Annotated in this window: 52 protein-coding genes; 21 read left to right on the top strand and 31 right to left on the bottom strand. The window is 58.6% G+C overall.

Going from position 1 to position 56,333, the window contains the following annotated elements; genetic code table 11:
* Positions 1-147: 147 nt before the first annotated feature.
* The 7 genes from B150_RS0101525 (at position 148) to B150_RS19265 (ending at position 7,145) form a co-directional block, all read left to right on the top strand.
* On the top strand, positions 148-576 hold the full coding sequence (locus tag B150_RS0101525; RefSeq protein ID WP_020398110.1) for a MaoC family dehydratase: 429 nt from the start codon (positions 148-150) through the stop codon (positions 574-576).
* Positions 577-636: 60 nt separating this feature from the next.
* A complete protein-coding gene (locus tag B150_RS0101520) occupies positions 637-1,668 on the top strand; it encodes a bifunctional riboflavin kinase/FAD synthetase (RefSeq protein ID WP_020398109.1) in 1,032 nt (343 codons plus the stop codon).
* Between the two features lie 72 nt (positions 1,669-1,740).
* A complete protein-coding gene (locus tag B150_RS0101515; protein WP_020398108.1) occupies positions 1,741-2,457 on the top strand; it encodes a TerC family protein in 717 nt (238 codons plus the stop codon).
* Positions 2,458-2,553: 96 nt separating this feature from the next.
* Positions 2,554-3,090, top strand: a complete 537-nt coding sequence (locus tag B150_RS19270) for a response regulator (RefSeq protein WP_020398107.1) — start codon at positions 2,554-2,556, stop codon at positions 3,088-3,090.
* A 250-nt stretch (positions 3,091-3,340) separates the two neighbouring features.
* On the top strand, positions 3,341-6,181 hold the full coding sequence (ileS, locus tag B150_RS0101505; RefSeq protein ID WP_020398106.1) for an isoleucine--tRNA ligase: 2,841 nt from the start codon (positions 3,341-3,343) through the stop codon (positions 6,179-6,181).
* Positions 6,181-6,717: a signal peptidase II gene (gene lspA / locus B150_RS0101500; protein ID WP_020398105.1), complete on the top strand. Its 537-nt coding sequence runs from the start codon at positions 6,181-6,183 to the stop codon at positions 6,715-6,717. The genes ileS and lspA overlap by 1 nt, the downstream gene beginning before the upstream one ends.
* Positions 6,714-7,145 (top strand): DUF3035 domain-containing protein, encoded by a 432-nt coding sequence (locus B150_RS19265; protein WP_020398104.1) that lies wholly within the window; start codon positions 6,714-6,716, stop codon positions 7,143-7,145. Before lspA ends, B150_RS19265 begins: the two co-directional genes overlap by 4 nt.
* A gap of 56 nt (positions 7,146-7,201) precedes the next feature.
* On the opposite strand, the gene B150_RS0101490 is transcribed toward B150_RS19265, so the two are convergent.
* From B150_RS0101490 to B150_RS0101475, 4 genes are all read right to left on the bottom strand, one after another.
* The gene (locus tag B150_RS0101490; protein WP_020398103.1) at positions 7,202-7,687 is read right to left on the bottom strand and encodes a DUF2938 domain-containing protein; all 486 of its coding nucleotides are present in this window, start codon (positions 7,685-7,687) and stop codon (positions 7,202-7,204) included.
* Positions 7,688-7,814: 127 nt separating this feature from the next.
* Positions 7,815-8,372, bottom strand: coding sequence for an SRPBCC family protein (locus B150_RS0101485; protein ID WP_020398102.1), 558 nt, complete (start codon positions 8,370-8,372; stop codon positions 7,815-7,817).
* Between the two features lie 66 nt (positions 8,373-8,438).
* A complete protein-coding gene (locus tag B150_RS0101480; protein ID WP_020398101.1) occupies positions 8,439-8,873 on the bottom strand; it encodes an SRPBCC family protein in 435 nt (144 codons plus the stop codon).
* Complete coding sequence (locus B150_RS0101475; RefSeq protein WP_020398100.1) at positions 8,870-9,217, bottom strand: ArsR/SmtB family transcription factor; 348 nt, start codon at positions 9,215-9,217, stop codon at positions 8,870-8,872. The genes B150_RS0101480 and B150_RS0101475 overlap by 4 nt, the downstream gene beginning before the upstream one ends.
* A gap of 103 nt (positions 9,218-9,320) precedes the next feature.
* Between B150_RS0101475 and B150_RS0101470 the strand changes: the two genes are divergently transcribed.
* On the top strand, positions 9,321-9,752 hold the full coding sequence (locus B150_RS0101470; protein ID WP_020398099.1) for a hypothetical protein: 432 nt from the start codon (positions 9,321-9,323) through the stop codon (positions 9,750-9,752).
* Positions 9,753-9,830: 78 nt separating this feature from the next.
* Positions 9,831-11,759 carry a DNA mismatch repair endonuclease MutL gene (gene mutL, locus B150_RS0101465; RefSeq protein ID WP_020398098.1) on the top strand — a complete coding sequence of 643 codons (1,929 nt, stop codon included), beginning with the start codon at positions 9,831-9,833 and terminating at the stop codon, positions 11,757-11,759.
* Here the strand turns inward: mutL and B150_RS19260 are convergent.
* Both B150_RS19260 and B150_RS0101455 read right to left on the bottom strand, forming a co-directional pair.
* Positions 11,756-12,277 (bottom strand): HPP family protein, encoded by a 522-nt coding sequence (locus B150_RS19260; RefSeq protein WP_020398097.1) that lies wholly within the window; start codon positions 12,275-12,277, stop codon positions 11,756-11,758. The genes mutL and B150_RS19260 overlap by 4 nt on opposite strands.
* Before the next feature lie 108 nt (positions 12,278-12,385).
* Positions 12,386-13,549: a DUF2891 domain-containing protein gene (locus tag B150_RS0101455; RefSeq protein ID WP_020398096.1), complete on the bottom strand. Its 1,164-nt coding sequence runs from the start codon at positions 13,547-13,549 to the stop codon at positions 12,386-12,388.
* A gap of 166 nt (positions 13,550-13,715) precedes the next feature.
* Here B150_RS0101455 and B150_RS19255 point away from each other — a divergent pair, with 166 nt between their 5' ends.
* The gene (locus tag B150_RS19255) at positions 13,716-14,369 is read left to right on the top strand and encodes a transglycosylase domain-containing protein (protein WP_020398095.1); all 654 of its coding nucleotides are present in this window, start codon (positions 13,716-13,718) and stop codon (positions 14,367-14,369) included.
* A 6-nt stretch (positions 14,370-14,375) separates the two neighbouring features.
* Here B150_RS19255 and B150_RS0101445 read toward each other — a convergent pair whose 3' ends face one another.
* Positions 14,376-15,050 (bottom strand): hypothetical protein, encoded by a 675-nt coding sequence (locus B150_RS0101445; protein ID WP_020398094.1) that lies wholly within the window; start codon positions 15,048-15,050, stop codon positions 14,376-14,378.
* A 95-nt stretch (positions 15,051-15,145) separates the two neighbouring features.
* Complete coding sequence (locus B150_RS0101440; RefSeq protein ID WP_020398093.1) at positions 15,146-17,536, bottom strand: patatin-like protein; 2,391 nt, start codon at positions 17,534-17,536, stop codon at positions 15,146-15,148.
* Positions 17,537-17,698: 162 nt separating this feature from the next.
* Between B150_RS0101440 and B150_RS22045 the strand changes: the two genes are divergently transcribed.
* Positions 17,699-19,498: a tetratricopeptide repeat protein gene (locus B150_RS22045; protein WP_020398092.1), complete on the top strand. Its 1,800-nt coding sequence runs from the start codon at positions 17,699-17,701 to the stop codon at positions 19,496-19,498.
* A 293-nt stretch (positions 19,499-19,791) separates the two neighbouring features.
* Entirely contained in the window at positions 19,792-22,779 is a 2,988-nt protein-coding gene (locus B150_RS0101430; protein ID WP_020398091.1) for a TonB-dependent receptor domain-containing protein, read from the top strand.
* 344 nt (positions 22,780-23,123) lie between these two features.
* Here B150_RS0101430 and rsmD read toward each other — a convergent pair whose 3' ends face one another.
* Positions 23,124-23,675: a 16S rRNA (guanine(966)-N(2))-methyltransferase RsmD gene (rsmD, locus tag B150_RS0101425; protein ID WP_020398090.1), complete on the bottom strand. Its 552-nt coding sequence runs from the start codon at positions 23,673-23,675 to the stop codon at positions 23,124-23,126.
* Positions 23,672-24,868: a pseudouridine synthase gene (locus tag B150_RS19245; protein ID WP_020398089.1), complete on the bottom strand. Its 1,197-nt coding sequence runs from the start codon at positions 24,866-24,868 to the stop codon at positions 23,672-23,674. Before B150_RS19245 ends, rsmD begins: the two co-directional genes overlap by 4 nt.
* A 167-nt stretch (positions 24,869-25,035) precedes the next feature.
* On the opposite strand from B150_RS19245, the gene B150_RS22040 reads away from it, so the two are divergent.
* From B150_RS22040 to B150_RS0101395, 5 genes are read left to right on the top strand one after another with little or no spacing between them, the layout of a single operon-like run.
* Positions 25,036-26,568 (top strand): serine hydrolase domain-containing protein, encoded by a 1,533-nt coding sequence (locus B150_RS22040; RefSeq protein ID WP_020398088.1) that lies wholly within the window; start codon positions 25,036-25,038, stop codon positions 26,566-26,568.
* A 9-nt stretch (positions 26,569-26,577) separates the two neighbouring features.
* Complete coding sequence (locus B150_RS0101410; protein ID WP_020398087.1) at positions 26,578-27,030, top strand: nucleoside deaminase; 453 nt, start codon at positions 26,578-26,580, stop codon at positions 27,028-27,030.
* A 9-nt stretch (positions 27,031-27,039) separates the two neighbouring features.
* Positions 27,040-28,443 carry a mechanosensitive ion channel family protein gene (locus B150_RS19235; RefSeq protein WP_020398086.1) on the top strand — a complete coding sequence of 468 codons (1,404 nt, stop codon included), beginning with the start codon at positions 27,040-27,042 and terminating at the stop codon, positions 28,441-28,443.
* 33 nt (positions 28,444-28,476) lie between these two features.
* Positions 28,477-28,896 (top strand): hypothetical protein, encoded by a 420-nt coding sequence (locus B150_RS0101400; RefSeq protein WP_020398085.1) that lies wholly within the window; start codon positions 28,477-28,479, stop codon positions 28,894-28,896.
* A 45-nt stretch (positions 28,897-28,941) separates the two neighbouring features.
* Entirely contained in the window at positions 28,942-29,361 is a 420-nt protein-coding gene (locus B150_RS0101395; RefSeq protein ID WP_020398084.1) for a hypothetical protein, read from the top strand.
* Here the strand turns inward: B150_RS0101395 and B150_RS0101390 are convergent, their stop codons facing one another.
* The 4 genes from B150_RS0101390 to B150_RS22800 form a co-directional block, all read right to left on the bottom strand.
* A complete protein-coding gene (locus B150_RS0101390; RefSeq protein WP_020398083.1) occupies positions 29,362-30,216 on the bottom strand; it encodes a D-amino-acid transaminase in 855 nt (284 codons plus the stop codon).
* Between the two features lie 13 nt (positions 30,217-30,229).
* The gene (locus B150_RS0101385) at positions 30,230-31,471 is read right to left on the bottom strand and encodes an MFS transporter (protein ID WP_020398082.1); all 1,242 of its coding nucleotides are present in this window, start codon (positions 31,469-31,471) and stop codon (positions 30,230-30,232) included.
* A gap of 99 nt (positions 31,472-31,570) precedes the next feature.
* Positions 31,571-32,506, bottom strand: coding sequence for an alpha/beta fold hydrolase (locus tag B150_RS19230; RefSeq protein WP_020398081.1), 936 nt, complete (start codon positions 32,504-32,506; stop codon positions 31,571-31,573).
* A 36-nt stretch (positions 32,507-32,542) separates the two neighbouring features.
* On the bottom strand, positions 32,543-32,830 hold the full coding sequence (locus B150_RS22800) for an HNH endonuclease signature motif containing protein (RefSeq protein WP_025896795.1): 288 nt from the start codon (positions 32,828-32,830) through the stop codon (positions 32,543-32,545).
* A 92-nt stretch (positions 32,831-32,922) separates the two neighbouring features.
* On the opposite strand from B150_RS22800, the gene B150_RS0101375 reads away from it, so the two are divergent.
* Both B150_RS0101375 and B150_RS0101370 read left to right on the top strand, forming a co-directional pair.
* Complete coding sequence (locus tag B150_RS0101375; RefSeq protein WP_020398080.1) at positions 32,923-34,155, top strand: threonine synthase; 1,233 nt, start codon at positions 32,923-32,925, stop codon at positions 34,153-34,155.
* Between the two features lie 9 nt (positions 34,156-34,164).
* Complete coding sequence (locus B150_RS0101370; protein ID WP_155859903.1) at positions 34,165-36,786, top strand: M14 family zinc carboxypeptidase; 2,622 nt, start codon at positions 34,165-34,167, stop codon at positions 36,784-36,786.
* Positions 36,787-36,844: 58 nt separating this feature from the next.
* On the opposite strand, the gene B150_RS0101365 is transcribed toward B150_RS0101370, so the two are convergent.
* Together B150_RS0101365 and B150_RS22035 are read right to left on the bottom strand one after the other, a co-directional pair.
* Positions 36,845-37,339 carry a hypothetical protein gene (locus tag B150_RS0101365; protein WP_020398078.1) on the bottom strand — a complete coding sequence of 165 codons (495 nt, stop codon included), beginning with the start codon at positions 37,337-37,339 and terminating at the stop codon, positions 36,845-36,847.
* A 63-nt stretch (positions 37,340-37,402) separates the two neighbouring features.
* Complete coding sequence (locus B150_RS22035; RefSeq protein ID WP_020398077.1) at positions 37,403-38,245, bottom strand: LytTR family DNA-binding domain-containing protein; 843 nt, start codon at positions 38,243-38,245, stop codon at positions 37,403-37,405.
* Positions 38,246-38,694: 449 nt separating this feature from the next.
* Here B150_RS22035 and B150_RS0101350 point away from each other — a divergent pair, with 449 nt between their 5' ends.
* Entirely contained in the window at positions 38,695-39,459 is a 765-nt protein-coding gene (locus B150_RS0101350) for a MipA/OmpV family protein (protein ID WP_020398076.1), read from the top strand.
* 46 nt (positions 39,460-39,505) lie between these two features.
* On the opposite strand, the gene B150_RS0101345 is transcribed toward B150_RS0101350, so the two are convergent.
* From B150_RS0101345 to cysG, 7 genes are all read right to left on the bottom strand, one after another.
* Positions 39,506-40,246 carry a hypothetical protein gene (locus tag B150_RS0101345; RefSeq protein WP_020398075.1) on the bottom strand — a complete coding sequence of 247 codons (741 nt, stop codon included), beginning with the start codon at positions 40,244-40,246 and terminating at the stop codon, positions 39,506-39,508.
* A gap of 54 nt (positions 40,247-40,300) precedes the next feature.
* On the bottom strand, positions 40,301-41,206 hold the full coding sequence (gcvA, locus tag B150_RS0101340; protein ID WP_020398074.1) for a transcriptional regulator GcvA: 906 nt from the start codon (positions 41,204-41,206) through the stop codon (positions 40,301-40,303).
* A gap of 121 nt (positions 41,207-41,327) precedes the next feature.
* Complete coding sequence (locus tag B150_RS0101335) at positions 41,328-42,080, bottom strand: phosphoadenylyl-sulfate reductase (protein ID WP_020398073.1); 753 nt, start codon at positions 42,078-42,080, stop codon at positions 41,328-41,330.
* Positions 42,077-42,601: a DUF934 domain-containing protein gene (locus tag B150_RS22030; RefSeq protein ID WP_020398072.1), complete on the bottom strand. Its 525-nt coding sequence runs from the start codon at positions 42,599-42,601 to the stop codon at positions 42,077-42,079. Before B150_RS22030 ends, B150_RS0101335 begins: the two co-directional genes overlap by 4 nt.
* Positions 42,588-44,243 carry a nitrite/sulfite reductase gene (locus B150_RS0101325; RefSeq protein WP_020398071.1) on the bottom strand — a complete coding sequence of 552 codons (1,656 nt, stop codon included), beginning with the start codon at positions 44,241-44,243 and terminating at the stop codon, positions 42,588-42,590. Before B150_RS0101325 ends, B150_RS22030 begins: the two co-directional genes overlap by 14 nt.
* Positions 44,244-44,272: 29 nt before the next feature.
* Entirely contained in the window at positions 44,273-44,596 is a 324-nt protein-coding gene (locus B150_RS19215) for a DUF2849 domain-containing protein (protein ID WP_020398070.1), read from the bottom strand.
* A gap of 18 nt (positions 44,597-44,614) precedes the next feature.
* Complete coding sequence (gene cysG / locus B150_RS0101315) at positions 44,615-46,033, bottom strand: siroheme synthase CysG (protein WP_020398069.1); 1,419 nt, start codon at positions 46,031-46,033, stop codon at positions 44,615-44,617.
* A 429-nt stretch (positions 46,034-46,462) separates the two neighbouring features.
* On the opposite strand from cysG, the gene ung reads away from it, so the two are divergent.
* A complete protein-coding gene (gene ung / locus B150_RS0101310) occupies positions 46,463-47,188 on the top strand; it encodes a uracil-DNA glycosylase (RefSeq protein WP_020398068.1) in 726 nt (241 codons plus the stop codon).
* Between the two features lie 50 nt (positions 47,189-47,238).
* On the opposite strand, the gene B150_RS0101305 is transcribed toward ung, so the two are convergent.
* The 8 genes from B150_RS0101305 to folE form a co-directional block, all read right to left on the bottom strand.
* Positions 47,239-48,642 (bottom strand): M20/M25/M40 family metallo-hydrolase, encoded by a 1,404-nt coding sequence (locus tag B150_RS0101305; RefSeq protein WP_020398067.1) that lies wholly within the window; start codon positions 48,640-48,642, stop codon positions 47,239-47,241.
* Positions 48,643-48,797: 155 nt separating this feature from the next.
* Complete coding sequence (locus tag B150_RS0101300) at positions 48,798-50,873, bottom strand: prolyl oligopeptidase family serine peptidase (protein WP_020398066.1); 2,076 nt, start codon at positions 50,871-50,873, stop codon at positions 48,798-48,800.
* A 79-nt stretch (positions 50,874-50,952) separates the two neighbouring features.
* A complete protein-coding gene (gloB, locus tag B150_RS0101295) occupies positions 50,953-51,717 on the bottom strand; it encodes a hydroxyacylglutathione hydrolase (RefSeq protein ID WP_020398065.1) in 765 nt (254 codons plus the stop codon).
* A 108-nt stretch (positions 51,718-51,825) separates the two neighbouring features.
* Positions 51,826-52,590 (bottom strand): hypothetical protein, encoded by a 765-nt coding sequence (locus B150_RS0101290; RefSeq protein WP_020398064.1) that lies wholly within the window; start codon positions 52,588-52,590, stop codon positions 51,826-51,828.
* A complete protein-coding gene (locus B150_RS19210) occupies positions 52,583-53,971 on the bottom strand; it encodes an FAD-binding oxidoreductase (protein ID WP_020398063.1) in 1,389 nt (462 codons plus the stop codon). Before B150_RS19210 ends, B150_RS0101290 begins: the two co-directional genes overlap by 8 nt.
* Positions 53,972-54,323: 352 nt before the next feature.
* A complete protein-coding gene (locus tag B150_RS22025; protein WP_020398062.1) occupies positions 54,324-55,163 on the bottom strand; it encodes a trypsin-like serine peptidase in 840 nt (279 codons plus the stop codon).
* Complete coding sequence (gene hisI, locus B150_RS19200) at positions 55,153-55,569, bottom strand: phosphoribosyl-AMP cyclohydrolase (protein WP_020398061.1); 417 nt, start codon at positions 55,567-55,569, stop codon at positions 55,153-55,155. Before hisI ends, B150_RS22025 begins: the two co-directional genes overlap by 11 nt.
* 84 nt (positions 55,570-55,653) lie before the next feature.
* Entirely contained in the window at positions 55,654-56,295 is a 642-nt protein-coding gene (gene folE, locus B150_RS0101270; RefSeq protein WP_020398060.1) for a GTP cyclohydrolase I FolE, read from the bottom strand.
* Positions 56,296-56,333 lie beyond the last annotated feature (38 nt).

Here is a 56,333-nt window from a genome sequence, read left to right as displayed (position 1 = left end):
ACCCAAAGGTGACGACAATTCAAATACTTCCGACGGGCAAGCATGCGTGATAGAGAAGTTTTGCCTGCATGTGAGGCATAAAAAACAGGCCGCCACCATGGCGTTGCCTGAAATTTTCGTCAAATTTTCCACCCGGGAGGACAACAGGTGGTAGCCCAGCACTATTTCAACGATATCAAGGTCGGCCAGCGTGAGTCGCTGAAGCGCAAGGTAACGCCCGAACTGGTGGAAGCCTTCGCAGAAGTGTCGGGCGACAATAACCCGCTCCATCTTGACGCCGATTATGCGGCCACCACACGGTTTGGCGAGCGTATTGCCCACGGCGCGCTTGGCGCCAGCTTCATCTCTGCCGTTCTCGGCACGCGGCTGCCGGGTATCGGCGCTGTGTTCGTGAGCCAAAGCACAAAATTCATCGCGCCGGTGCGCCTTGGCGACGAAGTGGAAGCCAGCGTGGAGGTGACGGACCTTGTGAGCGAGAAGAACCGCGTTGTGTTCAAGACCGCCTGCACGGTTGGGGATAAATTGGTGGTCGTGGGCGACGCAATCGTGTATGTCCCCAGCCGACCGGTTGAATAAACAGGCGCCCTTGAAGCGCTGCCGGCACAGGTGATACCAGAAGGAACCACAGGGCATTCCATGCGCCTTTACCGCCATATTGACGAAGTGAAACCCTCCGAGCGCGGCTCTGTCGTGGCGCTTGGTAATTTTGACGGTTTCCACCGTGGACACCAGGTGGTCATTGGCGAAGCGGGGCGGCTTGCCCGCGCCATGGGCCTCAACTTGACCGTGGTGGTCACGGAACCGCACCCCGTCAGCTTCTTCGCGCCAAACGCGCCAGCCTTCCGACTGACCCCGTTCCGGGAACGCGCGCAACTGCTGGCGGACTTTGGTGTTGACCAGCTTCTCGTGCTGCCGTTCGATAAATCCCTCGCATCCAAAACAGCGCAGGATTTTGTTGTCGACATCCTTGTGGATGGGCTTGACGCCAAACACGTGTGTGTCGGCTATGACTACCGTTTTGGCAAGGGCCGTGGTGGCGGCACCGATGTGCTGGGCTGGATGGGTGAGATGGAAGGCTTTGGCCTCAGTGTCATCAAGCCTGTGACCGTGGGCCTTGAGGGTTATGCCGGTGAGATCTACAGCTCTACCCTTGTGCGTCAGGCGCTCAAGGCGGGTGAAGCGCGCAAGTCAGCCGCGCTCCTCGGTCACTGGTGGTCGATCAATGGCCGGGTCACACAAGGTGACCAGCGCGGCCGCACCATCGGCTTCCCGACCGCCAATGTGGAGCTGGGCGAAAGCCTGCAGCCCAGGCTGGGTGTTTATGCCGTGCGCGTGCATGTGGAAGGTGACGACAGCGTTTACACAGGTGTCGCCAACATCGGTAACCGGCCGACATTCGATAAACGTGACGTGCTGATGGAAGTGCATCTATTTGATTTTAAAGGCGACCTTTACGGCAAGCACCTGCGCGCCGAGCTGGTGGCCTTCCTGCGGCCCGAGCAGAAGTTCGACGGTCTCGATTCCCTGAAGGCGCAAATCGCGCGGGACGGCAGGACCGCGAGAATCGTACTGGCGGAACCGGAAAACGCGGCTGACCGGCTTGGACATCCAACGCTCGAGCGCTACCTGTCGCTCTTTCCCGAGCCGCATGTGTGCGCACGCGGCTGACGCCGTGTCACCGATTTGCCGCTTTTGCCCGCCAAGCTGGCGGGCATGAGCATTTGAACCATAGGGGGCTTCATGGAACTGCTGCTTGATTACCACGTGTGGGTAAGCTTTCTCACGCTGACCGCGCTTGAGGTTATCCTCGGTATCGATAACGTGGTTTTCATCGCGCTTCTTGTCGGTCACCTGCCGGAAGGGGAGCGCAAGCGCGCCCGTATGCTCGGCCTGTCGCTTGCGCTTGTCATGCGCATTGCTCTTCTGCTGGGTGTGGCATGGATCATCAGCCTGCAGGAGCCTTGGTTCGTCATTTTCGATCAGGAGCTATCGGGCAAGGATATCCTCATGCTGCTGGGTGGCGGTTTCCTGCTCTATAAAGGTACCAACAGCATCCACGATGAAGTCACGGGTGAAAAGAAAGAAGCCGCCAGATCAGTCTCCGGCGGGATGTTCGCGGTTGTGGCGCAAGTGGTTGTGATCGATATCGTCTTCTCGTTCGATTCCGTGATGACCGCCGTGGGCATGACAGACCACATTCCGGTCATCATTGCCGCCATGACGGTTGCCATGCTCGTCATGATGTTCTCAAGCGGCTATATCGCGTCCTTCATTGAGCGCTTCCCCACGCTCAAGATTCTCGCACTCAGCTTCATCATGCTGATTGGCGTGTTCCTTGTGGCGGAAGGCCTCGGTTTCCATGTGCCGAAGGGCTATATCTACTTTGCCATGCTCTATTCGCTCGGTGTGGAGCTACTGAACCTGCTTCGGCGCAAAAGAAGGCAGCAACAGCCGTAATAATCTGATAAGATGAATCTTGCATCCTCCCGCTTTAACTGTTGTTAAGATTTTAGCACCTAGGGTGGTGCTACACGTTTTGGGAGGATGGCGACCATGCCCGGCACGCCGCTAGACAAACTTCATATCCTTTTGGCGCTTGGAAACCAGCAAGCGTCAGAAAGCCTCAAGGACGTGCTGATGCGCAGCCGCGTGGGCGGTGTTTTTGCGCCCAAGGACAACCGCGACGCGGTTGAGCAGATGCAGACGCGGTCCTACAACCTCATCATCATTGCAGAAGATTTCCCGGACCTTGGCGGTGTGGATTTTTGCCGTTTCCTGCGGCTGACCAACACGCCAATGGCGGTGGCACCCATCATTTTCGGCCTTCATGCGCCTGACCAGAAAACCGTGCTGCAGGCACGTGATGCGGGCGCTACCAAGATTGCCGTCATGCCATTCTCGGGCGCGTCGCTGATGAAGGCGATTGAGGATGCGGCGGCAGATACCCGCGCCATTGTGCAGTGTACCGCCTTTAATGGCCCGGATCGCCGCGTGCGCAACGTGCCGCCACCTGGTGGTGTGGACCGCCGCAAGCAGACGCCGGACATCATATCGGACGCTAAAAAACGCCGCATTCTGGGTGGCCTCTAGGCCGCATATTTGCGCGCCTTTCCGCTCGACACCCCCTGATAACGCTGTTAAAAGTTCGCCCATGAAATGCAAACAGACATTCCTGCGGGTAACCGCGAACATATCCATTCGAATTACTGGCATTCGAATTACTGGCCCGGCGCTACAGGCTTAGCGACCGGGGTTTCAAGTTTGCAACATTTTCCAGAATACCGTTTGATGCCGCGCGCGTGACGCAGCGGCCTTTTAGATAGAAGCGAGACAAGAGACTATGTCTGCTGATGACAGCTCGAAACGCGATTACCGCGACACCGTATTTTTGCCGACAACCGATTTCCCCATGCGCGCGGGCCTGCCGCAGCGCGAGCCGGAATTCCTGAAGCGCTGGTACAAAGATAACATCTACGGCCAACTGCGCGCTGACGCAAAGGGCCGCGAGAAATTTGTGCTGCATGATGGCCCGCCCTACGCGAACGGCAACATCCACATCGGCCACGCCATGAACAAGATCCTCAAGGACGTGATCGTCAAGTCCCAGCAGATGCAGGGCAAGGACGCGCCTTACGTTCCGGGCTGGGACTGTCACGGCCTGCCGATCGAGTGGAAGATCGAAGAAAAATACCGCAAGAAGAAGAAAAACAAGGACGAGGTGGACCCTGTTGAGTTCCGCCGTGAATGCCGCGAATTTGCTGACGAATGGGTTGGCGTTCAGCGCGACGAATTCAAGCGCCTTGGTATCTTCGGTGATTGGGAAAACCCCTACCTCACCATGGACTATGATGCTGAAGCGCAGATCGTTGAAGAGCTGATGAAGTTCTCCACCCTTGGCGCGCTCTATCGTGGCTCCAAGCCGGTGATGTGGTCGCCAGTTGAGAAGACCGCCTTGGCGGAAGCGGAAGTGGAATACCACGACCACACCTCAACCCAGATCGATGTGGCCTTCCCATTCGTGAAAGTGCCGACCGATGAGGTCGAGGGTGCCAAAGTGGTCATCTGGACCACGACACCATGGACCATCCCGGCCAACCGCGCGGTTTGTTACGGACCCGAAATTGACTATATCGTCATCGAGGTGACGGAAGTCGCCGAAGGCGCAACTGTGAAAGCGGGTGAGCGCCTTGTGGTGGCGGACGCACTGGTGGTTGACTTCGTCAAACGCGCCAAGGTGGACAACTACCTCGTCATCAACCACGTCAAAGGCAAAGACCTTGAAGGTGGCGTGCTCGCGCACCCATGGCGTGGTCAGGGTTATGACTTTGACGTGCCGATGCTGCCGGGTGACCATGTGACCACAGACGCCGGTACGGGCTTCGTGCACACAGCACCAGGCCATGGTGACGATGACTATCAGGTCGCGCATGTGAAATTTGGCATCGAGGTGCCGTTCACGGTGGACGAGGCCGGTTGCTACTACGACCATGTACCGCTCGTTGCCGGTAAACATGTTTACAAGGTGGCGGACGATGTGTGCGCGCTGCTGACGGACGTTGGCGCGCTCATGAGCGTGGGTACGCTGTCGCACTCCTACCCGCACAGCTGGCGCTCCAAAGCGCCGCTTATCTTCCGCAACACACCGCAGTGGTTCATCTCGATGGAGAAGACCGGCCTGCGTGCGGCGGCCCTCAAGGGCATTGAAGATACCAACTGGTTCCCGGCAGTGTCGAAGAACCGCATCAAAGCCATGGTTGCTGACCGCCCTGACTGGGTGATCTCTCGCCAGCGTGCCTGGGGTGTGCCGATCACTGTGTTTGTCCACAAGGAAACCGGCGAGGTCCTCAACCATGAAGTGGTGAACCGCCGCATCGTGAACGCCGTGCGCGAAGGCGGTGCAGATGCATGGGTTAAGGTACCGCCGGAGGAATTCTTCAAAGGGTTGGGCATCAACCATGAAGAATACGAGCAGGTGTTCGACATCCTCGACGTATGGTTCGACAGTGGCTCCACCCACGCGTTTGTCTGCGAAGGCCGCGAGGACCTGCAGTCGCCTGCTGACCTTTACCTCGAAGGCTCGGACCAGCACCGCGGCTGGTTCCAGTCCAGCTTGCTTGAAAGCTGTGGCACCCGTGGTCGCGCGCCCTACAAGAACGTGCTGACCCACGGCTTCACCATGGACGGTGAAGGCAAGAAGATGTCCAAATCGCTCGGCAACACCGTGGCGCCGCAAACCATCATCCAGCAGTTCGGCGCTGACATCCTGCGCCTGTGGGTGGTGTCCGTCGACTATATGGAAGACGTTCGTATCGGTGACCAGATCATTCAGGGTCAGGTTGACGCCTACCGTAAAATCCGCAACACCATGCGCTACCTCCTTGGTAACCTGCATGGCTTTACGGAAGAGGAGCGCCTGCCTGCAGTTGAAATGCCGGAGCTTGAGCGTTTCATCCTGCACCGCCTTGCGGAACTGGATGCGCTCATTCGCGACCGGGCCAACAGCTTCGATTATAACCCGATCTTTCAGGCGCTTTATCAGTTCTGTATTCAGGAACTGTCGGCCTTCTATTTCGATATCCGCAAGGACAGCCTCTATTGCGATGATCCGACGAGCCTTCGCCGCCGTGCCGTTCGCACGGTGCTGGATGAAGTGTTTGCTCGCCTCACCACATGGTTCGCGCCCATCCTCGCTTTCACGGCAGAGGAAGTGTGGCTCTCCCGCTTTGGTGACGATGCAGAAAGTGTGCACCGCCAGCAGTGGCCTGCAACGCCGGAAGCGTGGAAAGATGAAGCACTGGCTGAGAAGTGGACCAAGATCCGCCGCCTCCGCCGTGTCGTGAACGGTGCGCTTGAGCTTGACCGCCGTGAGAAACGCATCGGCTCCAGCCTGCAGGCGGATGTCACCGTTTATGTGGCGGACTATGCCTATGTGGAAGCGATGGCAGGCCTTAATATCGCTGAGTTGATGATCACCTCCTCCGCCCGCCTCCTTGAGGCCGAAGCCCCTGAAGGGGCCTTCACGCTTGAGGATGTCAAAGGCATTGCCGTGGTCACCAAGGTGGCAAGCGGCGACAAGTGTGAGCGTTGCTGGGTCGTGTCCGAGGAAGTGACCGCGCATGGTGAGCTTTGCAACCGCTGCTCTGACGCGGTGGCAAGCATCGATAGTGGGGCTGCCGCCTGATGAGCGCAGGGCCTTTCTTCCGCTTCGGGCTTCTTGTGTCCGCCATCGTGATGGTGGCGGACCAGCTCAGCAAATGGTGGATTCTTGAGGTCCTCAACTTGCCGGCGACGGATAGCATACCGCTGCTGCCCTTTCTCAGCTTCACCATGGTGTGGAATGAAAATATTTCCATGGGCATCCCCCTTGGGGAAGGGGTCGGCAAGTGGGGCCTCATCGTGCTCACGCTCGCCATCACGGTTTGGCTTGTGATGTGGATGCGGAAAGTTGACCGCAAATTTGAAGCACTGTCGCTTTCGCTCATCATTGGCGGGGCCGTCGGTAACGTGATTGACCGCCTTGTCCATGATGCAGTTGCGGACTTTGTTCACCTGCATGCGTTCGGTTACAGTTTCTATGTTTTCAACGTTGCTGACGCCGCAATTACCATTGGTGTGATACTGTTGATCATTGATGGGTTGCGGGGCGGCGATAAAAGCCCTAAAAATGCCCAAAAGGTTGCCGAAGGTGCGCGCGACCCTGAAGGAGAGAGTTCATGAAGTTGAAGGCCATCGCGCTTGTTCTGATTGCGGGCTCCACGCTCGCCGCGTGTGGATCAAAAAAGCTCAGCCCCAACGAATTTGACGTTGTAAGCCGGGCGCCGCTTGTTATTCCGCCGGAAGCCGACCTCTCGCCGCCGCGTCCGGGTGAGCCGAACGCACAGGAAATCGATCCGGGCCGTCAGGCTTTCGAGGCGCTTTTCCCGGGCAAGGAATTCAAACGTTCCGCACCGAAAAGCAAAGGCGAGGCTGAGCTTCTCTCCCGCCTTGGCCGGTCCGAGCCTGATGTGCGTTCAAACGCTGGCCAGAAAGACCTTGATGTAGTGAAAAAGGCTGTGCTGATGCAGGACCTGCTCGATGCTGAAGAGCGCCAGTTCCGTACTGACAACATCAGCATCAAACGCGTCTCGAGCGAAAGCGCGCGTTAAGCGCCTGCTTAAGCGAAGCGTCAAAGGAAGCCGCCCTGAGGGCGGCTTTTTTATTGTCAGAACGTGGCGAGCAGCAGTGCGGTGAGATATAACCCCATGCCAAACACTGTGTGGGTCACAAGGCTTTTCAAGCGTGCCTTCCAGGGCGCTGGTGTGCGGCTGGCGGCAAAGCCAAAGCCAAACGCAGGCTGCATGATAAAGAAGGGCGCAATGATGCTGCCGATGCCGACCGCAAGCGCGGGCAGGGGTGTTGGCGCTTTCATCCACTCAGGGCCGACGGCGCAGGCGGGCACAGCCGCAAACAGCACGCCGGTGCCATAGTGGACAACCCAGCCGAGGGGCCTTTCAAAGGGCATAGGTGTCGCTGCGGCAATACTGGCATGCCGGAAAGTACCGCGGCCCATATGCAACACCCAGCGCCCCACAAAAGCATAATCGAGACCCTTTATGCCGAAGCCGTACCTTAGAATCATGGCCCAAAGGTCCATCACCACCGTTGCGCCGATACCCAGCAGAAGGGAATAAATCAGATAAGCGGTCATCAAAACTCTCCAAAAATATATGTTATCACATTGCATTTTATAGAGAGGAATTCAAGCAAGTGATATGGGTGGTGATTGTTGGTGTGTTGAGGCCGCCCGATGTGGCGGCCTCAAAGGATTGGGTAATTTAGTTGAGCTTCAACCGCTTGCGGTATTCTTTGTCGAGCACGGAATGCGTGGTCCAGAAGCCTCGCGGCGGGCGTCCTTCAAGGACATCCACCATGATATCAAGGTGTGTGTGCCAACCACCGGAAACACCGAGCATTTCTTCCGCATTTCTGAGCTTGCGGTGGGTCAGTGTCAGGAGTGTTTTGTCGCCGTCTTGTGTCAGGGTGAAGGTCACCTCAGAGGCGTCGCCGTCGGTTTCATCCCATGTGAAGGTAAGGCTGTTGGGTGGATCAATGGCTTCAAGCCGGCACTCTCCCTGGATACCTTCCGGTGTGTCGCTGGCCTTGTATTGCTCGGGCGTTTTTTCTTCCACGTCCGAGAGCGTGCTGTGTCGGAAGATGAGAGTGAACTGCTCGCCCGGCGTTTGCGGTATATCATCACCACCTGCGAGCCATTTGGCGCGTTTAGCACCTTCTGTCACGTAGCTCCAAACGCGTTCCTTGGCGCCGGGAAACAGCCGTTTGATCTCAATGGTATCAGGCGCAAGCGCTTGCGCGTAACTCTGGTTGATTGTCATTCCGTCCTCCTGTTGTGACCCGTTTTTCGGGCATCTTGTGTGCAAAAAGTGCGCGGGATATGCGCATCAGATATGGGGTTCCATCATGGCCAGCATCTTCGTCCAGCCGTTGACCGTCTGGTCGAAATAGTCGGCGTATTTGGCGTCCATGACGTGGGTGAGGGTAAGCTTGCAGCCATCGCCCTCGCGCTCGATTTCAATGGTCACGCGGTCGGGTTTGGGCTCGATCGCGGGCAAGGCAAAATCAAAGACAATGCGGTGCGGGCGTGTGAGCTCGATATAGGTGCCCACATGCTCCCACTCCTTGCCGTCGCGCCGGTCGGTGAAGCGGAAACCGCCACCCACGCGGGCGTCGATCTCATATGCCACCATCTCACCGTCCGGTGTGGCGAACAGCCACTGACGGGCGCTTTCGGGCTTGAGCCACGCGTCATACACACGCTCGGCCGACGCACGGAAATGTTTGCTGACCGTGACGGTCAGGGTCTCAGGCTTGCTCACTTGGTCTCCTTCTCCCGGTCCTCGGCCTCAAGCAGGGCTTCCAGAAGGTCCAGCTTGCCTTCCCAGAAGCGGCGGTAACGTTCCATCCAGGCGTGGGCCTCGGCCATATTCTTTGCATTCAGGCGGCAGTAGTGCGTGCGGCCCTCCACCTTGCGTTCAACAAGCCCGGCCACCTCAAGCTTTTTGATATGCTTCGAGACCGCGGCGAGCGACATGGCATAGGGCTCCGCCAGCGCGCTGACGGTCTTCTCCCCGCTCATGAGGGATGCGAGCATGCCGCGCCGGGTGGGGCAGGCCAGTGCGTGGAAAGTGGCGTCGAGCCGATCTGAATAATGTTTAACCATGTGGTTAAATATAGTCGCGCCAATTCAATAGTCAACCATTTAGTTAAATATAGTCGGCGCATTCCTTGCTTGTGCTTGCGGGCATAAAAAAAGGGCGAGTGATATGAAAATTGAACAATCGGCTGCAATCGCGGCCTTCTCCACCGGTCGCGGCAGCGATGAGGTGAGAGAGAATCGGCAGTTTCAGGCCATCCTCGAGGAATTTGATGCCGGGCAGGGGGCAACATCGTCCCCGAGCGGCGGTATTGCGACGCTTGGCCTCCTGGGCTGGGTGGAATATGAACGCCGCCAGCAGGCAGAGGAAGCCGCCCGAGCTGAAGTGATGGAGCGCTGGGGGCTTGAAAACCTTGAGGATGTCGAAGCGCTTTCGGTGACAGAGCGGAATGCATTTGAGGCCGAAGTGCAGGCGGTGAAGGAAGAGCGGCTTGCGCAGGCGCTCAAGGAAGGCGCGCTTGAGGAGATGCGGGAAAAGGAATCGGTCCTCTACCGCAACACGCCACTGCCGGAGGAAGACGACGGCAACATCGCCTTCTGAACTGTTTTTCCACAGCAAATTATGGCGCATCGCCACGCGCCACTTCCGTGCAGCTTTCAAGCCTGCTAGGGTCCGGCCATGACCAGCCAAAACAGACATGACCTGCCCAAAACTGCGGGCATCATTCGCCTACTGTCGGAACGCACGATCAACCGGATCGCGGCGGGCGAAGTGGTTGAACGGCCCGCAAGTGCGGTCAAGGAACTGGTGGAAAATTCCATCGACGCTGGTTCAGCCCGCGTGGATGTGGTGATGCGCGACGGTGGCCGTGCACTCATTCAGGTGACCGACGACGGCCGCGGCATGGACGCGGACGAACTGTCGCTCGCCGTTGAACGTCACGCCACATCGAAGCTGACGGACGAAGACCTTGTCAACATCGCCTCCCTCGGTTTCCGGGGCGAGGCGCTGGCCTCCATCGGTGCAGTGGCGCGGCTCACGGTCACCTCCCGCGCGCGCGGTTCGGACGAGAGCTGGGCAGTGCGGGTCGAGGCTGGCAAGAAACATGCGGTAGAGCCTGCGGCTTTTGGTGAAGGCACCCGCATTGAAGTGCGGGACCTTTTCTATGCCACGCCGGCGCGGCTCAAATTCATGAAAACCGCGCGCACGGAATATAGCGCAGCGGGTGACGTGATGAAGCGCCTAGCCATGGCGCACCCGGGCATTGCTTTCTCACTCTCGGACGGTGACCGCACCACTTTCCGCGCGCCGCCGGTGGCGAGCCTGACGGGTGATGCGCGGCTTGAGCGTTTGGGTGCCATCCTCGGCCGTGAGTTCCGCGATAATGCGATTGAAATTGATGCCGAGCGTGAAGGTTTGAGGCTGACCGGCTTTGCGGGCCTGCCCACCTATTCGCGCGGCAATGCCATGCAGCAATATCTGTTCGTGAACGGCCGCCCGGTGCGGGACAAGCTGCTGACAGGTGCCGTGCGCGGCGCTTATCAGGACTATCTGGCGCGGGACCGGCACCCGGTGCTGGCGCTATTCCTTGATGTGCCGTCCGAATTTGTTGACGTGAACGTGCACCCCGCGAAAGCCGAGGTGCGTTTCAAGGATGCGGGCCTTGTGCGGGGCTTGATCGTTTCCGCACTTCGTCACGGCCTCAATGCCGCCGGCCACCGCGCGTCCACAACGGTGGCAAGCGCCGCCCTTGGCGCTATCCGCAGTGAGGGCATGAGCAGCCTGCCGTGGGGCCGCCCGCAGGAACGCGCGAGCCTGCCACAAGGTTTCTCGGACGTGATCCGCGACATGTATGCGCCGCCAGAGAGCTATCGTGAAAGCTCAGGCCTACGGGTTTCGGAAGACGCGCAAATGGCGTTTGAGCGCCGCGGCGACATGGCCATGCCGTCTGCCCGCGCGGTGGATGATGCAGCCATGGTGATGCCTGAAGGCCGGGTGTATGAACAGGTGCAACCCGCGCCATCTGAGTATCCGCTCGGCACCGCGCGGGGCCAAGTGCATGCGACGTATATCGTCAGCCAGACAGCAGACGGCATCGTGATCGTGGACCAGCACGCTGCGCACGAGCGGCTCGTTTATGAACGCATGAAAAAACAGATCGCCGCCACAGGCGTCGTGCGGCAGTCGCTGCTGCTGCCTGATGTGGTGGAGCTTGAAGACGGCCCTGCCGAACGGCTGATCGCGCGTGCCGAGGAACTCGCGGGCCTCGGCCTGATCATTGAGCCTTTCGGTGAAGGTGCAGTGATGGTGCGCGAGGTACCGGCCATGCTGGGTAAACTGGACGTGCACGGCCTTGTACGGGACCTGGCCGATGAGCTGACGGAGCTTGATGAAGCCCTTTCGCTGAAGGAACGGCTTGAGGAAGTATGCGGCACCATGGCGTGCCACGGTAGTGTGCGCGCAGGCCGCCGCCTGACAGTCGATGAGATGAACGCGCTGCTGCGCGAGATGGAAGCAACGCCCCATTCCGGCCAATGTAACCACGGCCGCCCCACCTACGTTGAACTCAAACTCTCAGATATCGAAAAACTATTCGGGCGGCGCTAGGCTGCCTCCCGCTCCGGCTTGGTCTCAGTCGTGGGAAGTGGTAGTGGGTAGACGGTGCCGGTCGTGCGGTGCACTGCTTTGGCGACGGCCACCAATATGACCGCCCCCAAGAGCACGGGGGTGAACAGGAAATCGCACGAGGGTGCCGCCAGCATGATCACGATCGGGTCAGCGCCGGCTGGCGGGTGCGTGATGCGCAGCAGCCCCATGGCCGTGATGGCAAGCCCCACACCGATGGCGAGCGCCCACCACTCCCCCGGCAGGAACTGCACAAGAATAAGCGAAATAATGGTCGCGACCACATGACCGCCGATGACGTTTATAGGCTGCGACAGCGGGCTTGATGGTACCGAGAACAATAGCACACAGCTCGCGCCAAAGGGTGCCATCAGTAGCGGGGTTTCCGCCAGTACGGACAGCCCGCCAACAGCCAGAATACCCAGCAGGCCACCAAGGCCTGCGGCCAAAGCGTCGCGTTTTCGGGTGGCGGCCTGATGGCGTGTTAGAAAATGTTTCATCGTGTATCGCTCGTGTGACAATTCGCGATGCGTAGCATCTGCAATTGCTCGCCACAAACGAAATGAATTTTCTAACCTCGTAACAAAAACTGCGGGTGGGGCGTTCGCCTACTCCGCGATACCCCGCTTTGTCGTCAGATATGTCGCGAAGCTGGCCAGCCAGTGGCTGCCGGCATAGTGCGCGTCGCTCACGGCTTTGATGCCGCTGTCCTTGTGGGTGGCTGCGGTGGCGAGAAGGCTGGCGATGCGTGGGTCACTATCCGGTAGCGCGCTTGCGATGCCTTCAAGCGCCCATGCGCGGCTGAGGTTTACACCGTCAAGGTGCACCAGTTTACCGTCCGTCGGGTCATTCACGATAGCGGGTTTGAGCCAGCTTGCCGTGCCGTCCTCAGGGATGCCGGGCAGGAAACCGGTGAGCCAGGCTGCGAAGCCTTCTTCCGTCATCACGCGGCGCATGAGGTCCGCCTCCATCAGGCAGGGAGAGAGGAAATCCTCGCCCGAAGGTTCATAGCCGATGGGGCAGCCCACATCGCCGCCGAAGAAGACGCGGCTGCGGTCGGTCAGCAGCTTTTCGAACGTCTTGTCACCCACGGTGCGGGCATAATCGATCATCTGGCCAAAGGCAAAAGCGCTCTGGTTATGGGTGCCGAGGCGCACGGGGTAGGCAAGCTTCGGCAACCATGCGCTCATCTTCTTCACGATCTCGCCCTCCAGCGGGCGCAGGGTTTCGCGCCATGCCTGATGGTTGGGGTTCTGGCTTTCATGCAGTTCGGCGACAAGCTGCAGGTACCACGCGATGCCGTAGGGGCGCTCAAAGCCCTTGCGGCCTTCGCCCATATAATAGGTGACCTCGCGCTTCAGGTTCTCTTCCGTGAAGCTTTTGGCGAGCGCGGCCTCGCTTGCTTTTGCCATGGGTGACGTGGGGTCCAGCTTCATCAAGCGTACCAGCAGCCAGTGGCCATGCACGCTTGAGTGCCAGTCAAAACAACCGAAGAAGGCGGGGGTCAGTTCACGCGGGGTTTTGGCATCTTTGTCTGAGTTCAGCACATGGCTGATCTTGTTCGGGTATTCCCGGTGCACACATTCAAGCGCCATCTTGGCGAAACGGTCGGTGACCACACCTTCGCGTGCGGCAGGAAGCGGGGCTGCGGGCGATGCGGTTTGCTGTGCTTCTGTCGCGGGTTCCGCCGGTTTCTCAGCCTTCTCCTCACAAGCGGCAAGTGCGGTCATGGCGGCCAGCAGCAGTGGTGCGGCAAACAGGTGTTTTTTCATCCTCAGTCCCCTTCCGTGTTTTGTCTATTTCAGGGAAAAAACTGATCAAGTGCAAGGCTTAATGCCCGCGCGTGCCACAGGCCGCCACCCTTGTGCCCATGCCTTGCCATATTTGCCGCGAACCATGGGTCTTCACTATCAGCCGTATACGATTGGGATTTGGGGCATGGTATTTTTGAAAATGATTGGCAGGGCCACCCTGTTTGTGGTGGCTGCGCTTGTGGTTTATTGGGGCATTCGCGTGTGGCATGCGCGGGACGTGTCCGAGTGGCGCATCGCCGCTATCAACACGGAAGCCGAGGTGGAGCTGGACACCATCCCTGACGCGCGGATCGAGATGCTGCTTGCGGTCGAAGACCCCACCTTCTGGACCAACAGGGGGCTTGATTTCTCAAGCCCCGGTGCGGGCTACACCACCATCAGCCAGGCGCTTGGCAAGCGCGTCTACTTTGAACATTTCACACCCGGTTTCCGCAAGATCGAGCTGATGCTGATGACGCGTTTTGGCATGCACGCCAAGGTCACGCGGCATAATATCCTGAAGGCGTTTTATAATGTCGCCTATCTGGGGCATGACGAGGCAGGGCCGATCATCGGCTTCCACGAAGCTTCCCGCCGCTGGTACGGCAAGGAACTGCGCATGCTGACGACGGACGAATACCTCGGCCTTGTCGGCATGCTCATCGCGCCCGATGCACTCAACCCCGTGAACCATGAGGCAGATAATTTGGAGCGTGTGGCGCGCATCAAACGCATGCTGGCACACGATTGCGAGCCAGACGGCGCTGATGATGTCTGGCTCGAAGGCTGCAAAGCCTAGCGCTGGCTATAGGTTCCAGTCAGACGGGTCCAGCGTGTTGTGGCGCGTGATGGTCGGGCTCGAGCCGTCGGTATCGGGCTTGAGGAGGAAATAGTCCTGCTCATAGATGTCCCAGCGGCAAAGGTCGATCGGTGTCACTTCTGAACAGTTGACGGTGCCCACGATGCCCGCGCGTTCAAGCCCAGCTGCCACAAGCTCTGAGCAGAAGAAGCGCGCGAAGTCTTCCTTGTTATAGAACGGCCCGTTCATGTTGAAGGGCAGGTCGTCAAACTTGTCCGCTGCAGATTTGAGCGCTTGCGGCAGGTCATATTCGGTGCGCGCCTCGGCATGGCCAAAGAGGAAATTATAGAAGGTCTTGTGCGCCTCTTCGTCCGTGCGCAGGTCCTTCCTGATCGGCAGCCACCAGATGGCACCCTGGTATTCGAGCATGCGTTCAGAGAAGCGGGAGATATTCACGCCGGAGAAACCCCGTACCGTGGCGGCTTCGATAATCTGGTTGAAATAGCGCCCGTCCGCAAAGCTGGCGATTTGTGTTTGCAGCACAACGCCCACATGGCTGACCTCTGAGAAGGTCACCATCTTGATGATTTCGGAAAAATGGCCCTTGCCGGAAAAGGCGATCACGTCGCCCGGTTTCATCAGCGGTCGTGCGTCCTCATAGGACATTTCATGCATTGCCATTGGTCTAGCCCCCCGTTGCTGCATGCTTGAAGTATGGTCGCGCGGGAGTTTAGCGCGCACACGCGCATGTGTATAGATACCCGTATCGCGTGAGATTAGTCAGCGAAGCGCTTGAGCAAGCTTTCAACAAGCTCGCCCTGCCGTTCGACATGTTTGGCTTCGGTCTCAAGCACCGCGCGGTAAAGGCGGCGGCGGAAGTCCTCAAGGTCAAAGTCGTCTGGCAGTGCGTCTGGTCCAGCGGCATCGAGCACAAAGTCTGTCATGCGCTTGGCGGCATGCAGGCGGCCCCAGATATAGTCATTCTCGCGCGCGGCGCGGGAGAAGAAGGCGCCGAAATTATAAAGCTGCGTGCCCATCAGCACGTTGTCGAGCGGGTCAATGTGCATGGCGGTGCAGTCGATGGGGCTGATGCGCGCGACGCGGATTTCATCCATCTCCAGCAGGTCTGCGCTCGCGCTCATGGGTAGGGTCAGCACGTCATAGAAGGCATAACCTACATAGGCGCGGAATATGGTGGAGCGCAGTTCCGAATGCGGTAGTTCAGAGAGGATGCTCGCCAGTGTCTCATCAAGCGCGAAATCCAGATCCTCAAGCTTGATGGTGCGCGCCGCTTCGTTGAGGAAAGTCTCGATCCCAGCGTCCGACAGGCGGGTGTCCTCTTCCTTGCAGGTAAAGATCGCCGGGTCATAGGTTTCTATCATCCAGCATGCGCGGAAGGCCTCTAGTCGTTCGTAAATCTGTTTCTTGATGCGTTTGACCGGCTCCACAAGCGGGGCGCTGTTGGGTTGTTGCATCAGGCGGTTAAGCTTGAGGATAACAAAGCGCAGGCGTCTGATGCGGTAGTCGACATCCAGTTCGCGCAGGCGTTTCACGTGGTGCTGGAAACCGCGTTCCGGCACGATATCCACCACGCCGCCTTCGGGGCACAGCATGCCCTTGACCTCAGCCCAGTGGCGGAGGGCATCAAAGGTGTCGCTTTCGCTGAGGGACGTGCCGCAGCGCGCTGCGCCGTCTACCATCAACTGCGCGAGGCGTTCAATGAGCCGCACGGTTTTGGCCTGCATGTAGGATGCGTAGGCAAAGCCGGTGTGTTTGTGCGCCAGTTCGTGCGCACGTTCACGCCACGAGGCCAGCATGGCCACCTCAACGTCGCGATCGGGCTCAAGCGTCAGGGCACTATCGACGATGCGGTTCACCTCAGCCTCGGCGGATTGCACGGTGGCCTCGAACCGGCGCGCTTTTTTGTTCTGCAAGTCGATGGCGCGGAGGTCCTCGTAAATCGGTTCCGTGCGCGGGATTTCGGCAAGCGACGACAAGATGGTGCGGAAGAAGCCGGGGATCTCCGCATGCCTGCTTTTTTCGCGCACAAAATCCGGGTCGTCGGGGGTTGGGTCCACATAAATGATGCGGCGGTCAACCTCGCGGTGGGCCGGGCGTTCGTAAACTGCTTTGATCGCGGACGCGAAAGGTTTGTTGTTGGTGACACCGCCGTCAATGAAACACATCTCCCTGAGTGTGTCTTCATCGGCCACAAGGGCGGGGAAGTTTTTGGCGAGGAACAGGTCCCGCTTCGCCCAGTTCTGCCGCCGGGCCTTCAGTCTGTCTTCAAGGTCATGCAGACGCAGCGGCGGGAACGCGCCCGGGAAGCTGGATGTCGCGCGGGCGGCAAAGCCAAGGCCGGCGAGGTTGTCGTCAGAAAACTCACTCATGGTCAGGCCACCCGGCGCCTGCCGGTAGCTGAAGTTGAGGGTGACACCGTGCTGGTGCTCCAGCACCTCCCGTGGGTCATGCAGTTTAACACGGCGTGGCTGGCCGAAAAAGTTGGTCAGGCTTACGAACAGGTCCAGCTTGTGGCCGGGCGGCATCAGGGTCTCGTCACCGGATACGCGCCCCATATTCTCTACGGCATTCAGCATCCATGTCAGCATGCGGGTGCCGGAGAAGGGCGGCTGGAACCAGCGCGACCGCACAAAGCGGAACAGCTTGCGCTGGGTTTCCTCATTGGGATTGGCGGCGCCAAAGGCGCGGCGGCCAAACATCCACAGGAAGGGGTAAAGGTAAAACTTGCTCCAGCGGTCAGCGATGGTGTCGTCTTCCATCAGTTCCTCGACGTCGCCTAAGTTGAGCCACATGGTGCGCAAGGGATCGAAATCCAGATCATGCGCCAGCGCGCGGGCAAGAAAGATACCGTTGATACCGCCAGCGCTCGCGCCCGAGATCACATCTACAATCACACGCAGGTCCAGCTTGTGACCAACGGCCTGCAGCAGCTCGAAATAAAGCTTCTCGGTATCGGTGATATAGGGGCGCTCGGGGGCGGCGGATGCGAAGGTAGCTTCGCTGCGCGCGGCACGATCGACGATGCTATGGTAAGCGCGGGAGGCGCGCACAAGCTTCAGGATCTCGGCGGAGATGCCGTTCATGTAGATGGCGAGCGATGCACCGCCATAACAGACAAGCGCCAGCCTGAGTTCCTTTTCGCGCATAAGCCTTCCCTGATTTGCCTGCGTGGTTAAGCGCCTGAATAGCTTACAGTTTTATAGCGAAAAGCCAATGGGGCATTTGTGCACACCCTTATGCCGCCTAAACCGATGATAGGCTACCCGCGGTTGTCTGCGAACGCTAGGATACAGGCAAGGGGATGATGAGTGGACGTGAATGCACAAATTGCCAATGGCCTGGCCGCACTGCGGCGCCGGGATCTGAAGCGGGCGGAGGCCAGCTTTCAGCAAGTGCTTTTGCACGCACCCCAGCAGGCCCAAGCCCTGCACTTTATGGGCGCGGTGCGGCAGCTTGAGGGGAAGCACGGCGAGGCGGAGCAATTCTTCCGCCACGCGACCGATGCTGCGCCCACGGACGCCGGTGCGCACAACAGTCTGGGTAGTCTGCTTTCAACCCTTGGCCGGAACAAAGAAGCGCTAGCGAGTTTTGATGCGGCGCTCAAGGCTGATCCCACGCTCAAACAGGCGCGGTCAAACCGCGCGCTGGTGCTGCAGCGGCTGGGTCGGCATGCGGAAGCGCTGGAGGAACTGCAAGGGGTGACGCCCGTGACAGCCAGTGTGCTCAATTCACGTGGTCTGTCGCTCAAGGAATGTGGCCGTTTGGCTGAAGCTGAGAAGGCTTTCGGTGATGCAGTCGCGATACAGCCCGACCATTTCCGTGCACGACACAACCTCGGCAATCTGTTGTGTACTGATGGCCGCGCCCGTGAAGCGATCCCGCACTACAGGGAAGCCGTTCGTTTGGCGCCCAAAGTGGCAGACCTGCGCTTTGCGTTTGCGACAGCGCTTTATGATGTGGGGGATATGGCGGGTGCAGACCAGGAGTTCCGCACGGCAATTGCGCTGAAGCCTGACCATACCGATGCCCACGAAGCCCTGAACCGGCTCTACTGGCAGCACGGCAAGCGCGACCTTCACGGCAAATCTTATCAGGTGGCCTTGAAAGCCGCGCCCATGTCCGCGCCGCTCTATGCCGCCTTTGCCCGCACGCTTGAGATGGCGGGGCGCAATACTGATGCCCTTGCCGTGGTGGAGGAGGGGCTGCGCATGCTTGCACCAACCCCGGAACTGGTGCACCGCCGCGCGCGGTTGCGCATGGTCGCGGGCGATGAGCAGGGTGGCCTCGCGGACTATGCAGCCGCAATAAAATTGGCGGGTGATGGTGCTGCCACCATTAGCCTTGACCGCGCCAAGGCCCTCACACGGTTGGGGCGTTACGGTGAAGCGCTCGAAGATCTGGCGCGGGCGGAAGCTGCGCTGCCGTATGATCAGGAGCTCTGGGCTTATCGCGGCCTTTGCTGGCGGCTGCTGGGTGACGCGCGCGAGGCGTGGCTCAATAACTATGATGCGTTCGTACAGCCTTGCCTGATTGACGTGCCCGTTGGGTACAGCAACCGGGAGGCATTCCTCCAGGAGCTCCGGGATGTGCTACTCGCACTCCACGACAAAAGTGCACAGCCGATTGACCAGAGCCTTCGCGGTGGCACCCAGACCAACGGTGCGCTACTGAACCGCAAAGAGCCAGTAATCGCGGCGCTGCGTGCATCACTCTCCCGCGCGGTGGAGCGCTATATAGCCGCCTTGCCGGATGACCCGACACACCCATTCTTGTCGCGCAAATCTGATGGTTTTACCTTCAGCGGCTCATGGTCTGTGTTGTTGCGCGGGGACGGGTTCCACGTGAATCATGTGCACCCCAAGGGCTGGATCAGCTCAGCCTTTTATGTCGGCGTGCCGGATACGACCGGTGGTACCCCGCATGCCGGTGCCATCAAGTTTGGGGAAAGCGGCGCAGGCCTTGGACCTGACCGTGAAACAGTTGCGCGACGAATCCAGCCACAGGCCGGAATGCTGGTACTGTTCCCGAGCTATATGTGGCATGGCACCGAGGCCTTTACCGGGCCCGCCATTCGCATAACCACACCTTTTGATGTGCTGCCAGCCTGAAAATTACCCGCAAGGTTGAATCAGATTACCGATTGTTGCGTTCGTCATAAACGGGTTAGGCGTCTCGTTCATCGGCTCGTCGCTGGTTTATGGCTTAAAGTAATAAACCATAGTAATAGCATAAACTAAAAGTATTAATTACTAGGTTAGTTTCATGTGTTATTAATGACACACGTTATGAATACATAAATCTTAAACAATTACTTACTATTGATTGCGGTTTTTTAAATAGAAATCGGCGGGTACTTCTGATGCACCTCCCCTCGGGGAGTATCAAATCAGGAGGAAAGATAGTGAAAAACTTGTCCAAAAATGCTCGTCGGGCACAGCTTCTGGGTGGCACTGCAGCTGCTCTGGCGTTGGCTCTGTCGGGTGCTGCGGCTGCACAGGATGCAGCGGCTGACGAGACGCTGGAAGAGGTCGTCGTAACCGGCTCCCGCATCGTCTCCCCAGACATTTCGTCCGTATCCCCGGTTCACGTGATCGGTGGCGAATATATTCGTCAGTCGGGTGCGACGAACGTACAGGAAATCCTGCTCGAGAGCCCGCAGTTCGGTGTTCCGGGCCTGAGCCGTTCCAACTCTGCGTTCCTGACCTCCGGTACGGGTGCTGCAACGGTTGACCTTCGCGACCTCGGTTCCGACCGTACGCTCGTACTCTTCAACGGCCGCCGCGTTGTTGCGGGCCGTCCGGGTACGGCCACGGTTGACCTTAACGTGATCCCGACGCAGTTCATCGAACGCGTTGACGTGCTGACCGGTGGTGCTTCCTCCCTCTATGGTTCTGACGCTGTTGCCGGCGTTGTGAACTTTATCTTCAAGAAAGACTTTGAAGGTATCGAAGCAAGCGCCCAGTACGGCATCACCGAAGAAGGTGACGACGAGCAGATTCAGGCCAACATCACCGCTGGTGGCAACTTCGCCGACGGCAAAGGTAACATGATGTTCCACCTGGGTTACTCTGACCAGCAGGGTGTACTGTCGCGTGAGCGTGATAACACCATGCTTGACGATTTCGACCTGTTCCGCCTGACCGGTGATCCGGCTGACTTTGGTACGCCGTCCGAGCCGTTCCTCTCCAGCTTCCCGACGCAAGGCCGTTTCTCGACCGGTTCCGGCAAGACCTGGACCTATGGCCAGAATGGTGAACTGCGTCCGTGCTTCAGCACAAACGGCGGTACCGCACCGGCTTCCTGTGGCGAATTCGCGGGCGAGCAGATCGGCCCAGACGGCTTCAACCGTCAGAACTACCGCACGATCGCTGTGCCGGTTGAGCGTTTCCTCTTCGCGACCCGCGGTCACTATGAACTGGCGGACAACGTTACGTTCTTCGCTGAAGGTACCTACGCCAACACCCGTTCCTCGCGCGAAATCGAGCCGTTTGCACTGAGCTCAGAAGATATCCACCCGGCAACTGGTGGCCTCGTGAATATCGAGCGCATGGTTGACGGCGTGATGATGGTGAACCCGTTTGTTCCGGACGCGATTGTTGCTGACGCAGTTGACAGCGACGGCGACGGCTTCCGCGACATCAGCTTCGCACGCCGCCTGCTTGAGTTCGGTACCCGTAACGGTTCCGTCAACCGCGACTTCTTCCGTTTCGCAGTTGGCTTCGAAGGCACTGTGCTTGACGACAAATTCAACTGGGATGTGAGCTACGTATATGGCCGCACCACGGAATCGCAGCAGTCGAACGGCCAGGTTAACGTTCTGAACTTCGCCAGCGCTCTCGCTGGCATCCGGGACGTGAACGACGCCAACAACAACGGCTCCACGACCGACGTAATCTGTGCCAGCGCTGATGCCCGTGCACAGGGTTGTGTGCCGATCAACGTTTTCGGCAACGGTGCGATCACGCCAGAAGCGATTGCCTATATCGCAGCTGACCAGACGCTGGAGACCCGCATCACACAACAGGTGATCAACGCGAACATCTCCGGTGCGATCCTTGACCTGCCGGCTGGTCCGCTTGGTCTCGCTATCGGCGGTGAATACCGCAAAGAGTCGAGCTCGGCCAACAACGATGCACTGACGAACGCTGGTCTCAACGCTGGTAACGCTATCCCGGATACCCGTGGTGACTTCGATGTTAAAGAGCTTTATGCAGAGCTTAACATCCCGATCCTTGCTGACCTTCCGTTTGCCGAAAGCATGAACCTGCGCGGTGCAGGCCGTATCTCCGACTACTCCACGGTTGGTTCGGTATACACCTACTCCGTAGGCCTTGACTGGTCGCCGATCGAAGACATCAAGTTCCGTGCGACCTACGCTCGTTCGGTCCGTGCTCCGAACATCGGTGAACTGTTCACCGGTCCGTCCCAGACCTTCCCGTCTGGCCTGACCGATCCGTGTGCCGGTATCGGTGCGACGGGTGGTGGCGCAACGGGTGACAACTGCCGTGCGGATGCGGGCGTTGCAGCGAACATCGCTGCGAACGGTGTCTTCACGATCAACCAGTCTGACATCCAAGGCATCAGCGGCTTCAACAGCGGTAATCCGGATCTCTTCGAAGAGACTTCCGACAGTTACACGGTTGGTGTTGTGATCACGCCGAACAGCGTCGACTTCCTGCGCAACTTCACGATCACGGCTGACTACTTCCGTATCAAGATTGAAGATGCGATTGTTGCACCGCCGCGTCAGTTCATCCTCGACCAGTGTTACGGTCAGGGCGAACAGTCCTTCTGTGATCTGATCACCCGTCGTGCACAAGCGACCGCCACGAACAGCGTCGGCTCGATCGACCTGATCAACGCGCCGAGCGTGAACGCAGGTCTGCGCTTCACCGAAGGTCTCGACATCACGGTTCGTCACTCCACGAACCTCTTTGCCGGTACCCTGAACTCCCGCGTTGTCTACACCAACTACTTCAAAGGTTATGACATCCCGGTTCCGGGTGCAGACCGCGATCCGTTTGTTGGCGAAATCGGCGATCCGAAGCACCGCTTCACCGCCAACGTAACCTACTCGCAAGACGCGTTTGATGTTGGCCTGACCGGTACTTACCTCGGTAAGTCCTACGAAGACGACCAGTTCCTGGCAGCCTTCGGCCTCGGTCCGAAAGACATCTCGGTTGGTGCAGAGGTTTACCTCGACCTTAACGCGACTTACCGCGTGGGTGAGCACGTAGAACTGTTCGGCGGTATCGACAACCTGCTCGATAACAAAGCGCCGAACCTGCTCTCGGGCACGACCTTCAACGTAACCGGCACGGATACGGCAGCAGACGTCTATGACGTGTTTGGTCGCCGCTTCTTCGTTGGCGCACGTGTGAAGTTCTAATCACCGATCAAATCGGGAACGGTCGTCCGCGACCGTTCCAACTTCTCAAAGCCCTGGCCTTGGCCGGGGCTTTTCTTTTGGGCTAATCCAAAGGGGTTGGGTTGTAAAAGTGATATAAAAAACGGGCATGCACTTTAGGTGCATGCCCGAAGGTTGAGGTTGTTCCGTCATTCGGTAAACCGAAGACAGTGAACGAGAATGTGCGCCGAGGCAGCCGACCGGAAATGGACACGACAGGTAACAAGCGGCCCCGGCATGAGCCACCCTCCAGATTGGGCGAGGGCGTCTCACCCTTCATATACGTTTGCGGGATAGGTGACCCTTCGGCGAAAGGGTCAGCCCGGTCAGGACTGCATCAGGAAGACGACCCGTTGCTGGCCCTGTGAGCGCTCGTCAACAAGGGTCAGGTTTTCCGGAAACTCGGTTTTGTCGTCTGTCGCCAGCTCGCATACGATCACGCCGTCTTCTGCAAGCCAGCCACCGGCGAGGATTGCGTCAAGCGTCGGCCGCACGAGACCCATGCGGTAAGGCGGGTCCATGAAAATGACGTCGCAGCGCTCCCGCGCGTGCGGCAGCTTGCTGGCGTCAGCGGGCAGTATGGTCACTTCATCCGCGGCGCCCAAGGTCGCGATATTGCCTTTGAGGCATTCGAGCGATGCACGCGCTTTTTCGGCAAAGGTTACCTGCGCCGCGCCGCGGGACAGGGCTTCAAGCCCCAGTGCGCCGGTGCCGGCAAAAAGGTCAGCCACCACAGCGCCCTGCATGTCAGGGTAGCGGCTGTGCATCAGCATGGAGAAAAGGCGTTCACGCATGCGGTCCGTCGTGGGGCGGATATCCATCCCCTTCGGCACGTCAAGCCGCCGACCCTTGAACCGCCCGGCGATGATGCGTGTCATTTCTTCGGCCCTTTAGGCCCCTGCGGGCGACCGGCGGGCCTGCCGCGGCCAGCGCCTTCCGGGCGATTGTTTGCAGGCCGACCGGTTGGGCGACCCGCTGGGCGCGCGGGTTTGCCGGACGAAGCTTTACGTGCATCGGGTGTGCGGGTTTCCGATGTGCGGCCTGCTCCTGCGCGGCCTTCTGGGCGTCCTTCAGTGCGGCCAGTCGGTTTGCGTCCTTCGGTGCTGCGGCTGTCACGACCACGGCCATCGGTAGGCTTGCCGCCGCGCGGTGTGCTTGTGCGGTCGGCACTTGCGCCGCGGCGTGCCGTGCGTGCCGGCGCTTTGCCCGCATCCTCATCCCGGTCGCGCGGTTTGCGCTTGCCACCAAGCTTCACCTTCTTGGGTGCCTTGGCCTTGGCCCATTTGCTGGGGTCTCGTTTTTTCTCAGGGGCCGCGACAGAGCGTGTGCCATCCTTGAAGAAATCAGCCAGCACTTCATAGAGCTGTTTTTCAGGTACAAGCGCCACGGCACCGTCGTTCAGCGTACCGAGCGAGAAGGGGCCGTAATGTGTGCGTATAAGCCGGTTCACCACAAGGCCCAGATGTTCCATCACGCGACGAACTTCGCGGTTCTTGCCTTCGCGGATCGCAACCGTCAGCCACGCGTTGGTGCCTTGCACCTTCTCAAGCTTGGCGTCGATGCTGCCATAGTGGGTGCCGTCAATTGTCAGGCCGTCTTCCAGTTTCTTGAGCGCGGTTTCATCCACACGACCATGCACGCGTACACGGTAGCGGCGCAGCACGGCATTGGCGGGAAGTTCCAGGTAACGCGCGAGTTCACCATCGTTGGTGAGCAGCAGCAGCCCTTCAGTGTTCATGTCAAGGCGGCCAACCGCAATCACGCGGCCCACATGGTTCGGCAACTGGTCAAAGACCGTGCGGCGGCCTTCAGGGTCCTTGTGTGTGGTCAGCGTGCCGCGGCGTTTATGCATGCGCCAAAGCTTGGTTTCAGCGACATCGCCAATGGCTTCGCCGTCAACGGTGATGCCCTGCAGGCTTTCCACAAGCACCGCCGGTGTCTCAAGCTTTTTGCCGTCGAGCCATACGCGGCCTTCGGTGATCATGCGCTCCACATCGCGGCGCGAACCCACGCCCGCGCGGGCAAGTGCCTTCGCGATACGTTCGCCTTTTTGTTCCTGATCGTTGCTCATGACCGCTAGCTTTCCTTGTTTCGGCGCACAATAGGCGCATGGCCCTAGCCGCGCAACTGAAACCACCAAGGAGGCAATTAATCCTTGACCTCACACCCATCTACTACAATTGTAGCAGGACCCTGCGTTAGACGGGGACTAAATGCTACGACACGAGGATACAGATTATGACGCATTTGCTATTGCGTCGCGGCGCTTTTGCGCTCGCGGCGGCTATGACCTTCACCCATATTTCAGTCGCATCGGACGACTTCACCAAACCGCTTGACGCCTTTATGGACGCGCAGGACGAAAGCCCTCTCGCGCCGCCAAGCTATAGCCTTGTGGTCGCGAATGGGGAGAAGGTGCTCTACTCCCGCCTCAAGGGTGAACGCGTCTTGGGCTCGGGTGACGCCCTTACCATGGATCACCGGCTGTATATCGCCTCCGTCAGCAAAAGCTTCACGGGACTTCTGGCAGCCAAACTTGATGCAGACGGTGTGCTGTCCCTTGATGCGACGCTGAAGGACGAGTGGCCGAGCCTTGATTTGCCAGCACCCATAGACGCATCCAAAATCACCATGCGTATGTTGCTGTCGCATAATTTCGGTTTTGAGTGCGATCCGCTTGTGGTGCGCACGGCTTATTTGGGCGATACGCCGGTTGCCGACTATGAAGCAATTCTGGAACAGCATTCGGTGCCGATAGAGCCGGGCTTTTCCTATGACAACCTTGGCTACCTCATCTACGCCGCGGTGCTGGAGCGCAAGACCGGCCGCAGCTGGCAAAGCTGGCTCGCGAGTGATATCCACATGCCGCTCGGTCTTTCAACGGCAACCAATGTGCCAAGTGAAATCCCTGAGGGTGAAATAGCACTCGGCTACCACTATAGCCCGCTTGATAAAGCTGGCTGGGCCGAAGCGCCCGCGAAGGCAGACGACCTTGTGCACCCGGCGGGCGGGCACTTTATCTCCAGTGCGGATGCGGTGCGGTGGTTGCAGGCCAACATGACCCACGCGGTGCTTGAGGGCGAGATTTATGAGGTAGCGCAAACAGCCTACGCCAAACGCGAACCGGCTAAAAAATATGCTGATATGAGCTGCGACGGCTATGGCCTTGGCTGGCAAAACTGTGACTATGCGGGGCACCGGGTTTTCTATCATGGCGGCACCTATGACGGCATGATGATCTTCATGATGTTCCTGCCCGATGACAATCTGGCCGTGGCTTCCATCAACCGTGCCCGCGCATTTGGCTGGACTTACGGCTGGAACGCAAGCCAACAGGCAATCGACTATGTGCTCGGTCTTGCGGACGCTGACAAGAACGCCGAACGCCGGCTTGACGGCAGGGTCGCGAGCCATGTGCGTTATGCGCAGTTCCGCGCTCGTATCCGCGAAGATGCCCTGCATGATGCCGCCCGCCCTGAGGCTGCCGCGCTACGGGCCGCACTGCCGGGGCAATACAGCTCCCCCGCATATGGGGCTGCCACGGTGTGTGACGCGGACGGCAAGCTGGTGTTTAAAGCCGGGCGTTTCAGCGCCGAACTGCTCGCTGGCACAGGGGGCAAAGGCTATATGCTGGAGCGCGCCTATGGCGAGCCGTCGAAGGTGGAGATGACCCTCGCGTCCGACAGCAAGGTCACCTTCAAATGGGAAGGTGGCACTTTTGAACGCACAGGCGATGCAGCATGTCTTGGCGAAAAGGAACAATCGCGCTAACACTCATGCATGATTGATGAATTTCCGCATATGCACCGGGCGCTTGATGAAGCCCGTAAAGCCGCCGCGCGTGGTGAGGTACCTATTGGTGCTGTCATTACCGGGCCGGACGGTGCGGTGCTCGCGGCCGCTGGAAACAGCGTTGTGGGGCCCCATGACCCCACCGGGCACGCGGAACTGATCGCGATCAGGGAAGCCGCGCGCAAGTTCGGTTCCGAGCGGCTTGAGGGCTGCGATATTTACGTAACCCTCGAGCCGTGCGCCATGTGCGCACAGGCGATTGCCTTTGCCCGGCTTCGGCGGCTTTACTTTGGAGCGGAAGATAGCAAGGGTGGCGGCGTGACCGTTGGCGCCCGTATTTTCAGCCAAAGCACCACGCACCACAGGCCGGAAATCTATGGTGGCATCTGTGAAGCAGAAGCCGCACAATTGCTTAGAGACTTTTTCCGCAAGCGACGCTAAGCTACTCATATGGAAGAGGAACTTCAGGCGAAACTGCTGGCTTTCGGGAATGAGGTCTGGGTCTGGCTTCAAGCCAACCTGCTTGCGCCTCTCCGGCTTATTGAGCTTGGCATTGTCATCGTCGCCTATTTTGCGTCGCGCTTCGCGTGCTCCAAAATCCTCAAAGGCCTTCTGAAGGCATTTGGCGACAAGCCGTTTATCCGCAAATTCAGTGACCGTTTCCTGCTGTCGATTCTGTCGACCGCGATGACGATCATGCTGGTGTGGACCGCTATGCTGATTGTGGAGCCACTTCTTGGCCGGCCCTATATCCTCTCGATCGCGACAAGCCTGTTTTCCGCATGGCTGGTGATCCGCCTTGCGGTCAGTATCATCGCGAACCGGGAGTTGGCGCGGCTGATTGCGGGCATCGCCTGGACGCTTGCGGCCCTTAACATAATCGGCCTTCTGGACCCGATCCTGACCGTGCTTGAGGGCGCACACCTGCCGCTGGGCGATTCGTCGGTCAGTGTGCTGGATGTCTTCCAGGGCATTGTTACCTTCGGGGTGCTTCTGTGGGCTGCGCTCGCGATCTCGAGCCTGATGGAGAAGCAGATTGTCAATTTCTCCACCCTGCCGCCGAGCGCGCGGGTGCTGGTGACCAAATCTGGTAAGATTCTTCTGGTATCCATCGCGTTCCTCACCGCCCTCAACGCCACGGGCATTGACCTCACCGCCCTGGCGGTCTTCGGTGGTGCGCTTGGTGTTGGTATCGGTTTTGGTCTCCAGAAGGTGGTGGGGAATTTTATCTCCGGCATTATCCTCCTCATGGACCGGTCTATCAAACCCGGTGACGTGATCGAGACACAGGGCACTTACGGTACCATCAACCGCCTTGCCGCGCGCTACACCAGCGTCATCACCCGCGACGGGACGGAGTTCCTGATCCCGAACGAGGATATGATCACCCAGCCCGTGATCAACTGGTCGCACAGCCACCGGCTGGTGCGCCGCCGCATTCCGGTGCAGGTGTCTTATGAAAGTGATATCCGCCGCGCGATGGAACTGATGGTGGAGGCCGCGGGTGAGGAGAGCAGGGTACTGTCGAGCCCGGAGCCGCGCACACTGCTCAAGAATTTTGGTGCAGATGGTGTAGACCTTGAGCTGCGCATGTGGATCGAGGACCCGCAAAACGGGGTCTCCAACATCGCGAGCGACGTGATGCTGCATATCTGGGACAAGTTCCACGAAGAGGGCATCGAATTCCCGTACCCGCAACGGGTTGTCCACTTCAAGACAGACGGACCGCTACCGAAAATCGCGGTCGTGCCACCAAACTATGAGGAAGGTGAGCTGGAAACTGACGAGGCCATTTTGGCTGAGGCAGAAGCCGGTAAAGCCGAAAAAACCGATGGGGAAAACAAGGCAGATTAATTGACGTTCTAACGCTTGCAGGGGGAGGAACCAATGAGCATTGGACGGTTTATCTTAAGTGTTGTTGTTGCTTTCGTCATCTATGCCGCCCTTTACATAGGGCTAATGGGTGTGGTGTTCGCGGATATCTATACCGCCAATGCCGCGATGATGCGCTCGCCAGAGGAAGGCTTGGCCCTTTTTGAGATGCTGGGCCATCTACTGCAAACCATCATTGTCGTTGCGCTATTCAATATGGCTGTTGGCTCAAATGATGTGAAAGCCGGGGCGCGTTTCGGGCTCCTTGTCGGCGGCTATCTCGCCGCGACTGACCTGTCCATGTATACTGGACTTACACTGAATACTTCGCCGCTACCTTATTCGGTCGTGATCCACATGTTCGTGGGTGCCGTGATCGGCATGGTGCTGGCCAAACTCTACAAACCCGCAGGGGGCGGGCCAGAAGAGGCATAAAAATTCAGGACAGCGAGGCCAACCACCAACAAGGGGAGGGACCTTATGAACGTTGGTAAATTCATCCTGAATATTGTTGTCGCGTTTATTGTTTATGGTGTGCTCTATTCCGTCGAACCCATGTTCCTGATGCCGGAAGCATGGACGGAAGCCGCCGCTGCCATGAAGCCGGTGGAAGAGATTGTTATGCCAACCATGGCGTACCACTTGGTGCAGACCATTGTTGTAGTATGGCTGTTCACCAAGGCGGTCGGTACGGGTGACATGACGGCAGGTATCATCTTCGGTTTGATGATCGGCCTTTACCTGATGGCGACAGATAGCCTTTGGTACACAAGCCTGCCGAACTTCCCACAAGGCACGCGCATGCCGCTTATGGCCATGCATCTCGTGAATGGTGCTGCCGTTGGTGCCGTGCTCGCCTTCATGGCTGGCCGGGGTTGGGGCGCACGCAAAGTGGCCTGATCAGGCGTCCATATAACGCTGATAGGCTTCAACAAGACGTTTGGCGATGGGACCGGGTGTTCCGTCGCCAATCTTTTGGCCGTCCAGTTCCACAATCGGCGTCGCGCACCCGGTGGAGCTTGAGAGGAACATCTCAGTGGCGCCCTTGGCGTCTTCAAGCGTGAAGGCTTCCTCAACCACTTTGATCTGCAGTTCTGCCGCCAGTTTCAGGAGCGTGGCACGTGTGATGCCGGGCAGGATATTGTCGGCCGTGGAGCGGGTTTGCACCACGCCGTCCTTGCGCACAATCCACATATTGGTGCTGCTGCCCTCAGTCACATAACCGTCCTTGTCCACCAGTACGGCTTCGAAACCGCCCTTTTCCTTGGCCGCTTGTTTGGCGAGGATATTGGGTAGCAGCGAGGTGGATTTAACGTCGCAGCGTCCCCAGCGGATATCCGCTTCCGAGAAAGCTTTCACGCCCTTGCCAGCGCGCGCGATTACGCCGTCCACATCAAGGCGTTTGAGTGTCACCACCAGGCTTGATGCGACAGGCTTGGTCGGGAACGCATGGTCGCGCTTTGCTACACCGCGGCTGATCTGGATATAGAGGAAACCATTCTCGATACGGTTCTTGGCGATAACCTGGCTGAACACAAAACGCATCGGCGCACGGTCCATCGGCGGGGCGATGCGCAGTTCTCCCATCGACCGCCACAGCCGGTCAAGGTGCGGTTCAAGGTCAACCATGCGGCCATGTCGCACGGTCACGCCCTCGTACACCGCATCTGCGAACTGGTAGCCCCGGTCATCGATATGCACGACAGCCTCGGTGTGGGGAACATAGGCACCATTGACATAAGAAATGCGTGACATGACGGACGGCTCCTTAACCGCGTTCGGATGGTTGGTCGCCCTCCTTGAAGGGCGGGAAAATATACATGAGCAGTAACGCGGGCACCACAATCAGCACAAGCGCCAAAGTGGGCCCCACAAGACCGAACTGTATGAATGGTCCAACGATGGCTGTACCCACAGCACCCGTCAGCATGGTGGCGAGGATCATGAGCGCAGAGCCCTTGTCGTCTTCGCCGTGGGTGGTCTGAAGCGCGCGCACAAAGCCCGGCCCGCTCCTGATGCCGTGGCCGAGGTTCAGGATCCAGAACATATAAACGAGATGGTAGGGGTTGTTAGGGCCAAAAAGCGCATAGGCAAACAGCGTGGCGGAGCCGAGCGTGGCGATGATCGTACCCGCCATGATCACCTTCTCGTTGCCAAAGCGCTTCACAAGGCTACCGTTGACGTTCGCTGACACAATGAACAGGCACACGCCAACAAACTGCATGCGAATGAAGTCTTCAATGGTGCCGTCCATGGTCTCGATCACCACGGCGGGGGTGGAGAAGACAAACACCAACAAGCCGCCCAGCACCAGCGCGTGGCTAAGGCCGTATCGAATGAAAGATTTGTTCTTCATCACCCGCCAGTAACTGGCGCTGGAGCCGCTACGTTTCTGACCGATGTGCGGCAGCAGCGAGGGGATGAGGATCACGAGTGCACAGATGGCGAGGACGGCGGTGCCCGTAATCTCGAAACTCGCCTTCCAGCCGTACTCCGCATAAAGCCATGCGCCTGCAATGGGTGCGAGGCCGGGCACCAGCGATTCGATACTGCCCATGGCGCTGACGGCACGGATGGCGCCAAGTTCCGAGAACAGTGCGCGGATCAGCCCGGGTGCGAGCACCGCACCGCCGCTTGCGGCTGCCCCTTGGAAGAAGCGGATGATGTTGAGCACATGGATATTGTCCGTCATCACCGCGAGGAGCGAGAGCACACCAAAGGCCAGAAGCGACCCGATGAAAAGCCGACGCCGGCCAAAGTGTCCGGCAAGGGCGCCGAACATCAGAAGGCCCACGCTCATACCCGCGACATAGGTGGCCAGCACAAGCTGCGCGTTGGCGATGTCGGTACCAAAAATGGCGGGCATGGCGGGAACGGACGGCAGCACAAGGTCAATACCGGCGAGACCGAGAACGGTCCCCGCGACGATGGTGAAAAAGGCGATCATTGCCTGTGACCCGGCGGTTTTGCTACCGTCTGTCGCGGGCGGGTTGGTGTGCTGCTCGTGCATGGTAGGCCCTTGTTTTATGGGGCCCAAACTTGATGAAATTGCCCAGCCGGTCAAGCGGAAAGGCAAGAAAAATACGCGGGAATAGATGGCGCTGTTGGCCTAGAGCATGAAACCTTGCGCGGCCTTCAGTTCCGAAGGCCTGAGGTAGCCGTTCCTGACAATGCAGCGGTGGAACTGGTCCACCAGTTCCGCGACGGCTTCCGGTGCTTCAATCTGCGGGAAATGGCCGATGCCTGGCAGGCGCACGACCTTGACGTTCGGCAGCTCTTTCTCGATCGCGTCTGCCGCGTGCCCGCCCGAGACCGGGTCATCCACACCGTTGATCAGCATCATCGGTAGCTTGGCTTCGGCAAGCGCACGTTTCCAGCGGTCCGCATTGACGATACGCTCCGCCATATAGCGTATACGGCGGGCGAAGGCGCCACGCCCGTTCACGCCCACCATGGCGGGCCAGAATTCGTCAAGCGACACGTCGGTCGGTTTGGTGTGCGGGCCAAAAACGTCGGAGAAGCCCTTCAGCATTTTACCCTTGAGGGCGATCTGAGAAATCAACGGCCCAAGCGGGCCTGCGAGCAAGGTTTGCACCCGGCGCGGCCTGTGGTGCGCGGGCAGCATGCCACCATTGAGGAACAATGCACTGCGGATGCGGAAAGAGAGCGAGCTTTCATTATGCCGCGCAATCAGCTCCTGCGCGACCGTATCGCCCACGTCATGGGCAAGGATATGCACTTCATCAATGCCGCGGTGCGCCATCAGCGCGTCCAGCATGTCGGCTTGGTCACCAATGGTGCAGACTTTCTTCAGGCTATTCAGGGTACGGCCATAATCCAGCAGGTCCGGCACGACCATATGAAATTGGCTGACAAGGCGCTTGGATACCCAGGCCCAGTCCCAGCCGCAGGTTGGAAACCCGTGGATCGTGAGCAAGACTTCGCCGTTGCCGCCACGCTGGTAAAAGACGTGGTGGTCATTCCATTCGAAATACTTGCCGCATTGGCCCCATTTTTCGTATGAGATCGGTGGCCTGGTGATCATAAAATACCTATGTGCATCCTGCGCTTGACCGCTACTCTAGCGGCGGCGTCCCCCGTGTGGTGCGGTGCGGCGGTGAAAATCAGGCGGCTTACCCCTAAGCCATGCAATAAAGCGCCTGATCTCTTCGTTTTCCCGCAACGCGGCAATCGTGGCGTAGTCTCTCGCCAGTTCCTTCTCGTTAAATAGGGCGTGAATCTTGCGGTGGCAAATAGGATGTAACGGAATTGTAACCCGGCCACCCTGCGACTTCGGGATAAGATGATGCATCTCCACATGTTTCCCGATTTCGCGGTCACATAACGCACATGTGATTTTCTTTTCCATGGCCCTCTAAATTTATTGGGAGGCCTGATGCACAAGCCTTGTCTCTACTAAGGGGAGGTCCTAGGCTGTGCGGCCTACACGTGAGGGGAGCCATGACAGAATTTTCCACATTTGTCAGCCATCTTGAATGCGGGCTGACGCACGAGAGTGATTATGAACCCGGTGTGGTGCACGGCCTGTCGCGCGCCGGGCGCCCGCTTCTGGTGCGCTATGACCTTGACCGCATCCGCGATAGCGTGAGCCGCGATGAGGTCTGGTCGCGGGGCGGTGGTTTCTGGAAATGGCGTGAGCTGTTGCCCGTCACCAAAACAGAAAATGTCATCGCGCTCGGTGAAGACGATACGCCGCTCATATCGTGCACAACTCTCGCACACGATTTGGGCGTTTCGGGCGAAATTATCATCAAGGATGAAGGCCGCCTGCCGACCGGCAGCTTCAAGGCGCGGGGCCTCGCGCTCGCGGTCTCCATGGCGAAAGAGTTTGGCATCAAGCGCTTGGCGATGCCAACGAACGGCAACGCAGGTGCGGCCATGGCGGCCTATGCCACGCGGGCGGGCATGGAAAGTTATATCTTCTGCCCTGACGACACGCCGGACGCCAACGTGCGCGAAATTGCGTTGCAGGGCGGCAAGGTGTGGCGGGTGAACGGCCTCATCAACGACTGCGGCAAGATCGTGGGTGAAGGCAAGGAAGCTATGGGCTGGTTCGATCTCTCGACCCTCAAGGAGCCCTACCGGATTGAGGGCAAGAAAACCATGGGGCTCGAGCTCGCCGCCCAGCTTGGCTGGGACGTGCCGGATGTGATTTTTTATCCCACCGGCGGCGGCACCGGCCTTATTGGCATGTGGAAAGCCTTCCATGAGATGGAGGCGCTGGGCTGGATTGGCTCCAAACGCCCACGCATGGTGGCGGTGCAGGCCACAGGCTGCGCACCCATCGTGAAAGCCTATGAGGACGGTGAACGCCATGCCACGCTGTGGCAGGGCGCGCATACCTTTGCAAGCGGCATCCGCGTGCCAGTGGCTGTGGGGGATTTCCTGATCCTCGATGCCGTGCGCGAAAGCGGCGGTTTTGCCATCGCGGTGGATGACGACAAGATTGAAAATGCCCGGCGCGAAATTGGCGCGCGGGAAGGGGTGCTTGTGTGCCCTGAAGGTGCTGCGACTTATGCAGCCTACAAGGAAGCACTGAAGGACGGCCGTGTGGGAGCGGGCGACCGGGTGGTGCTGTTCAACTGCGGTAATGGCCTCAAGTATGAGATGCCAGAGATGGCAGGCCGACTGAACCGCAACGAGCCAATCAATTACGAAGATCTGAAAAAATAGGGGACTGTAATGCGACCGAGATTTCTGAAATGGGCTTTGGGCCTTGCCGCCGGGGCGGGTTTTGCCCTTGGTGCGGCACATGCCGAACCGCTTGATTATTATCTGGTGCCGGGGGTGGACTATAATCAGGGCATTGTGAAACCGGCGGAAGTGTTTGGCCACGATGTCGGCGACCAGCCGGTGCGTCACGACCTGATGGTCTCCTACATCCGTGAGGTGGTCGAACAAAGCCCGCGCATGCAGATCAAGACTATCGGCTATACGCATGAACGTCGCCCGATCCTGTTTATCACGGTCTCCAGCCCTGAAAACCTAGCGCGGCTGGAAGAAATCCGCACCAACCACCTGAAACGGTCTAATCCGGAAACGGCGGCTGAGGCTTCCGATGACCTGCCGGTGGTGACTTGGCTCAACTACGGTGTGCACGGCGCGGAAGCCAGCGGCATGGATGCTGCTATCCCCACGCTCTATCACCTTGCCGCGGCGCAAGGGGCGGAGATTGAAGATACACTCAAGAACAGTGTGATCCTGATCACTGCCATCTTCAACCCTGACGGCCACTCCCGCCGCGCGGCATGGGTCACGCAATATGGCTCCGACCTGCGCGCGCTTGACCCCGCGCACGAGGTCCACAATCAGGTTTGGCCGGGGGCCCGCACCAACCACTATTGGTTCGACCTCAATCGCCAGTGGCTTCTCCAGACCCAGCCCGAAAGCCAGGCGTGGCTCAAGGAATGGCATGACTGGAAGCCTGAAGTGTCCGGTGACTTCCATGAGATGGGTGGCAACAGCACCTATTATTTCCACCCCGGTGTACCGACCCGAAAACACCCGCTGATCCCGGCGCGCGGCCGTGAGCTGCTGGTTGAGATCGCTGGTTATCACCGCGAAAGCCTTGATAAAGCGGGTACGCTCTATTTCTCGGAAGAGGGGTTCGATAACTATTATATCGGCAAGGGTTCCACATACCCGCAGGTCAACGGTTCGCTTGGTATTCTCTATGAAGCCGGTGCCCAGATGGGTATCGCGCGGGAAAGCGACCAAGGCATCAAAACCTATGCGGACAATATCCTGAAACACTTCCGCACCAGCCTGTCCACCATCAAGGGCGCGGTAGCAATGCGCAGCAAGCTGCACGCCTACCAGCGTGATTTCTATGCGCAGGTTGCTGACCTTGTGAAGGACGACAAGGTGCAGGGCTATGTCTTCCGTGCGCCGGAAGACCCGACCCGCGTGAACCTGTTCCTGCAGTTTCTTGCCCGCCACCGGGTGGAGGCTTACGCCCTTAAGGGCGAGGTGAAAGCCGAAGATCGTACCTTTGGTGAAGGCTCCTACATTGTGCCGCTCAACCAGGTGCAATACCGCATGGCCAAGGCGCTTTTCGGCAAGATCACGGAGTTTCCTGACAAGGTGTTCTATGACGTGTCAGGCTGGACACTACCCGCCGCCTACGGGCTTGATTACGCTGCCGTAACAAGCGGCCTTAAAGGCAAGCTGGGTGACGCGGCATTGGGCACAGCCAGTGCAGACGCCAAGCCGGTTGACCGCGCGCCATACGCCTATGTGTTCCGTTGGTCTGACTATTATGCGCCGCGCGCTGCGGGGCGCCTGTTGAATGCCGGTGTGATGGCCCGTATCGCGAAGGAGCCGATTGAGGTGCAAACCACCCGCGGTGTGGTCAAATTTGACCGTGGCGCCGTGATTGTGGCCAATGACCTGCAGACGGTGGATGGTGCCAGCATCCACGCCATGATGCAGCAGGTTGCGGAAGAAGACGGCATCACCGTTCATGCCGCAACGTCTGGCCATACGCTGAACGTGGGCGCGGACCTTGGTGGCCGTGATTCTGTTGCGGACCTCAAGCCGGTGAAGCCGCTTCTTGTGGTGGGTGGCCGCGTATCATCCTATGACGCGGGCGAGGTTTGGCACGTGCTTGATCACCGTATGAAAATGCCGGTGACACTTGTGCGCCAGGACCGCCTGTCCCGCATCGACCTCACCCGTTATACGCACATCATTCTTGTGGGCGGCGGTTCCGGCTTCCCGAAAGAGATGGTGGACGACGTGAAGGCATGGGTGAAAGCGGGCGGCACCATTGTCGCCAGCCGTCAGGGTGCTGAATGGGCTGCCAAAAACATCACCGGCGCTTTGAAGGACAAGAAGGACGACAAGGCGGACGACAAGAAAGTCGAACGCCTTGCCTACGCCCAGAAAGGCCAGAAAGACGCGGAAGATGTGATCGGTGGTGCGGTGTTTGAAAGTGATCTTGATATCACCCACCCGATTGGGTTTGGTCTGGTGCGCCGCAATGTGGCCAGCAACAAAAACTCCACCTTCACCTTGCCAGTGCCCAAGGACCCTTATGCGCAGGTCGCGGTTTATTCCAGTAGCCCGCTCATCAGCGGCTATTCGTCGGACCGTCGCCTGAATGAGATCAAAGGCACGCCAATGCTGACCGCTGAGCGCATGGGCGACGGTGCGGTGATCCTGTTCGCCGACAACCCGAACTTCCGTGCCAGCTACCTTGGCACCGAGCGCTTGTTCCTGAACGCGCTGTTCCTTTCAAAAGCTTTCGACCGTTCCTACGCGGACAGCGAAGAAGCGATGGAAGCAAACGCGACCGAGGAATGATAGCCGCTTAGAGGTGTGAGAAATTGAAACCGGGCTGCATACAGCGGCCCGGTTTTTTTTATGGCGCACATTTCAATTTCCCTTTCTTGAAGGGGGCCAACAAAAAACGCCTTACATCGCCGTAGTCTGAAATTTTGATATCAGAAAAGTCTGCAATCATGGTGGTGGCTGTGAGGGCTTGGCCCTTTTTGGGGAGCTGTGTAACACGAAATGCAATCGCTCCACCCCATGAGTTTATGACCGGATTGGGTCCGACGCTTATAAGGCTTTTGCGTTCCTTGCCTTCGAAACATTTGTCCCATGCGCGGTAAGCGCCGCGGGCGAGATGGGCGCGCAGTTCATCGCTGATTTCTTTTTCCGGTCGCGGTGGCAGTTTTTTCCGGAACTCGGCAAGGAGGCCGTTGGGGTCTGGGTGGGTTTGTTCGATAACGATGATACGGTTGCCAATCTGCACTTCCTCAACGACGTGAGTGACACCGGTGTTGGCCGGCCACTCTTCTGGCGTGCCGTCAACTCCCAGAAGTGCGGCTGCAAAAACAAGCACTTTTATCATTGAGATATCCCCATTGCGCTTTGAGGATTTATTACCGCCAGAAACTCTGGCGAGATTGTGGCTTCACGCCAGCCCGCGTTCCTTCAGGCTTTCCACAAAACTGCGGGAAACAGGAATTTCCCGCGCGTCTTTCAGTTGCAGCACATGACGCCTGCCGTTCCGTTTGACCTCAGCGATGGCATTTTCGGCTACCCAGTGAGATCGGTGGACCTGAAAGCCGGGATAGTCTTCAAGTTCAGCCAGTGCGTCACGCATACGCAGAAGCAGCAGGGCGTCGCCTTGCGTGGTGACGACCCGCAGGTAATGGTCCTCCATTGAGAGGCACAATAGCTCACGCCCAAGATGGTTCGGCACCCTTGCGAAAAAGCGGCTGTGTGCCGGTGTCGGCGTTTCCGGATCTACTGCTTGCCCGGCTGCAGCCCTGTGGACGAGCAAATGGTTGGCTACGGTTACCGCCAACATCACCACAAAAGTCAGGACCGCAACCTGGCCAAACCATGCCACAAAATCCCATCCGCCGACGTATGAGAGGAAGCGAAACGCATAGTCGAACGTGAGGGCATGTGGGCTTGAGAGATATATCTCGGCAAATATTACAACCGGGAACAGCGCGAGGGACACCAGCATGCTGAAGGCGAGGAACGCCAGCGAGGCTGGCTTTTTGGTGCGCGCGAAATAGGGCAGGCATAGCCATGCTACAGGCCCGCTGATCACCGAATTCAGAAGCCCAAGGCTGATCCAGTACAGGTAGCGCACCCAAACGTACGGCACGTTCGACGAATCGTAAGGGGCGATGGTACCAAGAATAATACCTGCCACCAGAAAATAGGCTGCCTTGCGAGCTTCGGCCCGCACTGTCGCGTCTGCCCAGAAGCTTTGAAGTTCAGATATTGTCATCGCTGCCATGTGTTCTTGTTGCTTGCTTTGAGGGCATCTTAGCGGCGACGGGCGTGCAATCAAGCGAACGGTGGCATGGATGTGTTCCATTCACGAAGCGCGAACTGTCATACGGGTGCCAAGTGTCATTTCACGCAGGAATTCGCACCCTTTACGCAAGCCGCCTTGTGGTCAGCGGGAGCGTGCGGGAAAAGGCGGCGGACATGTGAAAGGGATTTGGAATGAAAAACACGCCACACTTTCGCTTCTGGCTCGCTCTTACTGTAGTCGCGATGTCCGGCTTCGTGGCGGCACTGGTTTTAAGTCGCCTTGCACAGGGTGTGCTGGGCTGAAGGGGCGTGTTCAACTGAAGTTAAGTTGCACGTGTGCACTTTGCCAAAACCGGTGTGCTTGAGCGCACGTAACAAAAGAAATTTTTAACGGGTAACGACAGTCAATTAAGAACAGGAGTATTTGTCATGACAGCGAGGAAATGGAGCGGCGCGGTTTTTGTGTCCTCTTGCATCATATTTTCATCCGCAGCGAGCGCGCAGGACGGCCCGCCCAAGTGGACGGTCGGTGGTCTTGGCCTGCTCTATGATAGCCCGTTTGGCGCGGAGGGGACGAGCATCAATGCGTTCCCTTATGTTAGTTACCGGGGGGAGCGGTTCTATCTGCAGGGGCTTGAGGCTGGTTACCGCCTGCTGCCTGTGCCCGAGAACCCGGATGATCTGCACCTGAGCCTTGATGTCATCGTCGCTGCCCGCAATCTGGCTGGTTCCAGCCGTGATAAAATCACTGCTGATGCCGGTATGCGGCTCGGCCTTCATGGTAGCTTCGGCTCGCTCACCTTGACCGGTTTGCAAGACATTACAGACACCTATAACGGGCAGGAAGTCTCCGTCGGTTACAGCTACAGCTTCACGAATGACAAGCTGACGGTAACACCGGGTATCGAAGCCACGTGGCAGAGCCGCAAGCTTGCGAACCATATGTGGGGCGTGACAGAAAAGCAGCGCGACAAGATGCGCGAAAAAGGTGATCCGGTCCTGCCGTTTTATCAACTGGCGGATGATGTCATCAATTATTCCGCCAGTGTGACGGCGGTATACCGGTTTGATAACCGCTGGTCCGCAATTGCGTTCGGTAGCAGCACCTACTTGGACGACAAGGTGCGCGATAACCCAGGCATTACCCGCAAATACGACCTGACGGTCGGCCTTGGTATTGGCTACAGCTTCTAACCCTCGAGGGACGGCGGGTTAGGTGCACCCCCAAACCCCCCTGCACTTAATCCGCCAGCCGGGGGCGCTGGATGCCAGGAATGTTCAGGTCTGTCGCCGCGTGGTGGGATTTGATCATGTCAATCAAGGTGGCGTTCAGTTTCGCCGCCTTGTCCGCATGACGCGGGTGCAAGAGGTGGTAAAAGGATACCGTAGTCCAAAGCGCACGTTTCACGTCGTCCCCTTTGGCGCGCGGCATGGCCATCAGGCTCGCTTCATGAATGCCGCTTGTCGCGAACACATCAATGCGGCGGCGCTCAAGAAGGTCCCAAACGTGGGTGCTGCTGGATACGGTGAATGTCTTGGCGCCCATCTGAGGCAGATGTGCCTCTAGCCAGCGAAAGCCGGACTGGTGACCAACGGTTAGCCCTTTCAGGTCACCCGGGTGGCCGGAAAAGTCGGTGCTCGCCAGCCAAATGAGGCGGGCTTCTACGCCAAACACAGGCTGTGGTACAGCAATGAGTTGGTCGGAAAATTCAGCGGCATAGTCGCTCGGGCGGAACCAGTCGCCATCCAGTTCACCGCGCACCAGCAATTGTTCGATGCGCTTTGGGGCCATCGCGACGGATGTGGCGCAAAGGCCAGCTTGTTCATAAAGCGCGTTGAAAAAGGCTTCGAACCGCAGGTAGCTGTCGCCCAGGCTTTCGTCCGCGCCAAGGCGCAGGCACGGCTCAGGCGCATCATCGGCATGCGCTGAAATGTGGGCACAAAAAACACACGCAACAACCGTCAGGACACGTGACAGCACGGTCTTCCTCCACCCCTGTCAGGCCGCCCCCACGGCCCGGTTCATCGCAAAGCTTCAGCCCTTTCCGGTTTCAGTGCGAAGCCACTCAATAAACTCTTGTACGCGTTCATTCTTAAGCTTTTCCTGCGGGCAGACAATGTGGTGCGCGAAGTTGATCGGCACTGCCTCGCCAAACGGTTTCATCAGGCGGCCTGCTTTCAGGTCCTCTTCCGCGATGGCGGAGCGTGCGAGCGCGACACCACGGCCAGCAACCGCAGCTTCGATCGCCAGCGCGTGGTTGTTGAAGTGCAGCGCAGGCATGCCGTCCGGCATCTCAACGCCCGCGGCCTTCAACCACATGGCCCATGTGGGCACGCTGTCGTCCTCGACCGTGCTGTCGTCGTGGATAAGGGTGTGCTTCAGCACCGCGCAGGCACTTTCCGCCGGGTCACCTTCCTTCAGAAGCCCCGGTGCGCAGACGGGGAACACCGTCTCACGCAGGATTTCTTCCTCATAAAGCCCGTTGTAGCCGCCAAGACCGTAGCGAATGGCGATATCCACATCCTCGGCCTTGAAGTCGGTGAGCTGCATGGTCGCGGAGATTTTTACAATCGCATCCGGCCGGCGCTCATAGAAGGAGGCGAGGCGGGGTACGAGCCATTTGCTCGCGAACGAAGGCGATACACTCACCTTCAGCACGTTCGAGGTTTTGGACTGGGTGAGGATATCAACCGCCTCTTCCATCTTCTCGAAGGCTTCTTTGAGCGGCAGCAGCGATAGCTGTGCAGCTTCCGTCAGCACAAGCGAACGGTTTGTGCGGCGGAATAGCTCGATGCCCAGAAACTCCTCAAGCGAGCGAATCTGTTGGCTGATGGCGGCGGGCGTAACCGACAGGTCGTCGGCGGCCAGTTTGAAGCTCATATGCCGTGCGGCAGCATCGAAGGCGCGCAGGGCATTAAGGGGCAACAGGGAGCGTTTCATAAACAATCCTGCGTTAGAAAATCTTACTGGGGCGATCATAGGCACTTGTGCGCCCACAGCCAAGAAAATCTTATGGTAAAATGAAGATGTGATGGCCGATTGGCCATCACGATTGCGCTACTCAGGACTTGGAAAGAATGCGTCGGTTTTCACCAAGGCTGAGGTGAATACCGCATTCCGTTTTCGCTTGGCCCCGCCAGCGGCCAGCACGTTCACTTTCGCCTTCCATTACCCGGTCGGTACAGGGCATGCAGCCGATCGAGGCAAAACCGTCCGCCACAAGCGGGTGATCAGGCAGGCCCGCGCGGTCCTTGTACGCGAGCACATCATCTTTGGTCCAGAAGGCGAGCGGGTTCACTTTCACCCGCCCGTCTGACGCCTCGAAGTGCGGCAGCAGACTGCGTACACCGCCCTGATAGCGCTTGCGGCCAGAAGCCCAGCCCTCAAAGCCTTCAAGCACACGCGCCATCGGCGCCACCTTGCGGATGAAGCAGCACTTGTTGGTATTCTGGGTCCAGAGATTGCCCTTGGGGTCCTGTGCCTGTAGGTCATTCGGGTCGGGCGAAATGGACCTCACGTCCGTCAGGCCCAGAAGTTCCGTGAGCTGGTCGCGGTACCGTTTGGTCTCGCCAAACAGTTTGCCGGTATCAAGGAACAGAACCGGTATATCCTTGGAAACCTGGCTTGCGATGTGCAGAAGAACAGCCGAATCCGAGCCAAAGGACGACACCAGCGCAAAACGGCGACCGAAATATTTGAGCGCGCCGTCAATCACTTCCTCGGGCGAGCTTTCACCGTAGCGCGCGTCGAGATAGTCCACAGCGTGGAGCGGATCAAAATAGTCAGCTGTCTGCAGGGCAGGGAGCGCGTTCATGATGCTTTCCGTTCAGCGTCCTTGTCTTCGTCCGTCTTGGCGTGACGCAGGTGCGCGACCGAAACCTGGCCTTGGAAGTCGCTCTGATAAAAGGCATCAAAACGCTTGAGCGCAGCTTCAAACGCGGCTTTGCGTTCGATCGGGATTTCCACGGTGTCAAAACCCGCACGCTTGAGGAACAATGCCTGGTCCGGGATGGTGTGGCCGCTCGCGCGGATTTCGCCCTTGAAGCCAAGGTCTTTGCGCAAACGTACTGCGAGTGAGAAGCCGCGACCATCACCAAAGGCCGGGAAGTTGATCACGACAAAAGCCAGTTTGTTCGCAAGCGGCGCAAGGTCCTTGTAGTTTGCGTCCGTCGGCACCAGCGCACCAATGCGCGCATCTTCCGTGAAGAAAGCTTCTTCCGCGTCCCTGAGTTCGGCCAGCGGCACGGCAACAGTCTTGCCCTCTGCGGGTGTTTGCCCGTCTTCAAGCAGGTCCCATTTGCCAGCGTCGATACCAGTGAGATTAACGAGCGCCATAAACCGCCTCCTTGAATACAGCGGGGCCGAGGCGGCGGTAGGTGGCAAGAAATTCTTCACTTTCCTCACGTTCGCCAAGGTAAACCGCGACAACTTTTTCTACCGCGTCCACGATGCCGTGCTCGTCAAAGCCCGGCCCGAGGATTGCGGCTTTTGATGCGTCTTCAGCGCCGGAGCCACCAAGCAGGATCTGGTAATTTTCTTCGCCCTTGCGGTCGACACCAAGGATGCCAATGTGGCCCGCATGGTGGTGACCGCAGGAGTTGATGCAGCCCGAGATTTTGATCTTCAAGGGGCCGATATCCTGAAGGCGTTTGATATCGTCAAAGCGCTTGGAAATTTCCTGCGCGAGCGGGATGGAGCGCGCGTTTGCAAGCGCACAATAGTCAAGCCCCGGGCAGGCGATGATGTCGGTCAGAAGGCCCACATTGGCGCTGCCAAGGCCAGCCTCATCAAGGTCAGCCCAGATGGCCGGCAGGTCCTTCTTGGCCACATGGGGCAGAATAAGGTTCTGCTCATGGCTCACGCGAATTTCAGACTGGCTGTATGCGTCCGCGAGCGAAGCTACAAGGTCCATCTGGTCAGCGGTTGCATCACCCGGAATGCCGCCGTGCGGCTTCAGGCTGATGGTCAGGTTCACATAACCCGGCACCTTGTGTTGGTTGGTGTTGTTCTTGACCCACGCACCAAAAAGGAAATTCTTCTTCGCGAGTTCAGCCACGGCAGGCACATCGTCCGACAGCACAGGTAGGGGCGGCGCGCGGAAGAAAGACTTGATGCGCGCGGCTTCCTCTTCGGGCACATCAAGCGGATGATCCTTGATACGCGCCCATTCCTCATTGGTCTGACGTGCATATTCCTCAGCGCCCAGATCTTCCGCGAGGATTTTGATGCGTGCTTTGTATTTATTGTCGCGACGCCCCTGCTCGTTATAAACGCGCAGGATGGCCTCGAGATAGCTCAGCAGATCACGCTCGTGCACAAACTCGTTGATCGTTTTGCCGATTACAGGTGTACGGCCCATGCCGCCACCCACGAGCACTTCAAAGCCGATCTCGCCGGCATCATTCTTTTTGATGATGAGGCCGATATCGTGCCACTTCACGGCGGCGCGGTCGGTCGCGGCGCCGGTGATGGCGATCTTGAACTTGCGCGGCAGGAACGAAAATTCCGGATGGAAGGTGGACCACTGGCGAATGAGTTCCGCGTAAGCGCGGGGGTCAGCTACCTCGTCCGCCGTGGCACCAGCGAACTGGTCGGTCGTCACGTTACGGATACAGTTGCCTGACGTCTGGATAGCGTGCATCTCAACGTCCGCCAGTTCCTGCAGGATGTCCGGCGTCTCGGAGAGTTTGGGCCAGTTGAATTGGATGTTTTGCCGCGTGGTGAAGTGGCCGTAGCCCTTGTCATACTTGCGCGCAATGTGTGCGAGGCGGCGCATCTGGTCAGCCGACAGCGTGCCATAAGGGATGGCCACGCGCAGCATATAGGCGTGCAGCTGCAGGTAAAGGCCGTTCATCAGGCGTAAGGGGCGGAATTCTTCTTCCGTCAGCTCGCCTTTCACGCGGCGTTCAACCTGGTCGCGGAATTCCGCAACACGGGCGTTGGTGATCGCGTGATCATATTTGTCGTAAGCGTACATGGTTCGGATGCCTTTAAAGTCGTCTGTTCTTACTGTTCCCAGGTGGGCGAGACCTGATAGCCAAGGTCTGTGCGCACACTGGGGCCTTTGGCCTGCATGGCGAATTTCATATGTGCCGGAAACGGCTTGCCGTCACGGGTTGTGGCTTCGATGACCTCAACGCTCAGCACTTCATTGGCGGCGGCGGATTTCTGCGCGAGCGCTGAGAGCGCTTCCACGTCCGCATCTTCTTCAGCCATGGCGGCGTCGCCCGCAACCGGGCTCCAACTGCCGTCAGCGCGCATGAACACGACACGACCATCCAGAAGAAGGTTGGCGACAATCATTTGCGGGCCGGTGATTTTTTTAGCCATTTCTCGGTACTCCTAAACTCAGGCCGTCGCGCGCAGGCGCTCGGCTTCAAATTCTGCGTGGGCAAGCTCACGCGCGTTATTGACTACGTCGCCGATCAGCAAGAGCGCCGGGCTTTTAACCGCGTTCTTTGCGACCAGTTCTTCAAGGCCCGCCAGTGTGCCGTAGAAGCGGCGCTCATTGGCGCGGGTGCCGTTTTCAACAACAGCCAACGGTGTGGAGGCTTTCACGCCTTCGCTGATAAGCCCGGCTGAAATTTGGCCCGCGCCGCGTACGCCCATGTAAACGGCGAGCGTCTGGCCGTCGCCTGCGAGGCGCGCCCAGTCCTTGTAGGCACCGTCCTTCAGGTGACCGGTGACAAGCGTGATGGAGCTTGAATATTCACGGTCGGTCAGCGGGATTTGTGTGGTCGCGGCGATGCCTTGAAAGGCGCTGATGCCGGGCACCACCTCCACATGGATGTCGTGTTGGCGGAGTGCTGCGAGCTCTTCACCCGCCCGCGCGAACAGGAGCGGGTCGCCGCCCTTGAGGCGAACAACGCGGCGGCCCTTCAGGGCCTCGTCCACAATCACCTTGTTGATACCGTCCTGCCCGATGCCGTGGTCACCTTCGCGTTTGCCAACAAAAATCAGCTCCGCATCGCGGCGCGCGAGGGCAAGTACGTCGCGGCTCACGAGGCGGTCGTACACAATCACGTCCGCCTGCTGCAGGGCGCGGTGGGCCTTGATGGTCAGGAGGTCCGGGTCGCCTGGGCCTGCGCCCACAAGCTGAACTTGCCCGGTGGTAGCGCCCATGCGGTGGTTCCGCGCGGCGTCCACAATCAGGCGCTCGACTTCGTCCTGCGCGAGATCGGCGTAGGAGCCAGCATTGTCATATAGCCGGTCCCAGAACAGGCGGCGACGGGTGCTGTCGGGAATAAGGGTTTTTACACGGTCGCGGACTGACCCGGCAGCCGTTGCCAGCACACCAAGGGACGGCGGCAGGAGGCGCTCAAGGCTGCTGCGAAGACGGCGGACAAAAACCGGCGCCGCCCCGCCAGAGGAAAAGGCAACCTGCAGCGCGCCGCGCGAAAACTGCGCGGGCGTCGTGAAGGTGGATTTCGCTGGCTTGTCGACCACATTGACCGGCAGGCGGCGTGCGTTCGTAAGGCGGAGCACACGCTCTTCCGTCAGGTCATCCTCAAGCGCGATGTAAACAAGTGTCTTGCCGGAAAGGTCATCTTCCGTGAACGCGCGATCATGGATGATGATATTCTCAAGGCCCGTGTCTTCCGGCAGCAGACCCGCTTCGCGCACAGCATCACGCGCGCCAGCAGCCACAACACTGATGCGTGCGCCTGTCGGCATGAAAAGGGACAGTTTGGCCATGGCAGCAGCCGTCGCACCCACGATCAGGATGTGATGTTTCTCAGCGGTCAGGAAAACCGGAATGCTGCTCATGATAAAAACTCCTCGCGTCGGGCCTCGGCCCTGATGCCCTTGGTCATTTTCGGGCAAGTGAAACTGTTCGATGCTCACTGAAATAAGGTGAGGCAGGCAAGCGCACAAATGAGAAGAACTGAATCTGTTTGGTAGAAAAATTTACTCAATAATAAAAATATATCGGCAAACATTGAATTTATATTCTCATAATGAACTAAAAATAGGTCAGTATTCTTATAATTTGCGCCTTTGTAGAAAGGTGCGTCGGGTGGCGTGGTGCATTTGAAACATCCATCCAACTAGTCGCTTGCGTTAGTTTGGCTAAACAGGTGACCGTAAGCGCGCCCCTCACATGAAGTTGAAGCAAAAAAGGCAGGGAATTAGTGGTTTTCCGGTCACAGATTGCCGTGTAAACAGGGCGGCAAGACTATGTGGGGAGCGCGATTTATGGCGACGGTTCTGGGCGGTGTGCAGCTGGCGGATGACTGGTTTGAGGTATTGGAGGGCGAATTTGACACACCCTATATGCAAAAGCTCGCTGCCTTTCTGGAGGCAGAAACAAAATCTGGAAAGCGCATTTTCCCGGAACGTGAAAATTTTTTCCACGCACTGAATATCACCCCGCTTGCGGATGTGAAGGTGGTGATCATCGGTCAGGACCCTTACCATGGCGACGGTCAGGCACATGGCCTGAGTTTCTCGGTCCAGCCAGGCATGGACGTGCCGCCGTCGCTTCGGAATATGTACAAGGAACTTGAGGACGATGTGGGTGCCACCCACCCTGGCCACGGGTTCCTTGAAGGCTGGGCAGAGCAGGGCGTGCTGATGCTGAATGCGGTCCTGAGTGTGGAGGCGCATAAGGCAGGCTCCCACCAGAAAAAGGGCTGGGAGAAGTTCACCGACCGCATCATTGACGAGCTTAATCGCCACCATGATGGCCTTGTGTTCATTCTCTGGGGCAGCCATGCCCAGAAAAAAGGTGCTGGCATCGACCGCAGTCGCCATCTGGTGCTTGAAGGCCCACACCCGTCGCCCTTGTCGTCCTACCGCGGTTTCTTTGGCTCAAAGCCCTTCTCACAAGCGAATGCCTATCTGGAAGCGCAGGGCAAAACACCCATCGACTGGCAGCTTGGGCCTGTTGAGGTGAAGGGCGAGCAGCTCGGTCTATTGTAAAAAGAAAAGGGCGGGAAAATCCCGCCCTGTCTTGTCTCTGATGTCCTGGATCAATCGTCCGATATATCTTTCATGATCATGTACCAGTGCTCTAGGTCGCCATAGAAGCTGGCGAGAGGCAGGCGTTCGTTCAGTCCATGTGCGAACATGTCCGAACCCTTGAGGAAAATGCCTGATATGCCGTAGCTGTCCATGCCGGCAGAACGGAAGTGCATGCCGTCGGTGCCGCCGGATTCCATATAAGGAATGATTTTGGCATCCGGGAAGCGGGTGTGCACAGCGCGGTCCACCACGGCCATCACGTCATCGCGGAGCGGCGAGGCTGCGGTTTCAACCGGCACCTTCAGCGCTTTCCAGGTGATGGCATCATTGTCTACCACCTTCTTGAGTTGGTTGAGGGTCGCTTCCGCACCCACGCCGGGGAAAATACGGCAGTTAATGGTTGCAGTGGCGGATTGCGGCAGCGCGTTCTCAGCGTGGCCCGCGTCAAGCATGGTGGCGACACAGGTGGTGCCGGTGGTGCCGACATATTCCGGACGGGCGCGCAGGGTTTTCACCGCCCACTCATCCTCGGGGTTTTCGGCGAATGCCGCCATCGCCTTGCTCAGCTCACCGTCCACAAGGGTGGAGGTTTCCTTGAAGAAAGCTTGTGTCAGCTCATTGGTGCGTGCCGGGAATTTGTAGCCCTGAATTTTCTTGAGCGCAGTGGCGAGGTCATAAATCGCGTTGTCTTCGCGCGGGCGCGAGCTGTGGCCACCGGGGTTGGTGACCGTCATCTCATAGGAGATATAGGTCTTCTCCGCCGCCTGCACGTTATAGCTGATGACCGAGCCATCAGCCGCCAGCGCGCCGCCGCCCGCGTCTGCGATCAACACAAATTCTGCGTCCGTCAGGTTGCGGAACTCGTTGGCGAGGGCTTGTGTGGTTACCATGCCGGTTTCCTCATCGCCCGAGAAAGCGATGATCAGGTCACGCTTCGGCACATACCCTTCAGCCTTGAGGCGCAGGAAATTGGTGACGAGCGAGGTCATGCCCATTTTGTTATCAAGCACGCCGCGGCCAAAGAGGTAACCGTCTTCCTCGATAAGAGTGAAGGGGTCACGTACCCAATCTTCCGGGCGGGCATCCACCACATCCATGTGGGCAGAGAAGGTAACCGGCTTCTTGCCCGATGAGCCGTCGCCGCGGAAGCGCACCACAAGTGCAGCGGTTTCGCCTTTCGGCAGGATGTGAATGTCTTCCGCCGGGAAGCCACCCTTTTTGAATTCTTCTGCAAGGAAGGCTGCCAGTTCAGGCACCTTGCCGTGGCCTGCGGCTGTGCGCAGCGAGACTGCTTTTTTCAGGATTTCCATCGCCTTGTCGGAGAAGGGGGAATGCTCATCAGCGCCAGCTGTCGTGGCCAATGGCAGGGCCAGCATTGCTGCAACCGCCACGCGGGAAAGGGATTTCAACATGGGCATGTTTCCTCGAATGTTTTTATAGGGTGTCGACGGTAGTGGGCGGGTGCGGGTTTGGCACATCACATTTTATTGAAATGCGGGCAAGAAATTCTGGCCATGAAAAAAGGCGGGGCAAAGCCCACCTTTTCCGTTGTTTTCCGGACTGTTTGTCAGTCCTTCAGTTTCTTGAGCGCGTAAACCACCTGAAGGGCGTCCGTGTAGGCGCGCTGCTTGAGATTGGCAGCAGCCGAGTGACCGCCTTCCGTATTCTCGTAATAAAGAACCGGTTTGCCCATACCTAGCATCTTGGCCGCCATCTTGCGGGCGTGGCCCGGGTGCACGCGGTCATCCTTGGTGGAGGTGTAGAAGAAGACCTCCGGATAGTCCTTGCCTTCATCGAGGTTCTGGTACGGCGAATATTTGAGGATATATTCGCGTTCTTCCGGCACATCCGGGTTGCCGTATTCGCCCATCCAGCTTGCGCCCGCCAGAAGTGTATGGAAGCGCATCATATCCAGAAGCGGCACCGCACAGATAACCGCGTTCCAGAGGTCAGGGCGCTGCGTGGTCATCACGCCCATCAGAAGGCCACCGTTCGAGCCACCACGAATGCCGAGGTGTTCTGGGCTCGTGAAGCCAGAATTTACAAGGTCTTCGCCGACGGCGATGAAGTCATCATAGGCGCGCTGGCGGTTTTCCTTGAGTGCGGCCTGGTGCCACTTTGGCCCAAACTCGCCGCCGCCACGGATGTTGGCGAGCACATAGGCGCCGCCTTCTTCAAGCCAAAGCTTGCCCGTGCCGGTGAGGTAGGTTGGTGCAATTGCAATCTCGAACCCGCCATAGCCATAGAGAATGGTCGGCGTTGTGCCGTCCATCTTCACGTCTTTGTGGCGGATGACAAAGTAAGGAACTTTGGTGCCGTCTTTGGAGGTGGCGAACTTCTGTTCGGTTACCATGTCGCTTGCGTCAAAACGCGCCGGCAGGGAAGCGATCTCTTCAGGCTTGCCGCCCAGTTCAACAGCATAGAGCGTATCTGGCTGCAGGAAGCTTGCGAACTTGATGAAGGCGGCGTCGGTCCATTCGTCCACGCTTACAACATCAAGCGCGCCGTTCTCGGGCAGGCCAAGGTTGCTGACTTCCCAACCCTGCGGGCCCGGTTTCGCGGACACCAACTGGCCGGTAACTTCATCAAGGATGCTGAGGAACAGGCGGTCCTTGCCGATGGAGACACCGTCGATCGAGCTGCGCTCAGTGGGCACAAAAATCTCGGTCACACTGGCGGCGGCGCGACCTTCAAGTGCATCCGCCACCTTGATGGATACAAGGGTGCCTGCTTTCACGGTTTTGCTGCCAAGCGCCCAGTCCTTGCGCATCTGCACAATCACCGTGTCACCGAAGAAGCCTTTGAAGCTGATGTCTTTCGGCAGTTGCAGCGGGCGCATTTCCTTTTGCGTCCAGTCGTCGCTCTCGCCGTCCAGCACATGAATCACTTCGGTGAAGAAGTCCGGCGCCTGCACCACGCCCACATAAGTGCCATCCGGGCGGTGGCTTGCGAACGGGAAGCTGCCCACGTCCTTGGTGTTGCCCTCATGCACGAGCGTAGCGATCTCAAGCGGGTTATTGCGTTTCCAGACCTTGATCTGGTTCGCGTAGCCGCTGTCCGTCATCGTGCCTTCACCAAAGTTGGTGCCAATCAGGATGGTGTCAGCGTCAATCCAGGCCGAACCCTGCTTGGACTCGGGCGTCTCGAAGCCGCCGTCGACAAAACGTTTGGTCACTGCATCAAATTCGCGCACCACAACAGCGTCGCCGCCCCCGCGGGAAAGGTTGATGAGGCAGCGTCCAAAGTCAGGCGCGAGGCAGTCGCGGCTCTTGTAGACCCAGTTCTCGCCTTCCTCTTCGGCCAGCTTGTCGAAATCGAGGATGGTGATCCAGTTGGGCTCATCGCCCTTGTAGGACTTCAGGCTGGTGCGGCGCCAGATGCCGCGCACGTTCTTTTCGTCCTGCCAGAAATTGTGCACGGCGCCGCCCATTAGCGTGCCGTAAGCGATCTTGTCCTTTGCGTTATAGTCCTTGAGCGCGCGTTCCATCAGCGGCGTGAAGCGTTCGTCAGCCTCAAGGATGCCAAGCGAATGTTTGTTCCGCTCATGCACCCACTCAAGCGCTTTTTCACCTTCGACTTCTTCAAGCCAAAGATATGGATCATCGTCCGCCACTGCGGCGGAGGCACCAACTGCGGCTGCCATTATTGCTCCTACTGTCAGGTATTTCATTGAAGGTATCCCCCTTGTTGGTTGCTGGCCCCCTCCGGCCAGCTTTTCTTGTTTAGAATTTATCTTTCTGTGCCCGCACTTCGGCGAATACTTTGGGCCATGGTGCGCCCAGAAGGCCAAGACCGTCCTGTATCTCGTCGCTCATGGGCCTGAGGAACGGGTTGGTCTCGCGCTCCGCACCCAAGGTGCTTGGTACCGTCGGTTCACCGCGTTCGCGCATGGAGACTACTTCCATCATACGAGCTTTGAGAGCCTCATTCTCGGGTTCGACCGACAGCGCGAATTTGCCGTTCGCCAAGGTATATTCGTGCGCGCAATAGATGCGGGTCTCATCAGGGAGCCGCATCAGCTTCGAGAGCGACTGCCACATCTGGTCTGGCGTGCCTTCAAACAGCCGCCCGCAGCCCATGGCGAACAGGGTATCGCCGCAGAAAAGCGCATGGTCGGCATTAAAGTGATAGGCGATATGGCCGCTGGTGTGCCCGGGCACGTCAAAGACATCTGCCGCAATATCACCGAGGTAGACATGGTCCCCTTCCGCAACCGCGACATCGATGCCGGGGATGCGCTCCCGCTCGCCTGCGGGGCCGATTATCTTGAGCTCGTAGCGCTGCTTGAGTGCGAGGTTCGCGCCCACATGGTCATAGTGGTGGTGGGTGTTCAGGATATAGTCCGGCGTCCAGCCCCGTGCTTCGAGCGCTTCGACCACTTCGGCCTCAACGGCCGGGTCCACAATCGCTACCTCGCCCGATTTTGGCTCATGAATGAGGTATATATAGTTGTCGGACAGTACCGGGATTTGAACAATCTCTAACATATAAATCCATCATATTTTGCGCGGGTTTCCGAGCTTTCACGCTTCACTATAATCAGCACCTTTTTGCGCCTTCAAACCCTATGTAGGGCGTTTTCTATGAACATGTCACTATTTGCCAACAAGCCATGCACCAACGTTTAGTGTGACCGCGCGACCGCGTTCCACTTCGCCTTCTGGCGCGATGTGCCACTGCCACTTTTCAAGCGGTTCGCCGGGCAGCAGGCTTGTGTCCACGCTTTTTATAACATGGTTATTGTCGCCGTGCTGTTCAACGCGCTCATAATCCGTGATCAGCAGGGCGGGGCAGCCCATGGCCATCAGCGCGCGGATGTGCGCTTTCTGCAGCCTGATTGTCAGCTCATTCTCCGCATCATTCAGCGGCGGGCTCGATGCGAACGGGAGCGCGAGCTGGCTCAGGATGTTGGCGCTGACGGCAAGGCCATAACCCGCGAGCGGCACGGGCGCCACTTGGGGTGGGGTCAGCCCGTATGGGTCATCGGCCGCTGTAAACTCGGCAATGAACCCCGTGGCGTCCGCGAGTTCGAAGTCGATATTCTCGTAGCGCTTGAGAAGCGCGGCGGTGCGGCGGGGCAGCACAGCGTCCACCAGCAGGGCACCGGCCAGATGCGCATCAAGAGCATCGAGCGGCAAGTCAAGGCAAAGCCCTGCACCCAGCACAAGCACAGGCTCCGCCGCTTCGGCCTCATGGAGGTGCGCAGTGATGAACTCCTTGGTGTGCTGAAGATGTGCGGCCCATGCGCGCTTTTGCCTTCGGTGGCGGCCAGCGATGCCCGCAAGCTCGCGTACCAGCCCCACTTCGCGCGCGCCGGGCACAGTTTTGGCCGTGAGCGAGATATATAGTTCCTCAAGCACCGGGCAGGTCCTCATCCGGCAGCATCTTGCCGGGGTTCATGATGCCAAGGGGGTCAAGCGCCATCTTTACCTGCCGCATAAGCGTTGTGGCCGGGCCTTTCTCCCACTGCAGGAAATCACGTTTGCCGATGCCGATGCCGTGTTCGCCCGTGCAGGTGCCGCCCATGGCGATAGCGCGGCGCACCATACGTTCGTTCAGCCGCTCCAGCACCGACATCTCCACCCGCGATGTTGGGTCCGCGAGCATGATGGTGTGGAAATTGCCGTCACCCACATGCCCGAGCATGCTGGCAAACAGGGGGCTTGCTTCAAAGTCAGCGCGGGTTTCCAGCATACAGTCGCCAAGGCGGGACATCGGCACACACACGTCGGTCGTCACAATCTTTTTGCCCGGCCCCATGGCACGGGTGGCGTAATAAAGCTGGTGGCGCGCATGCCACATGCGGTTCATCTCTTCCTGTGTATCGGCAAACTCAATGTCTGACCCACCGAGGGAGAGGGCGAGGTCGGTAAAGATGGCGATCTGCTCATCCACAGTTGCACTGGTGCCGCCAAACTCAAGGAAAAGCGTTGGCGTTTCCGGGTGGTTCATCTTCGCGTAGGTGTTTACCGCCCGGACGGAAAGCTCATCCAACAGTTCGATGCGCGATACCGGCAAACCCATCTGGATGGTGGCCATGACCGTATCTGTCGCGGCCCTGAGTGACGGGAAACGGCACACGCCTGCCGCCAGTTTTTCAGGGATGCCGTGCAGCTTCAGGCTCAGTTCCGTGATGATGCCAAGTGTGCCCTCCGACCCAATGAACAGGTGGGTGAGGTCAAGCCCTGCCGCGGACTTGCGGGCGCGGGTGCCGGTCTCGATCACGTCGCCCAATGCCGTTACCACTTTGAGGGACAGCACCTGTTCGCGCATGGTACCATAGCGCACTGCGTTGGTGCCGGAGGCCCGCGTGGCCGCCATGCCGCCGAGCGTGCATTCGGAACCGGGGTCGACCGGGAAGAATAGCCCTTTGTCGCGCAAGTAGGCGTTGAGCGCCTGCCGCGTGACACCGGCTTCCACCCGCACGTCCTGATCGCCTTCATTCAGCTCGATGATGCGGTTCATGCCGGAAAGGTCGATGCTCAGGCCGCCCTTTGGGGCGCAGATATGTCCTTCAAGCGAGGTGCCGGCGCCAAAGGGGATGATGGGCATTTTGTAAGCTGCGCACATGCGCACGGCTTCCGCGACTTCGTCCGTGCTGCCCACGCGCAGTACCGCGTCCGGCGGCATGCCGTCATGCCCGGCCTCGTCGCGGCCATGGGCCTGCCGGTCCGCCACAGCGGTTGAAAGCTTGGCGCCGAACCTGCTTTTGAGTGCAGCGATGGCTGTGCTGAAAGGCATAGGCTCCCTATCCCGAAATCACTTCCCCGCACGCATAATACGCTGAGGCGGGCAGGGAGTCTCTAATGATATGCTATGCGGGGAGTTGGGCAAAAAAATGCCCCGCCCGGGGGGAGCGGGGCAGTCGCCTTGACAGGAGGAGACTCCGGTGAGGACAGTCAGCCGGAGTGCCCTTTCGTTGGCCTCGATTTGATCACACGCTGCCGTGCTCAAAACTGTTGGTGCGCTAGTGTTGTTAGGCTCTTAGGGACACTGGGTTGCTACAAACCCACTGTTGCGGAGGGAGGGCGCGCGCACAACGTCGCTGCGACCAACGGTTTGTCGTGTGCGATAAAATGTTACTATGTAGCATTTATTGTTGCGTCTGCATCAACTGGAGGTACGTCGGCCAGAAGGCGAGCACGGTCACGCCCATGCTGACGACCTTGTTTTGAAGGCGCGTGTTGGCGGTCTGGATGGCGAAGATATGCCAGGCGTCGCCCTTTTTCTGCAGGATCGGTCCGCCGCTGTCGCCTTGGATGGAGATACAGTCGCTCATGATCACATGGCCGCGGGCACCGTGTGCCTGAATTCTGCAGTTTTCCTCCAGCGACAGCAAGTGCGCCCGGTCACCCGGGTAGCCCGCCACGGTGATGATGGGGCTTTCGAGTATGGTGTGCGCATTGCCCTTGTCGTCTACGGTGACATTGTCAGGGAAGGGGAGAAATCCAACCTCTTTGCCAATCGGTTCCTCAAGCGTAAGCAAGGCCCAGTCATAGGGCAGGGTGAGGTTGGAGGCGGGCAGTTTGCCGTCAAAACCGGGGCTGACAATATAAGACGCGACCTTGGAGTGCGCGATATATTCACCGGAATGGTAGCCTGCAACAAAATGCACGATGGACGGCACCACCATATCGCCCTGCGCTTTGGAATACAGGCAGTGCGCTGCCGTAAGCACGATGCGTTCAGCCACAAGGCTGCCAGAGCAGTGTGCCCGCCCACCGATGTTGACCCGCCCGATGGAGCGCCACGGCGCTTCCCTGCTGTCGACTGTGGGGCGGCCAAAGCTCGTTACCACATTATCGGGCAAGGTGCCCGCTTCGCGCATGCGCTTGAGCCTTTCCTGCGCGCTGAGGGTCGCATCGTCCTGCGCATACGCGGCGAAGGAGGCCGTGATCAATAGAAGTGCGCTGAGGAAGGCTTTAATCTTCATGGGGTGCCAGTTTAACTGTGCTGCCGGGTGCGAGGTTTTGTGCAAGCGGGATGGAGCGGTAGAAACAGCTCTCATGCCCCACGTGGCAGCACTTGCCGCCCTTTTGTTCCACCACCAGCCACAGGCTGTCCTGGTCGCAGTCGGTGCGGAAGTCACGCACCACTTGAAACTCGCCCGATGTCGCACCCTTGTGCCAGAGCGACTGGCGTGAGCGGGAGAAATAATGCGCCTCGCCGGTCTCGATCGTCTTGAGGATGGCTTCCTCATTCATCCACGCCTGCATCAGCACGCGGCCTGTGGTGGCGCAGGTGGTGACAACGGGGATGAGCCCGCGTTCATCAAATTTGGGCGCAAACGCAAGGCCGTTCTCAACGGCGTCCTTGCTCTCTCTCTCGGCGAATGACATTCCGGGTAGTCCTTAAAAACGAATGAAGCGGCAGTCTCTTATGATCGTGCCGCTTCATCAAGTCACAGTTTCTTGTCGCAATCTTTAGCCGCGGATGAGGTCCCAGAAACGGCGTTCCTGATCGGCTTCACGGAACACACCGCGGAACTGGCGGGTGATGGTGTAAACACCGTGATGCTTCACACCGCGGCAGGTCATGCACTGGTGGGTTGCGTCCACCACTACGGCCACGCCTTTAGGCTCAAGGTATTTCTCAATCGCGTCGGCAATCTGCGCGGTCATGGTTTCCTGCGTTTGCAGGCGGCGGGCATAAGCCTCAACAATGCGGGCGAGCTTGGAGATGCCCACAACGCTGCCGTTTGGCATATAGGCGACGTGCGCCGTGCCCTGCACCGGCACCATATGGTGTTCGCAATGGCTTTCCACACGAATGCCGCGCAGCACGACCATATCGTCATAGCCCGCGACCTCATCAAAGGTGCGCGCGAGGATTTCCTTCGGGTCGGCCTTGTAGCCGGCGAAAAATTCCTCATAGGCTTTTGCCACACGCTTGGGGGTGTCAAGAAGGCCTTCGCGGCTTGGGTCGTCACCTGCCCAACGAATGAGCGTGCGAACGGCTGCCTCGGCTTCGGCGCGCGATGGACGGCCACCGGAGCTCGAACGAGCGCCTTCCGGGATGACCTTCAGTTCAGAGCCGGTTTCGGCCCTTTCAAGTACGGCATCCATCAAGAATTCCTTTCTGTGGATGTGGCCCCTTCATGGCG

The organism is Kordiimonas gwangyangensis DSM 19435 = JCM 12864, from assembly GCF_000375545.1.
Lineage (GTDB): Bacteria > Pseudomonadota > Alphaproteobacteria > Sphingomonadales > Kordiimonadaceae > Kordiimonas > Kordiimonas gwangyangensis.
This window is presented reverse-complemented; position numbering and strand designations above follow the sequence as displayed.

What these genes read in the sequence shown, in the direction of transcription:
- folE (WP_020398060.1), bottom strand. Translation starts at nt 56,295, where the DNA reads ATGGATGCCGTACTTGAAAGGGCCGAAACCGGCTCTGAACTGAAGGTC.
- mutL (WP_020398098.1), top strand. Translation starts at nt 9,831, where the DNA reads ATGACCAGCCAAAACAGACATGACCTGCCCAAAACTGCGGGCATCATT.
- B150_RS22800 (WP_025896795.1), bottom strand. Translation starts at nt 32,830, where the DNA reads ATGGAAAAGAAAATCACATGTGCGTTATGTGACCGCGAAATCGGGAAA.
- B150_RS19255 (WP_020398095.1), top strand. Translation starts at nt 13,716, where the DNA reads ATGGTATTTTTGAAAATGATTGGCAGGGCCACCCTGTTTGTGGTGGCT.
- B150_RS0101475 (WP_020398100.1), bottom strand. Translation starts at nt 9,217, where the DNA reads ATGGTTAAACATTATTCAGATCGGCTCGACGCCACTTTCCACGCACTG.
- lspA (WP_020398105.1), top strand. Translation starts at nt 6,181, where the DNA reads ATGAGCGCAGGGCCTTTCTTCCGCTTCGGGCTTCTTGTGTCCGCCATC.
- B150_RS19270 (WP_020398107.1), top strand. Translation starts at nt 2,554, where the DNA reads ATGCCCGGCACGCCGCTAGACAAACTTCATATCCTTTTGGCGCTTGGA.
- B150_RS0101365 (WP_020398078.1), bottom strand. Translation starts at nt 37,339, where the DNA reads ATGATAAAAGTGCTTGTTTTTGCAGCCGCACTTCTGGGAGTTGACGGC.
- B150_RS0101350 (WP_020398076.1), top strand. Translation starts at nt 38,695, where the DNA reads ATGACAGCGAGGAAATGGAGCGGCGCGGTTTTTGTGTCCTCTTGCATC.
- B150_RS22035 (WP_020398077.1), bottom strand. Translation starts at nt 38,245, where the DNA reads ATGGCAGCGATGACAATATCTGAACTTCAAAGCTTCTGGGCAGACGCG.
- B150_RS0101485 (WP_020398102.1), bottom strand. Translation starts at nt 8,372, where the DNA reads ATGACAATCAACCAGAGTTACGCGCAAGCGCTTGCGCCTGATACCATT.
- B150_RS19245 (WP_020398089.1), bottom strand. Translation starts at nt 24,868, where the DNA reads ATGAGCAACGATCAGGAACAAAAAGGCGAACGTATCGCGAAGGCACTT.
- B150_RS19210 (WP_020398063.1), bottom strand. Translation starts at nt 53,971, where the DNA reads ATGCCTTTCAGCACAGCCATCGCTGCACTCAAAAGCAGGTTCGGCGCC.
- B150_RS0101390 (WP_020398083.1), bottom strand. Translation starts at nt 30,216, where the DNA reads ATGTCACGCATTTCTTATGTCAATGGTGCCTATGTTCCCCACACCGAG.
- B150_RS0101300 (WP_020398066.1), bottom strand. Translation starts at nt 50,873, where the DNA reads ATGGCAGCCGCAGTTGGTGCCTCCGCCGCAGTGGCGGACGATGATCCA.
- B150_RS0101400 (WP_020398085.1), top strand. Translation starts at nt 28,477, where the DNA reads ATGAGCATTGGACGGTTTATCTTAAGTGTTGTTGTTGCTTTCGTCATC.
- rsmD (WP_020398090.1), bottom strand. Translation starts at nt 23,675, where the DNA reads ATGACACGCATCATCGCCGGGCGGTTCAAGGGTCGGCGGCTTGACGTG.
- B150_RS0101370 (WP_155859903.1), top strand. Translation starts at nt 34,165, where the DNA reads ATGCGACCGAGATTTCTGAAATGGGCTTTGGGCCTTGCCGCCGGGGCG.
- B150_RS19215 (WP_020398070.1), bottom strand. Translation starts at nt 44,596, where the DNA reads ATGGCTAAAAAAATCACCGGCCCGCAAATGATTGTCGCCAACCTTCTT.
- B150_RS0101385 (WP_020398082.1), bottom strand. Translation starts at nt 31,471, where the DNA reads ATGCACGAGCAGCACACCAACCCGCCCGCGACAGACGGTAGCAAAACC.
- B150_RS0101520 (WP_020398109.1), top strand. Translation starts at nt 637, where the DNA reads ATGCGCCTTTACCGCCATATTGACGAAGTGAAACCCTCCGAGCGCGGC.
- B150_RS0101440 (WP_020398093.1), bottom strand. Translation starts at nt 17,536, where the DNA reads ATGCGCGAAAAGGAACTCAGGCTGGCGCTTGTCTGTTATGGCGGTGCA.
- B150_RS0101325 (WP_020398071.1), bottom strand. Translation starts at nt 44,243, where the DNA reads ATGTACGCTTACGACAAATATGATCACGCGATCACCAACGCCCGTGTT.
- B150_RS22030 (WP_020398072.1), bottom strand. Translation starts at nt 42,601, where the DNA reads ATGGCGCTCGTTAATCTCACTGGTATCGACGCTGGCAAATGGGACCTG.
- B150_RS0101515 (WP_020398108.1), top strand. Translation starts at nt 1,741, where the DNA reads ATGGAACTGCTGCTTGATTACCACGTGTGGGTAAGCTTTCTCACGCTG.
- B150_RS0101410 (WP_020398087.1), top strand. Translation starts at nt 26,578, where the DNA reads ATGATTGATGAATTTCCGCATATGCACCGGGCGCTTGATGAAGCCCGT.
- B150_RS0101445 (WP_020398094.1), bottom strand. Translation starts at nt 15,050, where the DNA reads ATGGCAATGCATGAAATGTCCTATGAGGACGCACGACCGCTGATGAAA.
- B150_RS19260 (WP_020398097.1), bottom strand. Translation starts at nt 12,277, where the DNA reads ATGAAACATTTTCTAACACGCCATCAGGCCGCCACCCGAAAACGCGAC.
- B150_RS0101305 (WP_020398067.1), bottom strand. Translation starts at nt 48,642, where the DNA reads ATGTTGAAATCCCTTTCCCGCGTGGCGGTTGCAGCAATGCTGGCCCTG.
- B150_RS0101335 (WP_020398073.1), bottom strand. Translation starts at nt 42,080, where the DNA reads ATGAACGCGCTCCCTGCCCTGCAGACAGCTGACTATTTTGATCCGCTC.
- B150_RS22040 (WP_020398088.1), top strand. Translation starts at nt 25,036, where the DNA reads ATGACGCATTTGCTATTGCGTCGCGGCGCTTTTGCGCTCGCGGCGGCT.
- gcvA (WP_020398074.1), bottom strand. Translation starts at nt 41,206, where the DNA reads ATGAAACGCTCCCTGTTGCCCCTTAATGCCCTGCGCGCCTTCGATGCT.
- cysG (WP_020398069.1), bottom strand. Translation starts at nt 46,033, where the DNA reads ATGAGCAGCATTCCGGTTTTCCTGACCGCTGAGAAACATCACATCCTG.
- B150_RS19265 (WP_020398104.1), top strand. Translation starts at nt 6,714, where the DNA reads ATGAAGTTGAAGGCCATCGCGCTTGTTCTGATTGCGGGCTCCACGCTC.
- hisI (WP_020398061.1), bottom strand. Translation starts at nt 55,569, where the DNA reads ATGTCATTCGCCGAGAGAGAGAGCAAGGACGCCGTTGAGAACGGCCTT.
- B150_RS19235 (WP_020398086.1), top strand. Translation starts at nt 27,040, where the DNA reads ATGGAAGAGGAACTTCAGGCGAAACTGCTGGCTTTCGGGAATGAGGTC.
- B150_RS22025 (WP_020398062.1), bottom strand. Translation starts at nt 55,163, where the DNA reads ATGAAGATTAAAGCCTTCCTCAGCGCACTTCTATTGATCACGGCCTCC.
- B150_RS0101455 (WP_020398096.1), bottom strand. Translation starts at nt 13,549, where the DNA reads ATGAAAAAACACCTGTTTGCCGCACCACTGCTGCTGGCCGCCATGACC.
- B150_RS0101490 (WP_020398103.1), bottom strand. Translation starts at nt 7,687, where the DNA reads ATGACCGCTTATCTGATTTATTCCCTTCTGCTGGGTATCGGCGCAACG.
- B150_RS0101395 (WP_020398084.1), top strand. Translation starts at nt 28,942, where the DNA reads ATGAACGTTGGTAAATTCATCCTGAATATTGTTGTCGCGTTTATTGTT.
- ung (WP_020398068.1), top strand. Translation starts at nt 46,463, where the DNA reads ATGGCGACGGTTCTGGGCGGTGTGCAGCTGGCGGATGACTGGTTTGAG.
- ileS (WP_020398106.1), top strand. Translation starts at nt 3,341, where the DNA reads ATGTCTGCTGATGACAGCTCGAAACGCGATTACCGCGACACCGTATTT.
- B150_RS0101470 (WP_020398099.1), top strand. Translation starts at nt 9,321, where the DNA reads ATGAAAATTGAACAATCGGCTGCAATCGCGGCCTTCTCCACCGGTCGC.
- B150_RS0101375 (WP_020398080.1), top strand. Translation starts at nt 32,923, where the DNA reads ATGACAGAATTTTCCACATTTGTCAGCCATCTTGAATGCGGGCTGACG.
- B150_RS19230 (WP_020398081.1), bottom strand. Translation starts at nt 32,506, where the DNA reads ATGATCACCAGGCCACCGATCTCATACGAAAAATGGGGCCAATGCGGC.
- gloB (WP_020398065.1), bottom strand. Translation starts at nt 51,717, where the DNA reads ATGTTAGAGATTGTTCAAATCCCGGTACTGTCCGACAACTATATATAC.